The sequence below is a fragment of the Streptomyces sp. NPDC005898 genome (assembly GCF_040629635.1).
Lineage (GTDB): Bacteria > Actinomycetota > Actinomycetes > Streptomycetales > Streptomycetaceae > Streptomyces.
In genome coordinates, this window is the sequence record NZ_JBEXWC010000001.1 from 566,490 (window position 1) to 624,160 (window position 57,671).

The window sequence follows — 57,671 nt, forward strand, 5'->3', positions numbered from 1 at the left end:
GCAGGGCTTCTTCATCGCGTACGTCGGCATCCCGTCGTTCATCGTGACGCTGGCCGGCATGCTGCTCTTCCGCGGTCTGACGCAGATCGTCCTGGAGGGCCAGTCGCTGGCCCCCTTCCCCGACGGTTTCCAGAACATCGCCAAGGGCTTCATCCCGGAGATGGGCCCGTACACGCAGTACCACAACCCGACGCTGCTCCTCGGCCTCGCCACCGTCGTCTTCCTGCTGCTCCGTGAGATCCGGGACCGCAGGCGGCAGTCGGCGTTCGACCTGGAGGTGCTGCCGACGGGGCTGTGGGTGGCCAAGTGCGTGGCGATGACCGCGGCGGTGGTGGCGTTCACGCTGACGCTGGCCAGCTTCCACGGTGTGCCGGTCGTCATGCTGATCATGTGCGGGCTGCTCATCGCCCTCGGGTACGTGATGCGCAACGCCGTCGTGGGCCGCCATGTGTACGCGCTCGGCGGGAACAAGGCCGCCGCGACGCTCTCCGGGGTCAAGGACAAGCGCGTCACGTTCCTGGTCTTCGTCAACATGGGCGTCCTCGCGGCGCTGGCCGGCTGCGTGTACGCGGCCCGGCTCAACGCGGGCACCCCGCAGGCGGGCCTGAACTTCGAACTGGAGGCGATCGCCGCCTCGTTCATCGGCGGCGCCTCGATGAGCGGCGGTGTCGGCACGGTCATGGGCGCCGTCATCGGCGGTCTGGTGCTCGGCGTGCTCAACAACGGCATGTCGCTCGTCGGCATCGGCACGGACTACCAGCAGGTCATCAAGGGGCTGGTGCTGCTGGCCGCCGTCGGCTTCGACGTGTGGAACAAGCGCAAGGTCGGTCGCTGACCGAATTCCTCTCCCAACTAGTCTATCTGGAGCCGCACATGGAAACGAGCAGACGTACCGTCCTGACCACCGCCGCCGCGGCGGGCCTCACCGCCGCCGTCGCCGGCACCTCGACCTCCTACGCCACGGAAGGCGGCGGGTCCGTGCACTTCGCGAAGCCCGAGAAGGAGCTGTTCGGCACCCTGGCCGACGGCACGAAGGTCCACCGCTGGTCGCTGGCGAACGGCGGGACGCGCCTGAAGGTGCTCTCCTACGGGGGCATCGTGCAGTCCCTGGAGCTGCCGGACCGGCACGGCCGCCACCGCAACGTCTCCCTCGGCTACGACTCGCTCGACGCGTACGTGGCGGGGACGACGTTCTTCGGCGCTTTGATCGGCCGCTACGGCAACCGCATCGCCCGCGGCCGCTTCACCCTGGACGGCAAGGCCCACCAGCTGTCCGTCAACGACGGCGAGAACAGCCTGCACGGCGGCGCCAAGGGCTTCAACACCCGGGTGTGGGACGTGGAGCCGTTCACCGACTCCACCGGCGTCGGCCTGGTCCTGCGGTACGTGAGCGCCGACGGCGAGATGGGCTATCCCGGCACACTGCGGGTGAAGGTGACGTACACCCTCACCGCGCGCGGCGACTGGCGGATCGACTACGCGGCGAGGACCGACAAGGCGACCGTCGTCAACCTCACCAACCACACGTACTACAACCTCGCCGGTGAGGGCAGCGGCGACATCTACGGCCATGAACTGACCCTGAAGGCGGGCCGGTTCACGCCGACCGACGCCGGACTGATCCCGACGGGCGAGCTGGCGAAGGTGACCGGCACGCCCTTCGACTTCCGGCGGGCCAAGACGGTCGGCGAGGACATCCGCGTCGCGCACCCCCAGCTGGTGACCGCCAAGGGCTACGACCACAACTGGGTCCTCGACAAGGGGATCACCCGCCGCCCCGAGCACTTCGCGACGCTGCGGGACCCGGAGTCGGGGCGCACGATGAAGATCGCGACGACGGAGCCGGGCGTGCAGTTCTACTCCGGCAACTTCCTGGACGGCACCCTGACCGGCCCCTCTGGCCGCACCTACCGCCAGGGCGACGGCCTCTGCCTGGAGACCCAGCACTTCCCCGACTCCCCGAACCATCCGTCGTTCCCCTCGACGGTACTGCGCCCGGGCGAGACCTACGCGACGAGCACCGTGCACAGCTTCTCGGCCCGCTGAGCCGGCTCGTGCCGGGCGGCCGCGCACGCGCCGCCCGGCACGGCCGCGAGGGTCACGCGGAAGCGGCGGGCTCGTTCAGGAAGGTTTCGAGCCGCGCGGCGAAGCCCGGGGCCGCGGCGACGAAGTGACCGGCCCCGGGGTGCACGCTCCGCCGGCCGTCGAGCGCCTCCGCGAGAGCGTCGCAGATCCGCTCCAGGGCGACCGCGTGGCCCCCGGACGCGACGAGCACCGCAACTCCCGCGTCCCGGATCGCGACGAGGTCGGGGCGCGCCTCGCCGGTCGGCCGGGCGCCGTGCGCCCGCCGGACCCCGGCGACGACGTCCTCGGGCAGCGGCCCGTCGCCGACGGGGGCGCCCGCGATACGCAGGAACTCGCGCAGTTCGGCCGGGTCCGTGTCCATGCCGTGGGCAAGGACCGCGTCGCCGATGCGCGCCAGCCGCGCCACGTCCGGGTCGCCGGGGACGAGGTGGCTGAGCGGCGGTTCGATCAGCGTGAGGGACCGCACGGCGTGCGGTGCGGCCGCGGCCGCGAGCAGCGTCCCGAGGACGCCGTAGGAGTGGGCGACGACGTGCGGACGGCCGGCGAGCAGCGGCGCCAGGTCCCGGGCGTCCACCGCGAAGTCCTGCCGCACGTGCGGGGGCGGGCTCGGCGGATAGCCCCGGCGATGGGCGTACGCCAGGGTCCAGCGGTCGGCCAGCGGGGCGAGGGCGCCCCACGTCGTCCGCGGGCCGGCGCCGCCGTGCACCAGCAGGATCTCCGGCCCGCGGCCGTCGCGCACCACCACGATCTCGCCCACGGGGCGAGCATAGCGGCGCGCGGCGGGGGCGCGGCTACCGCTTCCGCGCCAGGTCCGGGACCGGTCCGTCCGCCACCGGGACGCCGAAGTCGGGGGTGCCGTCCGGCTTCCAGCCCAGGCGCTGGATGCGGGTGTGGCGGTTCGGGTCGTTCAGGGGGTCGCCGGTGATCTCCTTGTACTGGCGCGCGTGGTAGACGAGGACGTCGGTGCGGCCGTCCTCGGCGACGGTGAAGGAGTTGTGGCCGGGGCCGTACTGCTTGGTCCTGTCGTTGCTGGTGAAGACGGGGCGCGGCGACTTGGTCCAGGAGGCCGGGTCCATGAGGTCGCTGCCCGCCCGGGCGGTGAGGAGCCCCATGCAGTAGTTGGCGTCGGTGGCGCTCGCGGAGTACGTCATGAAGACGCGTCCGTTGCGCTGGAGGAACGAGGCGCCCTCGTTCACCTTGAAGCCGACGCGCTCCCAGTCGTACTCGGGGGTGGTGAGGCGTGTCTGCGGGCCCTTCAGCGTCCAGGGGTTGGCCATCCTGGACAGGAAGACGCCGGTGTTGCTGTCGGTGCCGGGCTCGTGCTGCGCCCAGGACAGGTAGCGCTCCCCCTGGTAGGTGAACGTGGTGGCGTCGAGCGAGAACGTGTCCCAGGCCGTGGCGATCCGGCCCTTCTCCACCCAGGTGCCCTTGAACGGGTCGGGGTGGGCGTTCTCCAGGACCCACATGCGGATCTTCCACACGTCGTCGGCGGGCGCGGAGGCGAAGTAGAGGTACCACTTGCCGTCGATGTGGTGGATCTCCGGTGCCCAGATGTGCGCGGCCATGTCGCCGCTGGTGTGGCGCCGCCAGACGACGGCCTCCTCGGCGGTGGCGAGGCCGCGCAGGGTGCGGGAGCGGCGCAGGATGACGCGGTCGTACTCCGGGGCGGTGGCGGTGAAGTAGTAGCGGCCGTCGCGGTGGCGGTGGATGTGGGGGTCGGCGCGGTGGGGGACGAGGGGGTTGGCGGGACGGGCGGCCTCGGTGGCCGTGGGGGCGGCGGCGTGGGCGCTGCCCCGCGCGAGGCCGAGGGCGCCCGCCGCGCCCGCCGCGGTGGCCAGGGTGCCCTTCAACAGCAGGCGGCGGTGCGGGAGTTCACTGGTGTCACTCATGTGGTGTGCCTTTCCGGGTGGGGGTGCTGGAGGGTGCGGCGGGGACGCGGGAGGGGGCTCAGTAGGCCACGGGCCAGCCGCTCCCCCAGTTCAGGAGGTTCACGCCCAGCTTGGGTCGGCCGCCGTCCTGGCCGTCGTAGTAGTGGTGGACGAGCAGGTCGCCGTCGACGTCCTTCATGACCGACTGGCCGCCGGGGCCGAGGTAGCGGCCGTGCGACTCCAGGACGGGCGTGCCGCCGTTGTCCGTCATCGCGACGCCGTTCCTGTCGCGGTAGGGGCCGGTCACCTTCGTGGCCCGCCCCACCTTGATCTTGTACGTGGAGTCGGTGCCCGCGCAGCACGTGTCGTACGACGCGAAGAGGTAGTAGTGGCCGCCGCGTTTGACGAGGGTCGGTGCCTCGACGGCCTTGGAGCCGGTCGGGCGGGAGGCCAGCGAGCGCCGTGCCGTGTCGCCCGCGTACTGCTTGCCGGTGGCCGGGTCGACGCGGATCAGCTTGATGCCCGTCCACCAGCTGCCGAAGGTGAGCCACCACGTGCCGTCGTCGTCCACGAAGAGGTTGGGGTCGATGGCGTTGTAGTCGCTGTTCGCCCCGGAGGTGTAGACGGCGCCTTGGTCGCTCCAGCTGCCCGGTTCGCCGGTGGCCGACGTCGCGAGTCCGATCGCGGAGGTGTTGGAGCCGAAGCTGGAGACGGAGTAGTACATGAGGTACTTGCCGCCGTGGTAGGAGATGTCGGGTGCCCAGGCCTCCGGTACGGAGGAGTAGCGCGACCACCAGGCGGGCCGGCTGCCGAAGGCGTCCGCGCCGGCCTTGAAGGTGATCCGGTCGGTGGAGGAGCGGTGGCTGATGCCTCCGCCGGTCGCGTAGAGCAGGTACTTGCCCGCCGGGGTGCGGACCATGCTCGGATCGTGCAGGACGGTGTCCCCGGTGACGGGCCCGGGGTCGGGGTAGGCCGCCGCGGTGCCCGGCACGAGGGCGAGCAGCGCGGCGGTGGACAGGGCGAGAAGCACGCGGCGTCTCGCGGGGCGGACGGTGCGCGGGAGGGTGCGGCTCACACAGGTCTCCTCGGGCCGGTGGGGCGGGGGGGGGTGCTCACGTGCGGTCGGGGTTCCGCCCTCGGCCCAGCCTGATCACGTTCCAGGACAGCGGCTCCAGGGTGGCGGTCAGGACGCCGTTCGCGAGGCGCGTGCCCGGCACGTCGTGCGGGGTGACGCGCTCCGGGTCGGCCAGGGTGTTGCGGGCCTCGGGGTCGGCGTCGGCCACGGCGGTGTGCTCGATGACGGCGCCCGGTTCCAGGCCGCTCAGCGTGACTTCGAGGGGCAGCGGGTGGCTCCGGTCGCGGTTGACGGCGAAGACGGTGACGGTGCCGTCGTCGGCGCGCACCGCCGTGGCGTGCAGCAGGGGCACCTCGCCGAACTTCGCCGTGTCGTACGTGGGTGAGTCCACCCGTACGTCGAGGACGGTGCCGCGGCCGTACCGGGAGGCCTGTGCGAAGGGGAAGAACGTCGTCTGGCGCCAGGCGGGCCCGCCCGGCTCGGTGAGGATCGGCGCGATGACGTTGACGAGTTGGGCGAGGCAGGCGACGGTCACCCGGTCGGCGTGGCGCAGCAGGGCGATGAGCAGGGAGCCGAGGACGACGGCGTCGGTGACGGTGTAGTTGTCCTCCAGGAGGCGGGGGGCCTCCTGCCAGTCCTCCTCGGGCTGGAGCGCGGTGCGGTGCTGGTACCAGATGTTCCACTCGTCGAAGGAGAGGTTGATCCGCTTGGTGGACTTCAGGCGGGCGCCGACGTGGTCGCAGGTGGCGACGACGTTCTCGATGAAGGACTCCATGTCGACGGCCGAGGCGAGGAAGGAGTCGCGGTCGCCGTCGATCTCCTCGTAGTAGGCGTGCAGCGAGATGTGGTCGACCAGGTCGTACGTCTCGGCGAGGACGGTCGCCTCCCAGGCGGCGAAGGTCTCCATGGACTGTCCGGAGGAGCCGCAGGCGACGAGTTCGAGGGCCGGGTCGAGCTGCCGCATGGCGCGGGCGGTCTCGGCGGCGAGGCGGCCGTACTCCTCGGCGGTCTTGTGCCCGGTCTGCCAGGGCCCGTCCATCTCGTTGCCGAGGCACCAGAGCCGGATGCCGTAGGGGTCCTTGTCGCCGTGAGTGGCACGCAGGTCCGAAAGTGCGGTGCCCGAGGGGTGGTTGGCGTACTCCAGGAGTTCCAGGGCCTCGGCCACCCCTCTGGTGCCGAGGTTGACGGCCATCATCGGTTCCGCCTGGGGGCCTACGGCACGGACGAAGCGGATGAACTCGGCGAGGCCGAAGCGGTTGCTCTCCGTGGAGCGCCAGGCGAGGTCGAGCCGGCGCGGCCGTTCGTCGACGGGCCCGACGGAGTCCTCCCACTTGTAGCCGGAGACGAAGTTGCCGCCGGGGTAGCGGATGGCGGTGACGCCCAGTTCGCGGACCAGGTCGAGGACGTCGCCGCGCAGGCCGGTCTCGTCCGCGGTGGGGTGGCCGGGCTCGTGGATGCCGGTGTAGACGCAGCGCCCGAGGTGTTCGACGAAGGAGCCGAAGAGCCGGGGGTCGACGTCGCCGACGGCGAAGTCCGGGTGGAGGGTGAAGCGGGCGGGGCGGCGGTCAGGCGTCATGGCGATCCTCAACTGGTGTGCTGGGCATAGCGGTTGGGGGGGGCGGGCCGCACAGGCCGGGGAGGGTGACCTGTGCGGCCGGTCCTCGTCCCATCAGCCGGTCCTGATCCGCAGGAACGTCACGGAGTGGGCGGGGAAGGTGTACGAGAAGGAGGGGCCGACGCCGTCGAGGACCGAGTCGACGGGCTTGACCGGTGAGCTGTCCTTGGTGTTCTCGGCGGCCGGGTCGGCGGCCAGCGTGGTCACCCGTGCCTTCGACGCGACCTTCGCCCGCCCGAGGTCGATCTTGGTGCGGGCCTGTGCCGTCTGGGCGTTGACGACCTTCACGATGAGGTCGCCGGTCGCCTTGTCGCGGGTGACGACCTGGCGGAACGGTTCGGCGGGCTTGTCGTCGGTGAAGGAGCCCCACTTCTCGCCGTCCAGGTAGAGCGTCACCTGGCGGCCGCGCACCTCGACGCGCAGGTCGTAGCTACGGCCCGTCTCGATCTTCGTGGTGTCCTGGATCATCGTCTGCTTGGCGCCGCCGACGGACTTCTCCACGGCCGACTGGGTGTTGTTCCAGCCGCCGAGGTTCCACCAGTAGTGGTTGCCGGTGTCCTTGACGCCGAAGGCGACCATGAAGCCCTCCTTGCCCGACTTCTTGGTGGCTTTGACCTTCAGGTCGTAGTTCTGCCAGCCCTTGTCGCCCGCGGTGACCAGGGTGTTCTCGGCGCTCTCGTCGGACTGGACGTACGCGCCGTCCTCGACGGCCCACGCGCCCCGGCCGGCCGCCCTGGTCCACTTGCCGTCACCGGCCGAGAAGTCGTCGGAGAACAGCGGCCTGCCGTCCGCGCCGGTGACCGTGACGTCGTCGTAGGCGGCGCGGGTGGCCCAGGTGGACAGGCCGATCGCGCCGGTGATCGGGCCGGACGTGGCGGGTGTGCCGGTGGCCCTGGACGGCACGACCTCGTCGCCGACGTTGCGCATGAACAGCTTCTGCGTCTCGTAGTTGGCCGAGCCCCACGACTGGTCGTTGTCGAACCAGATCATGTCGGGCTTCCACTGGACGTAGTCCTCGTTGGCGAGCAGCGGGGCGTACGAGGCGAGCTTGACGACGTCCGCGTTGCGCTCCAGGCCGGTCATGAACGCGGCCTCGGAGAGCGCGTTGCCGAAGGTGTTGCCCTGGGAGGCGTACTCGCCGAGGAAGACCTTGGGGCCGCGCCGGTCGTAGGAGTCGTAGCGGTCGTTGTTCTCCAGGAACCACTGCGGGCTGTTGTAGTAGTGCTCGTCGACCATCGCCACGTCGGCGTCGCGGTTGAGCTTCCAGGCCTTGTCGAAGACGGCTCCGCTGTCGTCGGGCCCGGAGTTGGAGATGACCGTGATCTCCGGGTGCTCGGCCTCGATGGCGGCGCGGAACTGCTGGAAGCGGGCGAAGAACTCCTCGGGCAGGTTCTCCTCGTTGCCGACTTCGAGGTGGGTGAGGCCGAACGGCTTGGGGTGGCCCATCCGGGCGCGCTTCTTGCCCCACTCGCTGCTGACCGGGCCGTTGGCGAACTCGATGAGGTCGAGGGTGTCCTGGATGTGCCGCTTGAGCAGCGCCGGGTCGTCCGTGGCCTTGTTCTGGCCGCAGCCGGTCACCAGGGCGGGCACGACGGGCAGCGGCATGGCGCCGGTGTCCTCGGCGAACTGGAAGTACTCGTAGTAGCCGAGTCCGTAACTCTGGTTGTAGCCCCAGAAGTTGGCGTTGGTGGCGCGCTGTTCGACCGGGCCTATGGTGTCCTTCCACTGGTAGGAGCGGTTGCGCTGCCAGCCGGACTTCTCGTCGTACGCCTCGTGGCTGCCGGTGTTGACCAGGCAGCCGCCGGGGAAGCGCAGGAAGCCGGGCTTCAGGGCGGCGATCTTCTCGGCCAGGTCCTTGCGCAGGCCGTTCTCGCGGCCCTTGTAGGTGTCGCGGGGGAAGAGGGAGATCATGTCCAGCGCGGCCGGGGCGCCCGAGGCGACCGTCAGCCGGCCGGCGGCGGAGGTCCGGGTGGCGGTGAAGGTCGCCCGGTACTTGGCCCAGCCGCCGCGCGCGGTGACGCGGCGGGCGGCCGCCAGTTCGCCCGAGGCGTCGTGCAGGGTGAGGGTGAGGGGCGCGCCGGAGCGCTCGGCGCGGGCCCAGAGCGAGAAGTCGTAGCGCTTGCCCTTCTCGACGGCGATCCCGGTGTTGTAGCCGGCGTTCGTGACGGACGAACCGGCGCCCAGGTGAAGGTAGTTGCGGTTGCGCTCGTTGAGCCGTCCGCCGTCGTCGACGACCTTGGCGGTGCCTCGGGTGTCCCACGAGGTCAGCGGCGTGTAGGAGCGGTTGTCGGCGGGCTCGTACTCGAAGGACCGGTTCTGGACCAGTTCGGCGTACAGGCCGCCGTCGGCCGCGCGGTTGATGTCCTCGTAGAAGACGCCGTACATCGTGTCGTCGATCTTCGCGCCGGTGCCGTTGGCGTCGACGTCGATCGTGTAGTCGGCCGGTTCGGCGGCCGCGCCGGGACCCGCGCCGAGCGTGCTGGCCAGCAGGGCTCCGGCGGTGAGCGCCCCGACGGCGAGAGCGAGACTCCCTCGTCTGTGTGCCATGTCATCCCCACCTGTTCGAAATACCGGACGTCGGTCAATACTTCGAACGGCAACTTAGGAACCCGAGGGAGGCCGCGTCAACGCCTGGGACCAACCCTGCGCAAAGCGTTGACGCGCGAGGAGATCGACTCTACGGTCCGTTCGAACTGACGGGCAGCATTCGATATGTCGAACGCGCCTGTCCCGGAACACCTCCGTCTCAGAGAGAGGGACGAGCCGTCGTGCCTCCACCCCTTGCCACCCGCCGCGGCGTGCTCGGCACTCTCGGGGCGCTCGCCGTCGCGGGCAGCTTCGGCGTCGCGGCCACCGGGCGCGGCGCCTCCGCCATCGCCTCGGACGCCGAGGTCCGCGTCCGCTACTGGAACCTCTTCAGCGGCGGCGACGGCGTCAACATGATCGCCATGCTGGACGCGTTCCGCCGGGCCAACCCCCGGGTGGACGTGAAGGATTCGACGCTCCAGTGGGGCAATCCGTACTACACCAAGCTGGCCATGGCCGCCGCCGGGCGGCGCGCCCCCGACCTCGCCGTCATGCACCTCGGGCGGATCCCGGGCTTCGCGCCCGGCAGGCTGCTCGACCCCTGGGACGTGCGGCTCCTGGCCCGGTACGGCGTGCGGGAGGCGGACTTCGACCCGCTGCTGTGGAAACGCGCCGTCGTCGACGGCAAGCTGTACGGGCTGCCGCTCGACATCCACGCCCAGCTCTGCTTCTACCGCCGCGACGTGTGCCGGCGGGCGGGGCTGCTCGGCGAGGACGGCGAACTGGCCGCCGTCTCCTCGCCCGAGGAGTGGTTCAAGGCGCTCAAGGCCGCGCGGAAGGCGACCAGGGGCGGACTCCAGACCCTCGGCATGAAGGCCAACGAACCCAACTTCAGCTGGTGGTTCTTCCTCTCCTTCTACACCCAGCTCGGCGGCACCTGCCTCAGCCCCGACGGCCGGGACCTCACCTTCGACACCGACAAGGCGGTCGAGGTCCTCGAATTCCTCCGCCGGCACGTCACCGACGGCTACACCACGCCGGTCGGCACCGCCGACGGCGAGATGTTCCTCAACGGCTCCCCCTTCACCTGGGAGGGCAACTGGTCCGTGCCGGTCTTCGGCGGCGCGAAGCTCGACTACGGCGCCACCCCGCTGCCGCCCGTCTTCGGCCGGGCCGCCACGCACGCCGAGTCCCACTGCTTCGTCCTGCCCCACCAGGAGGGGCGCGGCGGCCCCGCCGACGAGGGCGCCCACCAGCTGGCCGCGTACGTCGTGCGGCACGCCCTCGACTGGTCGCGCGGCGGCCACATCCCCGCGTACCGGCCGACGTTGCGGGACGAGAGGTACCGGGCGCTGAAGCCGCAGGCCGAGTACGTCTCGGCCATGGACCACATGGCCGTCGAGCCGCACGTGTGGTTCGCGGGCTCCACCGGCACCCTCGCCCAGCGCATCGGCCCCGTGGTCGCCGCCGCCAACTCCGGTTCCGCGGGGGCCGCCGCCACGGCCCGGCGGATGCGGGGCGTCCTGGAGAAACTGCTCGCGATGAGGGACCCGATGGCCGGCCGGTCCGCCGGCCGCGCGGGAGGTGGCGCCGCGTGAGCACCGTCGACACCGCCCTGCGCCCGGCCGCCGCACGCCCGGCGGCCGCCGTCCGCGCCGACTCGCCCCGGGCCCGCCTCGCCCGCCGCCTCCAGCACGGCGGCTGGTTCGTCGCCCCCTTCCTCGTCCTGTTCGCCCTGTTCGTGCTGCTGCCGATCGGGCGCGGGGTGTGGCTGAGCCTGACCGACGCCAACATCTCCGGCACCGGCGAGCGCTTCGTGGGCCTGGACAACTACCGGGAGGCCTTCGACACCCCGCTGATGTGGGAATCGCTGGGCCACAGCGCGTACTTCACGCTGCTCGTGGTGCCGTGCATCGTCGTCCTCGCGCTCCTGCTCGCGATGCTCGCCCACCACATCGAGCGCGCCAAGTGGCTGTGGCGGCTGTGCTTCTTCGCGCCGTTCCTGCTGCCGTCCACCGTGGCCGGGAACCTCTGGCAGTGGCTGTTCAACCCCGGCACCGGAATGATCAACCACGTCCTCGGCCTGGACACGCCCTGGCTGACCGACAAGTCGACCGCCATGCTCGCGGTGGTCATCACCACCTTGTGGTGGACGGTCGGCTTCAGCTTCCTCCTCTTCCTCGCCGCGTTGCAGAACATCCCCCGGCATCTGTACGAGGCCGCCGAGCTGGACGGCGCGAACGCCTGGCAGCGGATGGTCCACATCACCCTGCCGATGCTGCGCACCGTCACCGGTCTCGTCGTCACCCTCCAGGTCCTCGCCTCGCTCCAGGTGTTCGACCAGGTCGTGGTGATGCAGGACTTCGGCCCGGGGCCGGAGGAATCGACCCGGACGTTCGTGCAGTACACCCTCGAAGAGGGCTTCACCAGCTACCGCGTGGGCTTCGCCTCCGCGGTGTCCATCATCTTCTTCGTGCTCATCGCGGCCGTGGCCCTCGGCCGCCTGTGGCTGCTGGGCAGGCGTGCGGAGGATGTGCGATGAGAAAGGGACACGCGATGCCCGTGAACCGTACGAGGGCCAAGTGGACCGCGGGACAGATCGTCCTGACGGCGCTCGGGACCGCCGTCTCGGCGGTGTGGCTGTCGCCGCTGGTGTGGGCGCTGTTCACCTCCCTGAAGTCGGAGACCGAGGCCGTGGCCGTGCCGACGCACTGGATGCCGCGCGACGTCACGTTCCAGGCGTGGCGGGCCATGTTCGAGACCGGCAACATCACCGACTGGTTCGTGAACTCCGTCGTCGTCTCCGTGTGCGTGACGTCCGTCGTGGTCCTGGTGAGCGCGCTCGCCGGGTACGGCTTCGCGCGCACCGAGTTCCGCGGCAAGAACGCGCTGCTCGGCCTGGTCATGGCGGGCCTCATGGTGTCCCCGGCGGTCCTCGGCGTGCCGCTGTTCAGCACCGTCCAGTCCATGGGAATGGTCGACACGTACTGGGGGATGATTCTGCCGCAGTGCGCGCCGGCCGCGATGGTCTACATCCTCTACAAGTTCTTCCAGTCCGTCCCCAAGGAGCTGGAGGAGGCGGCGTTCATCGACGGCGCCGGGCGCTGGCGGGTCTTCTTCACCGTCGTCCTGCCGCTGTCGCGCCCCTCCCTCGCGGCGGTCGGCATCTTCACGTTCATCGCGTCGTGGAACAACTTCCTGTGGCCCTACATGGTGACCAACAACCCCGACCTGATGACCATGCCGAACGGCATCGCGACGGTCATGAACTCCTACGGCATCCAGTGGGCGCAACTGATGGCGGGCGGGCTGATGGCGGGGCTCCCGCTGATCGTCGTCTTCGTCTTCTTCCAACGGCAGATCGTCGCGGGGGTGGCGCACACGGGCCTGGCGGGGCAGTGAGAGGGGGGCGCCCCCCGGCTGCGCCATCTCCCCGACGCGCTCGAAGCCGGGGACCTAATACCGCGATGCCAGCAGTGGGCCGTAGGGCCGCCGGGTGAGACATGCGGGTGCGGGCGTCCGCCTTCAGGACCGCGACGGGTCGTGAAGGCGGACGTCACGCTCGGCCCGGCATTCGCCCACGGTGTCGGCGGGGGCGTCCGCGTCGGGTGTGCCGTGCTAGTTGTAGGTGATGTCCGACGCCGTGAACTTGCAGTACCTGCCGTCGGGGCCGCTGCCGGTCTCGACGGGCTCGGCGCCGGTGTTGTTGCCGGTGAAGCGCATGCAGGTCTTGATCTTCTTGTTGCCGTCGCCGTGGATGCGGATGTTCCGCAGCGCGGCGGTGTCGCCGTAGTTGGTGTTGATGCCGACGATGGACTTGCCGGGGGCGGTGACGTCGGTGTCGTTGACGATGATGTCGCGCCGGTACTGCTTGGAGCAGTTGCCGCAGGTCCGCACGAGCTTGCCGAAGTCGGAGACCTGGAACTTGTTCACGACGAGCTTGCCCGCGCCGTTGAACTGGAAGACCTTGTCGTCGGCCTTGCGGGCGCCACCGCCCTGGACGGCGTACGTCGAGCCCGCCGAGGTCCCCTTGAACGTCGCGGCGTCCTCGCCGACGTCCTCCCACCAGACGTTCTGCAGGGTGCAGCTGCCCTGGCAGTGGATGCCGTCGGCGGCGGGCGCGCCGATGATGACGTTCTTCAGGGTCGCCCCGTCCTTCAGCTTGAAGAGGGGGTCCTGGCCCTCGTCCTGGCCGTCGCCGCCCAGCTCGCCGCTGCCGTAGTAGCGCTTGAGGCCGCCGTCGCGGGTGCCGGAGACCTCGATGGTCTTGGAGACGGGCTGCTGCCCCTTGGCCTCGGGCCAGCTGCTCGCCGCCCCGGCGGTCGACATCAGGGAGGTGGTGACGAGGGCGGCGCCGGTCAGGGCGAGCGCGGCCGCGCCGCCGATGACGGCGCGGCGGCGGGTCCGGCCGCGGCGGTGGCGTACGGGCCCGTTCGTGGTGGGGGTCATGTCCGGATTTCCTTCGGTGGACAGAAGTGTGCGTCTCCTGGTCGCCACCGGGCGCGGAAAGGTTGCCCTCAACCTCGCGGGTTCGCCGCGGGGGCGAAGTCGCCCTTCCACTCGTCGCGTTCACCGGCGGCGGAGGCCCGGACCGTGTAGCGGTCGGCGTACGCGTCCCGCTTGCCGCCGCGGTGGTCGTACTGCCCGGCGAAGACGTGCTCGCCCACCGGTACGGTGCGCCCCGCCTTGAGCGTCCACCGGTACAGGAGGAAGCCGCCGCGCTCAGCCACCGTGACGTCGAAGTCGCCGACGGGCAGCGAGCGCCAGTTGCCGGTGTCGGCGACCTCGCCGGGCCGGGCGACGCGCAGCTCCACGGTGAGCGCGGTCAGCGGCTTTTTCGCCTTGACGGTGATGTCGCTCTGCGACCAGTACGTGCTGGAGCCGGGGTCGATCGAGCCGTCCGCCCACAGCAGGTCCGCGCCGGACCTCGGGGCGCCGGACCTCGGAGGGGCGGGCGGGGGCGTCTGTCCCCTGGACGGCCCCGCCGAGGGGCCCCGGGAGACGGGAGGCGCGGCCGGGGTGCTGTGCGGCGGCCGGGAGGGCGGGGGCGGCGGCGCGGTCCCACCGGGTCGCGTGGCGGCGGGGGGCGCGTCCGGCGTCTCGCTGGTGGCGACGGACTGCGGATCGGGGTCCTCGCGCAGCGCGGACGCCGCCCCGTACCCGGCCACGGCGCAGAGGGAGGCGACGGCGGCCGTCGCGGTGACCACGCGCAGCCAGGAGGCGCTCGCCCGGAGCGGCTTCGGCGCGCGTTCGGGCCGCGCGCCCGCCGCCATGCCCTGCTCGACGCGGGCCCGCATCCGCTCCCGGTCGGGCCGGTGCGCCTGGGCGGCGCCGCGCAGCTTCCGGCGCACCTCGTCGTCGTCCCTCATGTGCTTCCCCCCGTGTCCGCCGTGACCGCGCGCACCTGTTGCCAGGCGGTGTGCGGACCGAGGCGTCGTTGCAGCTCGGCCATTCCCTTCGACGTCTGGCTCTTCACGGTACCCACCGAGATGCCGAGGGCCTGCGCGGTGTCCTTCTCGGAGAGGTCGAAGGCGTGCCGCAGCACCACGCAGGCCCGCTTGCGGAAGGGCAGCGCGCGCAGCGCCTCCCGCACGTCGACCACGGCCGGCACGTCGGGGTCCGCGACGGCCTCGCCTCGACCCGACCAGAAGAGGGTGACGCGGCGGCGTTCCCGTACGGCGCTGCGGATGCGGCTGCGGGCCATGTTGGCGACGACGCCGCGGGCGTACGCGGCCGGGTGGTCGGCGGCGCGCACCCGGTCCCAGCGGTGCCACAGGGCGAGCAGCGCATCGGCCGCCAGATCGTCCGCGCCGTCCGCCTCGCCCGTCAACAGATGGGCGAGCCGGGCGAGTTCGGCGTAGTGCCGCTCGAAGAAGGCATGGAACTCGGCGGCCGCGTCGTCGGCGGCCGAAGGCATGGGTGTCCTCTTTCCCCCGGGCCCCGGCGCACCGCCCTCCGCGGTCCCGGGTGCCGTCTCCCTGTCGGAACCGCGCACTCTAACGGGTCGTTCCGTCCGCGAGGACACCGGGCGGGGTCACCTCCCCCACGCCGTCGGCGCTCGCGCGGCCGTCCACCGTGCGCACCCGCATCAGCCAGCAGCCGTCGGTGCACGTCATGGGGCGTCCTCCCGTGGTGCGGCGGCGGTGAAGGCGAGCCGGGCCAGGCGGAGCGGACCGCGCAGCCGTACGCGCAGGTCGCGCACCCCGGACACGGCGAAGCCCACGGCACTCTCGGCGTAGTCGTACGTGCCGCCGGTGGGCGCGACGGCGACGGTGGTGGCGGTGGCGCCGGCGATGAGATCGACGGCGCCCTCCCCCGCGGCCTCGATCCGCACGGCGTCGGTCCCGGTCCCGAAGTCGCATGCCTCGAAGAGCAGTTCGCCCACGGAGCCGCCCACGGCCCGCACCGCGTCGCCCGAGGTCTTCGTCCGGTCGACGATCTCGGTGCCGCGCTGCGTGTCGTAGTCGGCCGCCGCCAGGCCGGCCCCCAGTACCGGCCTGGCGGCGAGCGGATCACCGGCGATCTCGACCGGCGCGTGCAGCCGGATGTCCCGGCTCGACGCCCCGGCGAACAGCTCGTGCGTGCCGGGCGCCACGCTCCAGCGGCCCCGGCGTACGTCCCAGAAGCCCAGGTCGCCGACGGGGAGCCGGAATTCGAGGCGGCGCGAGGAGCCGGGCGCCAGGTGGACGCGGCGGTGCGCGGCCAGCTTGCGGTGCGGAGTCACGACGGGGCCGCGGGGCGCGCGGGTGTAGAGCTGCGCCACCTCGTCCGCCGCGACGGCGCCGGTGTTGGTCAGGGTGAAGGCGACGCACAGGGTGTCGCCGTCGCGCTCGCAGGTCAGCCCCTCGTAGGCGAAGGAGGAGTACCCGAGGCCGTGCCCGAACGGGTACAGCGGGGTGCCGTCGAAGTACAGGTAGGTCTGCCGGGAGCCGATGATGTCGTAGTCGAGCAGGTCCGGCAGGTCGGTGTCGGCGGCGTACCAGGTCTGCGGGAGCCGTCCGGCCGGGGAGACGTCACCGGCGACGACGCGGGCCAGCGCGGTGCCCGCGGCCTGCCCGCCGTGCGCGGTCCACAGCAGCGCGGGCAGCTCGGCGTGGGCGGCGGCGACCGCGTACGGATAGGCGCTGACCAGGGCGAGCGCGGTGCGGGGGTTCGCGGCGCGGGCCGCGCGCCACAGCCGTTCCTGGTGGGGCGGCAGGGCGAGGGTGGTGCGGTCCTGGGTCTCGCGGCCGTTGATGTGCGGGTCGTTCCCGGCGACGACGAGCACGGTGTCCGCGGTCGCGGCGGCGCGGGCCACGGCGTCCTCGCCGCGCTCCACGTACACGACCGTGAAGGGCTCGGCGCGGTCGGCCGCGAGAGCTTCGCCCTGGACGGCGACCCGCAGGCCGTCGGCGGCGACACAGACGTAGCCGCCCGTTCCCGTGTGCCTGAGGAGGTACTCGCCCCCGTGCCCGCCGTCCTGCCCGTCCCGGCGTTCGCCCTCGTGGGCGATGAGCGCGAACGTCTCCTGGACGATCCAGCCGCCGGGCTGGTCGGCCGACGCGCGCACGAGGCCGTCGTCGGCGACGGACAGGTAGCGCCCGTCGGGGGCCCGCAGCGTCCAGGCGCCCGCGCCCCAGTCGACGAGGGCGAACTCGGTGGCCCGCGCCCCGTCCGCGCAGACGCCGACCGGCGGCAGGTCGGTGCGGCCGGACAGCAGCGCCGGGTCGAGCACGCCGGCGGCCACCCGCGCCTGAGCGCCGGCGGCGGAGGGCTCCGGCACGCGCAGCCAGCCTGCCGCGCACTTCAGGTGCACCCGGTCCACGCCTTCGGCGAAGGTCACCCGCTCGGCGCCGAAGCGGTCGCGCAGCCCGTCCAGGACGGTGCTCCGGTGGATCAGCCTGCCGCTGTACCAGTCGGTCTTGCACTCGTCGGCGAGGAGCCCGACGACCGCGATACGGCCGCCGTCGGCGGCGGGCGCGAGGGGCAGCAGGCCGTCGTTCTTGAGCAGGACCACGGCCTGTTCGGCGGCCTCGCGGGCCAGTTCCCGGTGTTCGGCCGTGTCGGCGTCGCGCGGGCTCGCGCCGCCGTAGGGGCCGCCGTCCGGGTCGAACTCCCCGAGCCTCAGGCGCACGGCGAGGTGGCGACGTACCGCCGCGTCGATGTCGGCCTCGCTCAACAGACCTGCCGCCAGAGCGCGTTGGACGCGTCCGATGATGAGGTCCGGGTCGGTGCCGTGGTCGGTGAAGCTGTCGACGCCCGCCTTGAGCGCTGCGGCGACGGCCTCCTCGTGGGTGTCGAAGTAGTGCTGGCTCTCCACGAGGTTGCTCGGCGCGCCCTGGTCGGAGCAGATGAGCAGCACGTCGTCGGTCCAGCGCCGCAACTGCTCGCCCAGGTGGGGCGATACGTGGTTGGGGCGGCCGTTGACGAGGTTGTAGGCGGGCATCACCCCGGCGACCGCGCCCGCCTCGACCGCGCCGCGGAAGGCGCGCAGGTCGTACTCGTGCAGGACGCGCGGGCGGACGGAGGAGTTCGTGGTGTCCCGGCGGGTCTCGTTGTTGTGGGCGAGCCAGTGCTTGAGGACGGGCGCGGTGCGCCAGTACGTCGGGTGGTCGCCGCGCAGGCCGCGGGTGAAGGCGGCGGCCAGGGCCGAGGTCAGGTGTGGGTCCTCCGCGTACCCCTCTTCGTTCCTGCCCCACAGGGGGTGGCGCAGGAGGTTCACCGTCGGCGCCCAGACGTTGAGGCCGACGCGGTCGTCCCGGGCGCGCAGGGCGCGGGCCTCCACGGCGACGGCCTCGCCGACCTTGCGCAGCAGGTCGTCGTTCCAGGTCGCGCCGAGCCCGACGGCCTGCGGGAAGACCGTGGCGGGCCCCGGCCAGGCGACGCCGTGCAGGGCCTCCTGGCCGGTGCGGAACGCCTCGACACCGAGCCGGCCGATGGCGGGCGCGCACTGGTGCAGGAGCGCGACGCGTTCGTCGACGGTCAGCCGGGACAGCAGGTCGTCCACGCGCTGGTCCGGCACATGTCCCGGGTCGCGGAACGGCGGCGGGCTCTCGGTCACGTGCGGGTCCCCTCGGCGGGCGGTGAAGCGGAAGCGAATTTCTCGAAGCGCTTCGATGCTGGGTGTTACCTGATGTCCATGTCAAGGCGCCTGCTTCGGAACGCCCCGTCGACCTGCTCAGTACCGGTCGCGGGCCAACTCACGGCTTCTGCGGCGAAGTTCGGCAGGCACCCTTGTGAGGGCTCCGGCGTTCACTTAGTCTCCCCACCGACATCGAAGCGCTTAGCGCTCAGGCGGGCGCGCTCCCCGTGCTGGCTCGCACCGTCAGCTCCGGGGCGATCAGTGTGACGTCGTCCTCGCCGTGTCCGGTCAGCTTGGCGACGATCCGCTCGACGGCCCTGCGCCCCATCTCCTCGGCGGGGATGGCGACCGAGGTGAGCCGTACGGAGGCCTGGAGGGCCACCTGGTCGGGGCAGACGGCGATCACGGACACGTCCTCGGGCACCGCGCGGCCCTGCTGGCGCAGCAGGCCGAGCAGCGGCTCCACGGCCGACTCGTTCTGGACCACGAAGCCCGTGGTGCCCGGCCGCTCGTCGAAGACCCGGGCGAGCGTGGCGGACGTCGGCCCGTACCCCGCCTCGCAGGGCCGGTGCAGCAGCCGCACCCCCAACTCGCGGGCCCTGGCGCGCAGTCCGTCGAGCGTGCGTTCGGCGAAGCCGGTGTGGCGTTCGTAGACGGCGGGGGCCTCGCCGATGACGGCGATGTCCCGGTGACCGAGGCCGGCCAGGTGCTCCACGCACAGCGCGCCCGTCGCCACGAAGTCGAGGTCCACGCAGGTGAGCCCGGCCGTGTCGGCGGGCAGCCCGATCAGCACGGCGGGCCGTTCACTCGCCCGCAGCAGTGGCAGCCGCTCGTCGTCCAGCTCGACGTCCATGAGGATCATGGCGTCGGCGAGACCGCTGCCGGTGACGCGGCGCACGGCCGCCGCGCCCTCGTCGCCGGTCAGGAGCAGGACGTCGTAGCCGTGGGTGCGGGCGGTGGTGGCGACGGCGACGGCGATCTCCATCATCACCGGCAGGTACATGTCGGTGCGCAGCGGCATCATCAGGGCGATGACGTTGGATCTGCTGCTCGCGAGGGCGCGGGCGCCCGCGTTCGGGTGGTAGCCGAGCTGCTCGATGCTGCGCTCGACGCGTTCCCGCGTGCCGGTGGAGATCGAGCGCTTGCCGCTGAGGACGTAGCTCACCGTGCTGGCCGAGACTCCGGCGTGCTTGGCGACCTCGGCGAGGGTGACCATGCGGCTCTCCTGGGGTGGGCGAGAAGGCGGTGCGACCGACCCTAGAGGGGCGCCCCTGACCTGTCCATACGTTGATTTGAAGCGCTTCGACTCCGGTGCGCGGGAGCGGGGCGCCTCTCCCGCCCCGGTCCACTTCCGCGTCTCGAACCCCGGCGTCGGATCAGCGTTCCTCATGCCATGCAGTCGCCGCCGCGGCGAGAAAGGTTGCCGGTTTTGCGGGAAATCTCGGCGCGTTCGCCCGTCGAATGGATTCGACGACTCGATTTCCGCGCACACCCTTGACATCCCCAAGGGGCACAAGGACTTTGGGAGCGCTCCCACCCCCCACCGGAGAGGGACATCGGCGACGGCCACCCCGTACGACGGCGGTGCGGCGCCCACGTGCGCCTGCCACCGCTTCTGGGCCCAGGTGGATGTCGCCCTCCCCCACCCGACGTGCGAAGGAACCCCCATGCCTCCTGTGCTCCGCGCGCACAGAACACGCGTGCTCCCCGCCCTGTGCGGTCTGATCGGCGGGCTGCTCGTCGGCGGTCCGGTCGCGAGCGCCGACGACCACGCCCCCGTGGCCGCCGCGGTGAAGGCCGCTCCGTACGACTGGAAGAACGTCCGCGTCGACGGGGGCGGCTTCGTCCCCGGCATCGTCTTCAACCGCTCCGAACGCGACCTCGCCTACGCCCGCACCGACATCGGCGGCGCCTACCGCTGGCAGGAGTCCTCCGCGTCCTGGACGCCGCTGCTCGACTCGGTCGGCTGGGACGACTGGGGCCACGCCGGGGTGGTGAGCCTCGCCTCCGACTCCGTTGACCCCGACCGGGTGTACGCGGCCGTCGGCACTTACACCAACGACTGGGACCCGGGCAACGGCGCGGTGCTGCGCTCCGCCGACCGGGGCGCGACCTGGCGCAAGGCCGACCTGCCGTTCAAGCTCGGCGGGAACATGCCCGGCCGCGGCATGGGCGAGCGCCTGGCCGTCGACCCGCACGACAACGACGTGCTCTACCTGGGGGCGCCCAGCGGCAAGGGCCTGTGGCGCTCCACGGACGCGGGCGCCACCTGGCGGCAGGTGACGAACTTCCCGAACCCCGGCGACTTCCAGCAGGACCCGGGTGACACGAGCGGCTACAACTCCGACAAGCAGGGCATCGTCTGGGTCACGTTCGACGAGTCGACGGGCGCGGGCGACGGGAAGACGCAGACCCTCTACGTGGGCGTCGCCGACAAGGCCAACTCCGTGTACCGGTCGACGGACGGCGGCGGCACCTGGTCGCGTGTCGCGGGCCAGCCGACCGGACTGCTCGCCCACAAGGGCGTCCTCGACGCGGAGAACGGCTACCTCTACCTCGCCTACAGCGACCGGGCCGGGCCCTACGACGGCGGCAAGGGCCAGGTGTGGCGGTACGCGACGCGGACCGGCGAGTGGAAGAACATCAGCCCCGTCGCCGAGGCCGACACCTCCTACGGCTTCAGCGGCCTGAGCGTCGACCGGCAGCACCCGGGCACCGTCATGGTCACCGGCTACAGCTCCTGGTGGCCCGACACGCAGATCTTCCGCACCCGGGACAGCGGCGCCAACTGGACCTCGGCGTGGAGCTACTCCGCGTACCCGACCCGGCAGAACCGCTACACCATGGACATCTCCTCCGTGCCCTGGCTCTCCTGGGGCGCGCACCCCGCGCCGCCCGAGCAGAGCCCGAAGCTCGGCTGGATGACGGAGTCACTGGAGATCGACCCGTTCGACTCCGACCGCATGATGTACGGGACGGGGGCCACGGTCTACGGCACCGAGAACCTCACCCGGTGGGACGCCCCCGGCGGCACGTTCACCATCCGGCCCATGGTGAAGGGCCTTGAGGAGACGGCCGTCAACGACCTCGCCGCCCCCGAGTCCGGGGCGCCGCTGCTGAGCGCGCTCGGCGACATCGGCGGCTTCCGGCACACGGACCTCACCAAGGTGCCGGAGCGGATGTACCCCTCCCCCACCTTCTCGTCCACGACGAGCCTCGACCACGCGGCGGCCAGGCCGAGCACCGTGGTGCGTTCCGGCGACGCCGACGCGGCGCCCCACGTCGCCTTCTCCACCGACAACGGCGTCACCTGGTCCGGCGGCCAGGAGCCCTCCGGGGTCACGGGCGGCGGCACGGTGGCCGCGGCGGCCGACGGCAGCCGCTTCGTGTGGAGCCCCGCGGGGGCGGGCGTACACACCGCCACCGGGCCCGGAGCCGCCTGGACGGCGGCCGGTGGCATCCCCCAGGGCGCGGTGGTCGAGTCGGACCGGGTCGACCCGAAGCGGTTCTACGGCTTCAAGTCCGGCACGTTCTACGTCAGTTCGGACGGCGGCAACACCTTCACCGCGAAGGCGTCCACCGGGCTGCCGGCCGAGGGGCCCGTCAAGTTCCAGGCCGTGCCCGGCAGGACGGGCGACATCTGGCTCGCGGGCGGCAAGGCGGGCGGGACGTACGGCCTGTGGCACTCCACGAACGGCGGGGCGAGCTTCACCCGGGTCGCGGGCGTCCAGGAGGCCGACACCATCGGCTTCGGCAAGGCGGCGCCCGGCGCCTCCTACCAGGCGCTCTACACCAGCGCGCGGATCGGCGGGGTGCGCGGCGTCTTCCGCTCCACGGACGCGGGCGCGAGTTGGGTCCGCGTCAACGACGCCGGGCACCAGTGGGGTTGGACGGGCGGCGCCATCACCGGCGATCCGAACGTCTACGGCCGGGTGTACGTGGGGACGAACGGTCGCGGCATCGTCCAGGGCGACACCGCGGCACGTTAGAGCGGCCGGCTTCAGGCAGTGGTGACCGCGGGGCGGGGCGCGGGAGTTGCGCACGGGGGCCTCCCCGGAGGCTGGGGTGAGGGGTTCAACCGGTCAGTCGCCGCCGTACGCCCCCGGGTCGCCGCCGCTCGCACGCGCGCGGACCGTCAGCGGAGCCTGCCGACACCCGCGCGATGACCCACCAGGTACGGCACCGCCCGCGGGTGGTCGACGTGCCGGCGCAGGTGCGGGGTCCAGCCGGCTCCGGAGCGCAGCGCCTCGTCGGGGAACTGCGCGTTGTGGGCGGCGATCAGGTCGGTCCGCTCACCGTTGACGTAGTTGTGGTCGGCGGTGAGCGGGGCCTCCTTCCACTTCTTCAGGACGCGTCCGGCGCCGACGCCGGCCGGCAGGGTGAACGCGTTGGCCTGGGCGACCAGTTGGGACTCGGCGCCGATCCCGAAGGAGTACTGGTAGCCGTCGCGCGGCACGACGTAGTGGTTGTTGTAGACGTCGACCTTGCCGAAGCGCACGCGCGGGGCGCGCTCGACGATGTCGCGGAAGAGGTTGTGGTGGAGTGTGACGCGGAGCTTCCCGCGGTCGGTGCCGCCCGCGCCGTCGCTGTTGCCGATCATGAGGGTCTTGTCGTGGTCGGCGAAGACGTTCCAGGAGACGGTGACGAGGTCGGCGCCCCGCACGACGTCCAGCTCACCGTCGTGCCGTTGGTAGAGCTGCCCGTAGTAGGAGGGCAGCGAGCTGTCGGGGTGGGCGCCGTCGGTGAACGTGTTGTGGTCCAGCCAGACGTGCGTGGAGCCGTGCACCACCGCGCTGTCGTACTCCGAGTTCCAGGCGCCCCGCTCGCCGTCCGTGGGGTCCCACTGCGGGAAGCAGTCCAGGGGGCTCTCCAGCGTGAGGCCGCGGACGACGACGTTGTCCGCGTCCTTGATCTGGAGGCTGCCGCCGATGATCCGCGCGTGCCCGCCGACCCCGAGCACGGTGGTGTCGGAGGGGATGTACGCCTTGACGGCCGCCGCCTGCCGGGCCGCCGAGGCCGCGCGCAGCTCCTCCTGCTCGCCGCTGACCGGCCGGTCCCTGCCCCACACCGCGGGGTCGTACGCGGCGAGGTACCGCGCGAAGTCGTACCCCTCGGCCGCGAACGCGGCGCAGCCGCCGGTGCCGGTGCCGGTGGCGATTGCGGTAGCGGTTCCGGTTCCGGTGGCGTCCAGCGTCCCCTTGACCCGGATGACGCGGGGCCCCGGGCCGCCGGCGGTGAGGGCCGCCGTGAACTGCTGCCAGGTGGTGACGGTGTGGGTGCGGGCGGCGCCCGCGCCCGCACCGCCGGTGGTGCCGCCGTCGGCGGAGGCCCAGCCGTCGCGTGCCGGCAGGACGTCGTGGGCGGGCAGGACGTCGTGGGCGGGCAGGACGTCGTGGCCGGCCGGGACGGGCCGGGCGGATGCCGGGTGCGCTGCCGCCATGGACACCGTGGGCGCCGCGAGGGCGAGGGCCGCGCAGCTCGTGAGCAGGGTGGCACGGACACGTCTCGTCATGCGTCTTCCTCCGTCGGCCAAGTGATCCAGGACTCCGGCACCGTGGCGTCGAGGCGGCGCAGGTCGCCCGGGGCGAGCACCCTGCGGTGCAGCAGTTCCACGGCGACCAGGCGGGCCACGGCGATCGCGCCGGGCGGGTTGAAGTGGGTGTTGTCCTGCTCGGACGCGGTCCAGTTGAAGTACCGCTTCGTCTCCTCGGGCCCGAGCTTTCCCCACAGGGCGAGGGAGAGCGCCTGGATGTCGAGGAGCGCGGCGCCCTCCTCGGCCGCGAGGGCGCGCACGGCGGCCGGATAGTCGCCGTGGGTGGGCACGGCGGCGCCACCCGCGTCGAACCGCCGGCGTTCCACGGAGGTCAGCAGCACGGGACGCGCCCCACGCGCCCGGGCGCCGGCGACGTACTGGCGCAGGTACTCCTGGTAGGTCGACCACGGTTCGGTGTACCGGGCGGGGTCCTCCCGCTTCTGGTCGTTGTGGCCGAACTGGATCAGCAGGAGGTCGCCGGGCCCGATCGCGGTGAGGAGCGCGGCCAGACGGCCCTCGTCGGCGAAGCTCTTCGCACTGCGGCCGTTCACCGCGTGGTTGGCGACGGGGAACGCGGGGCGCAGGAAGAAGGGCAGGGCCATGCCCCAGCCCGTCTCGGGTGCGGCGGGGCGGTACTTCTGGGCGGCCGTGGAGTCGCCCGCGACGAACAGGGTGCGGCGGCCGGGTCCCGCGGCGGTCACCGGTTCTGCTCCTTCCACTCCGCCTGCGCCTCGTTGAGCTGCTCGGCGAGGGAGTCGAGGAAGTCCTTCGCCGACATCTTGCCGAGCAGGACCTTCTGGAAGGCGGGCTCGTTCTCGGCCTTGCTGATGGTGTTCCAGTCGGGCAGGTAGTAGGGAAGTTGCACGATCTTCAGGGAGCCGTCCTCAAGGGCCTCGGCCGCCAGCTTGGTGGGCTCGGACTTCTTGACCCAGGCGTCCTTGGCGGCCTCGGTGTTGGCGGGGATGGCGCCCGCCGACTCGTTCCACTTGCTGTTGGACGCGTGCGAGGCGGCGAACTCGATGAACTTCCAGGCCGCCTTCTTCTTCTTGCTGGACCTGAACAGGCCGAGCCCGTCGACGGGGTTGGACACCTGGACGCGTACGCCCGCACCGGTGGTGGGGTTCGGCAGGCCGCGGAACTTGTTCTCGCCGAGTGCCTTCACGTGGTCCTGGTAGGAGCCGAGGTTGTGGCTGAGCATGCCGATCTGGCCGCTGTCCCACTGGGCGACCATCTTGGTGAAGTCGTTGTTGAGGTCGGCGGAGGGCGTGGCCTTCTTGTAGAGGGACACGTACTTCCGCAGCGCGGCGACGTTCTTCGGGTCGTTGACGGTGGTCTCGTCGCCGTCCCAGAAGTCGCCGATGCCCGACTGGCCGTACATCGCGTCGAGGGCCTGGGCGATGGAGCCCTCGCCGCCGCGGATGGTGTAGCCGAAGCGGTTGTGGGCCCGGTCGGTGAGCTTGTCGGCGGCCGCGTAGAACTTCTTCCAGGTCGTCGGCGCGTCCAGGCCGGCGGCCGCGAAGAGGTCGGTGCGGTAGTACAGGACGCCGTTGCTCGCGGAGGTGGGGACGGTGTAGAGGTCGACGCCGCCGCCGGCCGCGCGGACGCTGTCGACCATCGCCGGGTTCAGCTCGTCGGCGAGGCGACTTTTCTCGACCCGTTTGTCCAGCGGCTCCAGGGCGTCCTGCGCGGCGATCCCGGCGAGCATCGCGGCGCCGACACCGCCGACGTCGGGCAGGCCGCCGCCCCGGATGGCGGTGTCGTACTTGGACTGGACGTTCTCGGCGGGCACCCCGACGTACTTGACGTCGATGTCGGGGTTCTCCTTCTCGAAGTCCTCGATGATCTCCTGCCAGATGTCGTGCCGCACGGCGGTGTTGTTGTCCCAGAAGACGATCTCGCCCTTGCCGCTGCCCTCGCCGCCCTTGTCGCCCGCCGCGCCGCTGCCGTCGTCCCCGCAGGCGGTGGCGGTCAGGGCGAGCGCGGTGGTCAGGGCGAGGACGACACCGGCACGGCGTCGGATACGGGGGCTCTCACAAGTACGCGGGCTCTCATGGGTGCGGGGGCTCTCATGGGTGCGCGGGCTGGGGTTGGTGGGCATCAGCGGCTCTCTTCTCGGGTTGCGGAGTGATTCAACGGGTGATGCGGAAGCGGGTGAACAGCGCCGTCCCGGTGTGCCCCTCGCCCGCGGGCGCCACCGCGAACAGGCCGAGGAGCGCGCCGACCCAGCACCAGGGCGTCGCGGCGAAGACCGGCCCGCCGGTCGGGCGCGGGCCCTCGCCCGTGTCGGCGGTGAAGCGGCAGCGGGCGCCGTCCGTGATCTCCACCCGCAGCCGGGCGGCGGCCCCGGGTGCCGGGCGTGGGGGCGCGGCGTCGCGCTCGGCCGCCGCGCCCGCTTCGGCGAACCGGTGCACGAGCCGCACCGCTCCGTCCTCGCCCCGCTCCAGGCCGACCCAGGAGTACGCGTCCCCCAGTACCGCCAACCCGGCGCGGGCGCCCGGCACTTCGGCGTCCAGGCGCAGCTCGACCTCGACGGAGCAGGGCCGCAGGGGCAGGCGCTGGGTGAGGGTGTGCGGCAGGGCGCGTACGTCGTCGGCGTGCGCCGAGCGGACGCAGGCCAGCCGCAGCCCATCCCCCGTGTGCGAAGTGGCCCAGCCGGTGCGGGGGTTGGCGGTCCACTGCCACTGGGGGCCGTGCCGTCCGCCGGGGAAGTCGTCGCCGGTGGCGGGGGTCGACGGCGGCTGGGCGGGCAGGTCCGGTTTGCGGTGTACGGCGACGGGCTCGCCGTCGCGGCCGAGCACCGGCCAGCCGTCCGCGTCCCAGCGCATCGGCTGGAGGTGCACGACGCGGCCGTAGGCGCCGCGCTGCTGGAAGTGCAGGAACCAGTCCTCGCCGGTGGCGGTGTGCACCCAGCCGCCCTGGTGCGGTCCGTTGACGTCGGTGGCGCCCTGTTGGAGGACGACGCGCTCCTCGTAGGGCCCGTGGAAGGCGCGGGAGCGGAAGGCGCCCTGCCAGCCGGTCGCGACGCCGCCGGCGGGGGCGAGGATCCAGAACCAGCCGTCGTGCCGGTAGAGCTTGGGGCCCTCGACGGTGAACCAGCCCGGGACGCGGTCGCCGTCGACGAGGGTCCGCCCCTCGTCGAGCAGTTCGCGTCCGTCCGGGCTCATGCGGTGGCCGGTCAGCAGGTTCTTCACGCCGGAGCGGGACTTGGCCCAGGCGTGCACGAGGTACGCGGCGCCGCTCTCCTCGTCCCACAGGGGGCAGGGGTCGATGAGCCCCTTGCCCGCCTTCACGAGGTGGGGGCGGCTCCAAGGTCCCCGGATCCGGGGGGCGTTGACCTGGTACAGGCCGTGGTCGGGGTCGCCCCAGAAGATCCAGAAGCGTCCGTCGTGGTGGCGCAGGGAGGGGGCCCAGACGCCGCGGTCGTGTTGGGGGGTGGCGTAGGCCTCGGCCGGTTCGAGGCGGTCGAGGGCGTGGCCGATGAGCGTCCAGTTGACCAGGTCTCGGGAGTGCAGCAGCGGAAGCCCGGGAGCCCGGCCGAAGCTGGAGGCGGTGAGGTAGAAGTCGTCGCCGACCCGCAGGACGTCCGGGTCGGACCAGTCGGCGGCGAGGACGGGGTTGCGGTAGGTGCCGTCACCGAGGTCGCCGGTGGCGTCGGGACCCGTCGTCCCCGGGTCCGCGCTCACGCCGTCACCGCCTTGCGGACCAGGGACGCCGCCTCGTCGCGGCCGAGGGCACCGTCGGCCACGACGGTCACGATCCGGCGTACGAGGGTGTCGCGCGGGGCGAGCGGCAGCCGGTCCTCGGACGCCAGCGAGGAGCCGACGCCCGGATATTCGGCCGCGCGCACGAACCACGGGTCGTGGCGGGTGCGTGCCGTGGCCCCGGCGAACACCAGCGTCCAGCCGTCCCCGGCCAACGCCAGCCACGGCGCGCGGGCGGCGTGGGCGGCCGCCTCCCCCTCGCCGTGCGGGGTGCGCACCCGTGGGGGCGCCGCCTCCTTGGGCGCGCGCCAGAAGAAGCCGCCGTAGGCGGCGCCGGGGCGGCCGTTGGTGGCGGGACTGCCGAGGGACAGTTCGGCGCCGGTCGCGTTGGTCAGCGCGAAGGTGAGGTCCAGCGCCCAGGCGGTGTCCGTGAGGGCGACGGCGGCGACGGTGCGGCGCTCGCGCAGCAGGATCTCGCCGCGTGCCGTCCACACGATGTCCTCGACGAGGCCGTCCGGGTCGCGCAGCTTGAACCCCTGGTGGCGCTGGACGCCGTGGTTGTCCAGCTCGGTGGGCCCCTGGCCGCGTACGAAGGTGCGCCCGCCCCAGAAGTTGCGTCCCGCCACGTCGGGCACGGCGACGCCGGCCCCGAGGTGGTGCGGGTGGTCGGCGGGGCTCAGTTCGGTGACGGGTCTCCCGGCGAGCGTGGTGACGGGGTGCAGGTGGGGGCGGGGCGACAGGTCCGGGGCCAGTTCGGGGCGGACGACGTAGCGGGCGACCGGGCGCCCGGCACAGCGCAGGGTGACCGATCCGCCGGGCCGCCGCCCGGGACCGTTCGTGTGCCGCGGGGAAGTGCTCATGACGGGTTCACCTCGTCGTGAAGGTCGCCGGGGCGGGAGGGCCGGGCCCAGGAGGCGCCCAGTTCGGAGTAGAGGCACTGGGTGTCGGCGGCGAGGGCGACCAGCCCTTCGATGCCCGGCACCACCCGGCGCTCGGCGCTCTGACCGGGTGCGCGGTGCCACGCGTCGGCGGGCAGCGCGGCCGGGCCGGGCGCGAGCCGCACCGCTTCGACGACCCGCATGAAGGCGCCGGTGGCGGCGGGCGGTACGAGGAGTTCGGCGCGGCCCATGAGGTGCTGGACGAGGTTCTCCAGGAGGTCGGTCCTGCCGTACAGGGTCTGGGAGCCTTCGGTGTCGTCGGCGCCGCGGCGCACCTGGACGCGGTCGTGCCGGTACCAGCAGGTGACGCGTCCTTCGGTGCCGTGCACCACGACGTACGGCTCCTGGGAGGTGGGCGCGCAGAGCGTCGCGGCGACGGTGACGCGGCCGCCGTCCGCCGTGGAGATCCGTACGCAGGAGGTGTCGTCGGACTCGATGGCGTGGGCGCGGAAGAGTTCGCACTCCACGTCCGTGACGTCCTCGGCGGCGGTGCTGCCCGCCAGGGCGAGAGCGCCGGCGACGGCGTGCGCGAGGGGGTTGGTCAGGACGCCGTCGACCACGTCGAGGCCGTCGAGGCGGCGCCGGCCCGCCCAGGGCGCCCGCCGGAAGTAGGCCTCGTCCCGCACCCACAGGCCGGCCCCGCCCACGCCGGTCACCTCGCCGATCGCGCCTTCCGTGATCAGCCGCCGGATGGCGGGGAGCGCGTGGGAGCCGAGCGACTGGAAGCCGATCTGGACGGCGGTCCCGGCCGCGGCGGCCGCGTCCGCGATCTGCCGGAACTGCGCGTAGGAGGGGGCGGGCGGCTTCTCCAGGAGCACGTGGACGCCGCGCCGCGCGGCGGCGAGCGCCAGGTCGGCGTGGGTCGGGATGGGCGTGCAGATCACGGCGACGGCGGCGCCGGTCGCATCGAGGAGCGCGGCGAGGTCGTCGGACTGCTCGACCGCGCCGAAGCCGACGAGTTCCTCGCCCACCAGCGGTTTCAGCTCGCAGACGCCCACCAGGCGGACCAGGCCGGCGCGCTGGAGGCGGCGGATGTTCTCCAGATGCGCGCCGCCGTGGCCGCGCGCCCCCGCGAGGACGACGGGCAGCGGGAGCCGCAGGCCCCCGGTCGCGGCGCTCATCCCTTCACCGCCCCGGCGCTGAACCCGGTGACGAGCCACTTCTGGATGAACGCGAAGACGATGACGACGGGCACGGCGGCGACCACGCCCCCGGCGGCGAGCGCGCCGAGGTCGACGCTGTCGGCGCCCATCAGGGTGGCGAGGCCGACCGGGATCGTCTGCTTGCCCTGGTCGCTGAGGAACATCAGGGCGAACAGGAAGTGGTTCCAGCTGTGCACGAAGGCGAAGGAGCCGACCGCGATCAGACCGGGCCGCAGCATCGGCAGGACGACCGCGCAGAACGCCCGGAAGCGCCCGCAGCCGTCGACCCAGGCGGCCTCTTCCAGGACGTAGGGCACGTTCTTGATGAACCCGCTGATGAGGATCATCGACAGGGGGAGCTGGAAGACGGTCTCGGCGACGACGACGCTGGCCAGCGAGTTGATCATCCGCAGCTCGGCGAAGATCTCGAAGAGCGGTACGAGCATCAGCGCGCCCGGGATGAACTGCGAGCACAGCAGCGCCAGCAGGAAGGCGCGCTTGATCCGGAAGTCGAAGCGGGCCAGGGCGTAGCCGCCCGCGAGGGCGACGAGCGTGGTCATCACCATGGAGACGACGCCGACGAGCAGGCTGTTCTGGAAGAACGTCGCGAAGCTGCGCTCGGTCCACACCTTGTCGAAGTGGTCGAAGGTCAGCGGCCAGGGCACGAGGGAGGTGGAGCCGGTGGGGCGCAGCGCGAAGAGCAGGATCCAGTAGAAGGGCACGAGGGTGAACAGGAGGTACAGCCCCAGCGGCGTGTAGATCTGCCAGCGGGGCGTACGGGCGAGGGTGGTGGCGGTGGCGGTCATTTGTCCTGGCCCCCGAACTTGCTGAGCCGCAGATACAGCAGCGAGCAGAAGAGAAGGATCACGAAGGCGATGGCGGTCAGCGCGGACGCGTAGCCGAAGTCGTGCGAGTCGACGGCGATGGACGCGATGCGCAGGGGCAGCGTCGTCGTCTCGCCGGCCGGGCCGCCGCCGGTGAGGGTGTAGAGCAGGTCGACGTTGTTGAACTCCCAGACGGCGCGCAGCAGCGTGGAGAGGATGATCGCGTCCTTGAGGTGGGGCAGCGTGATGTGGAGGAACTGCCGCCAGCGGCTCGCACCGTCCACCTCGGCCGCCTCGTAGAGGTCCTTGGAGACGGACTGGAGGTCGGCGAGGATGAGGATCGCGAAGAAGGGGACCCCGCGCCAGAGTTCGGCGACGACGACGGCGGGGAAGACCGTGCCGGTGTCCGAGAGCCAGGACGTCCCGTACGAGCCGATCCCGATGTCGGCGAGGTAACGCGTCACGCCGGTCTGGGAGTTGAGGATCAGCAGCCAGATGGTGGAGGTGAGGACACCGGAGACGGCCCACGGCGAGAAGACCAGGGCGCGGGCCGCCGCGCGGCCGACGAAGGTCTGGTTGACGAGCAGCGCGAGCACGAGGCCGAGCAGCAGTTGCAGCACGATCTCGACGGCCACCCACTGGAGGCTGAAGCCGAGCGTGGGCCAGAACTGCGGGTCGTCGGTGAAGGCGGTGACGAAGTTGTCCAGGCCCGCGAAGCCGTCGCGCCACGGCTTGGTGGGGTTGTAGTGCCGCAGGCTGTAGTAGAAGACGCTGACCACCGGATAGGCGATGAAGCCGAGCATCAGCAGGGCGGCGGGGGCGATCAGCAGATACGGGAGGCGGCGCGGGGTCGCCCCGACCCGCCGGCGGCGCCGCCGCGCCGGGTCGGGCGGCGGCGGGGCGGTGCTCGGCGGTGGCTTCGCCACGGCTGCGGCCTGGGCCATGACAGTTCTCCGATCGTGGATGTGCGGGTGAAGCGCTTCGCGCACGGCGTTCGAGATCTCGGACAGGCGAAGGCGGACACGGACGGACGGTGAAGAGCGGACGGCGACGAGCGGACGATGACGAACAGACGCTGCCGAACAGGCGCTGACGAGAGGTCAGCCGGCGTACGGGTCCGGCACGGTGCCCGGCCGCGCGAGGAACGCGAAGTCGCAGCCCGTGTCGGCCTGGGTGATCTGCTCCGCGTAGAGCGCGCCGTACCCCCGCTCATAGCGGGCGGGCGGCGGCGTCCACGCGGCGCGGCGGCGGGCCAGCTCCTCGTCCGGCACCTCCAGGCGCAGGGTGCGCGCCGCGACGTCGAGGGTGATCAGGTCCCCGGTGCGCACCAGCGCGAGCGGCCCGCCGACATGCGACTCGGGTGCGACGTGCAGCACGCACGTGCCGTAGGAGGTGCCGCTCATCCGCGCGTCGGAGATCCGCACCATGTCCCGGACGCCCTGCTTGAGCAGGTGGTCGGGGATCGGCAGCATCCCGTACTCGGGCATGCCGGGGCCGCCCTTGGGGCCCGCGCCGCGCAGGACGAGGACGTGGTCGGGCGTGATGCGAAGGGCCGGGTCGTGGATGGTGCGCTGCATCGTGCGGTAGTCGTCGAAGACGACGGCGGGGCCCGTGTGCCGCAGCAGCCGGGACTCGGCCGCGATGTGCTTGATGACGGCGCCGTCCGGGCAGAGGTTGCCGCGCAGGACGGCGACGCCGCCCTCCGGCGCGACCGGGTCGGCCCGGGTGCGGATGACGTCCGCGTCGTGCACGCGGGCCCCGGCGAGCTGTTCGCGCAGGGTGTCGTGGGCCACGGTGGGCCGGTCCAGGTGCAGCAGGTCGGTGATGCGCGACAGGAAGCCGGGGAGCCCGCCGGCGAAGTGGAAGTCCTCCATCAGGTAGCGCTCGCCGCCCGGCCTGACGTTGGCGAGCACGGGTACGGTGCGGGCGGTCCGGTCGAAGTCGTCCAGGGTGAGCCGCACCCCGGCGCGCCCGGCCATGGCGATGAGGTGGATGACGGCGTTGGTGGAGCCGCCCAGCCCGAGGACGGTGGTGACGGCGTCCGCGAAGGCGTCGGGCGTCAGGATGTGGGACAGTCTGCGGTCCTCGCGTACGAGGTCGACGATCCGCAGTCCCGACGCCGCCGCCATCCGCTCGTGCCCGGAGTCGACCGCCGGGATCGAGGAGGCGCCGGGCATGCTCACGCCGAGCGCCTCCGCCGCCGCGGTGAGCGTCGACGCGGTGCCCATGGTCATGCAGTGGCCCGGCGAGCGTGCCAGGCCGCTCTCCAGTTCGGCCAGCTCGCAGTCGCCGATGAGCCCGGCGCGGTGGTCGTCCCAGTACTTCCACATGTCGGTGCCCGAGCCGAGGGCGCTGCCCCGCCAGTGGCCGGGCAGCATCGGGCCGGCGGGCACGAAGACGGCGGGCAGGTCGACGCTCGCCGCGCCCATGAGCAGCGCGGGCGTCGTCTTGTCGCAGCCGCCGAGCAGCACGGCGCCGTCCACGGGATAGGAGCGGAGCAGTTCCTCGGTCTCCATGGCGAGGAGGTTGCGGTAGAGCATCGGGGTGGGCTTCTGGAAGGTCTCGCTGAGGGTGGCGACCGGGAACTCCAGCGGGAAGCCGCCCGCCTGCCAGACGCCGCGCTTGACGGCCTGCGCGCGCTCCCGCAGATGGGAGTGGCAGGGGTTGATGTCGGACCAGGTGTTGAGGACGGCGATGACGGGCTTGCCCAGGTGTTCCTCGGGGAGGTAGCCGAGCTGGCGGGTGCGGGCGCGGTGGCTGAAGGAGCGCAGCCCGGCGGACACGCTGTCGCCGAACCACTGGGCGCTGCGCAGCCGGCGCCCTTCCCCTTCGCCGTCCGCCGCCGTCACAGGGACCACCCCGCGACGATCGCGGCGACCTCGGCCCGTTCGGCGTCCGGCAGCGGGCTGCTGGGGGCGCGCACGTCGCGGCGGCACAGGCCGAGTACGGCGAGGGCCTCCTTGACGACGGTGACGTTGTGCGCGGAGCCGTCGGCCGCGCGCAGTTCCTCGAAGCGGCGGATCCGCTCCCACACCTTCATGGCCCGGGGGTGGTCGCCGGATCGAAGCGCTTCGATCATGTGCAGCGAAAGGCCGGGGGCGACGTTCACGAGCCCCGAGGTGAAGCCGGTGGCGCCCGCCGAGAAGTACGAGGGCGCGTACGGCTCGGCGAGCCCCGCGACCCATACGAAGCGGTCGAGTCCCGCGTCGCGGGCGAACCCGGCGAAGCGGGCGGCGTCCGGCACGGCGTACTTCACGCCGATGACGTTGGGGCAGTGGTCGGCGAGTTCGGCGAGGCGGGCGCCGGGCAGGCCCGCGTCCCGCAGATAGGGGACGACGCCCAGCTCCGGAACGGCCTCGGCGATGGCCCGGTGGTAGGCGACCCAGCCCGCGTCGGAGACGTAGGGGTGCACCGGCTGGTGGACCATGACCATGCTCGCGCCGTGCTCGGCGGAGTGCCGGGCGCCGGCGACGGCCGTGGGGAGGTCGTGCCCCACCCCGGCGAGCACCTCGGCCCGCCCGCGCGCCTGAGTGGCCGTCAACTCCATGATCTCGCGCCGCTCCTGGGGGGAGAGCGCGTAGAACTCGCCGGTGTTCCCGTTCGGGGTCAGGGTGCGCACCCCGCCGTCGAGCAGCCGTCGCAGGATCACCCCGTGGGCGGCCCGGTCGAGGGTGCCGTCCTGCGCGAAGGGGGTCACCGGGATCGCCACGACGTCGGCGAGTGCGGCGCGCTGCGTCTCGAACGTCACTGGAGTTCCCCTTCCCCGGGAAAGGCACGGCTCACGAACGACTCGATGTGGTCGTGCAGGGCGCGCGCGGCCCCGTCCTGGTCACCGGCGAGGGCGAGCCGCAGGATCTGCTCGTGCTCGGTGGCCTCACGCGCCCACGAGGGGTCGGCGGCCCAGGCCACGGCGGAGACGAGCGCCGCCTGGTCCCGTACGCCGTCCAGCAGCCGCCCGAGCAGCGGGTTGCCGCAGTCGACGTACAGCGCGCGGTGGAACTCCCGGTTGGCCAGGGAGCGTTCGGCCGCGTCATCGGCGGCGGCGGCCCGCACCAGGGCCTCGCGGGCGGCTTCGAGCGGGGCGCCGCGCAGCACGGTGCGGCGCAGCGCCTCGGGCTCCAGGAGCAGCCGTACGTCGTAGACCTCGCGCGCCATGGCGGCGTCGACGGTGCGTACGGTGGCGCCCTTGTACTGGCTCATCTCGACGAGCCCGGTGCCCGCGAGGGTCTTCAGCGCCTCGCGCACGGGCGTCTTGGAGACCCCGTACGCGCGGGCCAGCTCCGTCTCGATCAAGGGCTGGCCCGGTCTCAACTCGTCCGTCAGGATGCGGTGCTTGATCGAGTCGAGCACGAACTGCGTGCGCGAGGGAATCGGGACCGGGGGCGGCGCCGAGGCCGGGGCGGGAGTCGGGACGGACGTCATGGGCACCCTCAGATCTCGCATATCGCGTCTCATATATGACGTACGAAGTACGACGCGTCGAAGCTAGGAGGGTGCCCGGGGTTCGTCAACGCTTCCGACAAAAGAGGTGCGACGGATTCCGCCGGGAATCCTCCCGACGGAACTGGTACGGCGGGGCTCCGCCTGAGGTCCGCAGGGGGCGGCGGCCCTCGGCGCCCAGGAGGCGCTTCAACCCGCGGAGGCCGCTGTCCGCAGAAGACGTCGCGCGGCGTGCACGAGCGCGGCGTTGTCCCCGGCCGGGGAGCCGTCAGGCAGGACCAGGACGTCCTCGAGACCGATCCGGGCGTCCAGCCCGTGCTGTGCGGCGACCCGCAGGACCGGCCACGCCCCGCCTTCCTCCCCGTGCAGCAGAACGGGCGCCATCAGCTCATCGCCCAGCTCCCACAGCAGGTCCGCGGCCGTGGCCGCCGCCGTTCCCGGGTCGGTGTCGGTGACCTCGGCGAGCACGCGCAACACCCTGCCCGACAGCGGGGAGGCAAGGAATCCGCGGGCCGCTTCGGTACCGGAGTAGATGCCCGCCTCGACACCGATGCCGCGTTCGAGCAACACACCGGCCACCTCCTCGGCGCCTTCCTCGTGCCAGTTCACCGAGGCGTGATCGGGCAGCACCGACCACGAGCGGATGAGGCGAACCCGGTGCTGTGGTTCGGGGGCCGCCCACGCCCCCGTGGTCACGCCGACCCGCACACTCCTCGGCACAGCGGCACGCACCGCGGTGACCGCCTCGGCCACCGACTCAGGAGCCAAGGAATCACGGCCGTCGGCATCCTTGGGGTGCAGATGGATGTCCTCGGCACCAGTTGCTACGGCTCTCCTCGCCTCGGCGGCCAGCTCTTCGGCCGTAACCGGAAGAGAACGGCACTCGCTCCGGTCCCGGGCCCCGTTCAAACACACTTGCAGCATGGACGAAACCCTGCCATGTCCCGCTGACAGCCACCTCGGCTGACGCCCCGGACGACGTCGGCGACGACGGCTTCTCAGGGCGTCAGGGCGTCAGGGCGTCGTGAGGACCCGTGAGGACGACGAGTTGCTGCGTCGCGCGGGTCATCGCGACATAGCGGTCGACCGCGCCCGCGATCCCCTCGCCGAACGCGTCGGGGTCGACGAGGACGACCAGGTCGAATTCCAGGCCTTTGGCCAGCTCGGGCGTCAGCGACCGTACGCGGGGCCTCTCCCGGAATCCAGGGGCGCCGATGACGCAGGCGATGCCGTCGGCGTGCGCGGCGAGCCAGGTGTCGAGGACCTGTTCCAGGTCGGCGGCGCGGCCGTGGACGACGGGAACACCGGCGCTGCGGACGGATGTCGGCACGTTGGCGTCCGGGAGCGCCGCCCGGATCGCGGGCTCCGCCTCGGCCATGACCTCGGCGGGGGTGCGGTAGTTGATGCTCAGCGAGGTCACACTGACGCGGCCGAGCCCGGCCCGCCGCAGCCGCTCCTGCCACGACTCCGTGAACCCGTGCCGGGCCTGGGCGCGGTCGCCGATGACGGTGAGGCTCCGGGACGGGCAGCGCTGGAGCAGCATCTGCCACTCGGCGTCGGTCAGTTCCTGCGCCTCGTCCACGATGATGTGCGCGAACGGGCCCGCGAGCAGGTCCGGTTCGGCGGTGGGCAGCGCGCTCTCGTCGATCAGGCTGTCCTGGAGGTCGCGTCCGCGCAGCATGCCGAGCGCGCCTTCGCTCTCGTCGATCTCGACGTTCTGGAGCAGGCTGTCCATGACGTCGGCCCGGCGGGCGCGTTCGGCGGCGACGGCGGCGTCCTGGCGCCGCTTGCGCGCGGCGGCCTGAGGGTCGCCGAGGCGCCGGCGTGCCGCGTCCAGGAGGGGCAGGTCGGAGACCGTCCAGGCCGCCGGGTCCGCGCGCTGCAGGCAGCGGACCTCGTCGGGGGTGAGCCAGGGGGCGCACTTGCGCAGGTAGGCCGGCACCGTCCACAGGTCGCCGACGAGGTCGCTCGCCTCCAGCATGGGCCAGGCGCGGTCGAGGGTGGTGGTCAGCTCGCGGTCCTGGAGCAGCGAGCGGCGCAGGAGGTGCGGCGGGGCGTCGCTGTCGTCCTTGTCCAGCAGGATCGTGATCAGTTCCTCGCGGATCTGCTCGCGCGCCTCGTTGTGCGGAGTGCCCGGTTCCACCGCCGCGAAGGCGGCCGCCCAGTCGTCGGGGCTCAGCCACAGGTCGGACCAGTGGCTGGAGACGGTCATGCCCTCGGTGGGCGGCTCCTCGTAGATGCCGACGGCCGGTTCGACGGCCCGCACCATGTCCGCGGACGCCTTCAGGCGGGCCACCCGCGGATCGGTCTCGGTCGCCGCCGTGGCGCCTTCGGCGACCAGGTCGCGCAGGACGCAGGTCTGGACGCCCTCCTCGCCGAGGCTGGGCAGGACGTCGGCGACGTAGGCGAGGTAGGGGCGGCTCGGGCCGACGAACAGCACCCCGCCGCGCCGGTGGCCGAGGCGGGGGTCGGCGTAGAGGAGGTGGGCGGCGCGGTGCAGGGCGACGACGGTCTTGCCCGTGCCGGGGCCGCCGTCCACGACGAGGGCGCCGCGGGAGCCCGCGCGGATGATGGCGTCCTGGTCGGACTGGATGGTGGCGAGCACGTCGCGCATCCGGCTGGAGCGGCTGGAGCCGAGGCTCGCGACGAAGGCGGACTGGTCGTCGAGCGCGGCGTGCCCTTCGAGGCCGTCGGCGGTGAACACCTCGTCCCAGTAGTCGCTGATCCGGCCGCGGGTCCAGCGGTATCTGCGGCGGCTGACCAGGCCGGCGGGGTGGGCGTGGGTGGCCGCGAAGAACGGCTCCGCCGCCGGGGAACGCCAGTCGACGAGCAGCCGGCGCCCCGTGCTGTCGGTGAGGCCGAGCCGTCCGATGTACACGGGCTCGGCGTCGTCCTCGCCGACGACGCGGCCGAGGCACAGGTCCAGGCCGAAGCGGCGCAGGGCGCGCAGGCGTGCGGTCAGCCGGTGGATCTCCGCGTCCCGGTCCATCGCCTCGCGGCCGATGCCGCCGGGCGCCTTGCGGGTGGCCTCCAGACGCTCGGACAGCTCGGTGATCGTCTCTTCGAGGCACGCCGCGACGGCGGCGAAGTGCCGCTCGTCGCCGGCGATCAGTGCCGGATCGGCCTTCGGGGCGAGGTGGTCGGGAAGATCGAACGCGCTGTCGTCGGCGGTGGCGGGGGCGGGCGGTGTGACAGGAGCTTCGGCAGGCGAGCGCACTTCGTGGTTCTCCCGTTTTCGCAGGTCGTGGCGTGAGAACCGGGATTTTGCCGCACCGAGGGGGCCTTGCCGCAAGCCCCCTGGTGCGCTATAAGTTAAGAGTGGCGAGGAGTGCGTGGGCGCCTGTCAGCCTCCCGCCGATCCTTCCTCCTCGAGCCGGACTTCCCACCGGATGAGCCGGCCCTCCCGTGAGTTCCCCGTGCACCAGTGCCGCGACCTCCGTGGCGCCCAGCACCGACGTATGCGTGTTGTCCCGTGCCTCTCGCTGGACCGGGGTCCGCTTGTCGTGGTGGGCCGGCCGGACGGGGATGCGGCCGCCTCGGCGCACCTCGGCCGGGAACGCCGGGAACAGGGCCGGACGCACGAACTGAGGGGCGGCGCTGACAGCGCCGCCCCTCAGCATGCGAGTGCGGTCATTCGGGTGTCGTCCTCCCTGCTCCGAGAGTCGGGGGGCCCCAGGGGCACCACCCCCAAGGGGCCCCACACGACAGCTGCGCCAGGCCCTCCAAGGCTCAACGTCAGCCTGATGAATGTAACGGTGCACCCACGCCTGGCATTCCCTGGTTTCAGGGAATGCCAGGACTTACCTTGCGCTCAGGGTATTCCGTACTGCGGTCAACCTCCGCGCGGTGGTAATGGGAATTGCCTCCGGCAGGATCAGGAAGGGGCGCGCGTCCGGACATGCGCCCCCCCTCCGGACGGGAGGGGGGCGTTACGGCAGGGTGGAATCCCTGTTCCGGAGTGACTGTTTCTGCACCCCCGCCCTCGTGCTATATCCTGCTGCGATCGAGAAGGTCTTGTTTTTGACGGACCACCAATCCGTCGATCTTCCCGTGGAACTTCCGCCAGGCCCTCCAAAACAAACAAAAATCGACGTCAAGGAGTACCCGTGACCGGGTTCCTCTTGGCCTCGGTCGCCATCGTTGCGATCGTGGCCTTTCTTGTCGCCTACGCGATCAAGGAACTCTCCTCCACCCCGCTGCGGATCGTCGCAGTGATCACTGCCATCACTGCGCTGGTCGTGACGCTCCCGGCGCTCTTCGAGTCCCTGCGCCCCGCCGACCCGGTCGCCGAGCCGGGCGTGCGGATGCCCGGCACGGCGCCGTCCGAGGCCCCGCCGACGGTGACCGGCGCGCCCACGGCTTCAACGGCCCCGTCGCAAACGCCAGGGGCCGCCCCCGGCACGCGGCAGGTGGCGCCCGGGGCCCACGCAGAAGATCTCGGCCGGGCCGGAAGCGGGGGCCTGTGGTCATGATGGCCCCTAACCGCCGACGCGACGACCGCCGCCGGGACCTGCTCATCGGCAGCTCGCTGTACCAGGTCGACGAGACGACCGGCCGCGTCCAGTACGCGGCCACCCGCAGCATGGAGGCGGTACTTGAGCACAACCCCTTCTTCCAGCGTCTGCCGAACGCGCACCGGGCCGAGTTCGCTGCGGCCTTCCAGCGCCGCATCTACGAGCGCAAGGCGCATCTGCGAGGTTCCGGCAGCGCGATGGTGCACATCGTACTCAGCGGCTGCGTCGCCGAGGAGTCCTCCTACGGGGAGACCACGACGGTGCGCATCCTGGGCACCGGAGCCGTCCTCGGGGACCTGGAAGTCTTCGACGAGACGCTGGCCACGCCCACCACCCGCTGCCTGAACACGACGATGACGCTGGCGTTGCCCATGGACAGGATGCGGGCCATGGTCGAGCACAACAGCATCCTCAGCGCGACCCTCGGCGCCGGCATCACCGACCGCCTCGTGACCGCCGAGCGCGTGTACGGCCGTGTCGGCCTGCGCCCCGAGGAGCGTCTGGCCGGCCTCTTCACGCATCTGCTCGGTGTCTGCGCGGTGCCCTGCCCGCGCTTCGGCCGGATGCTGGTGGGCCCCTCTCAGGTCGACCTGGCCGATGCCCTGAACTTCAGCCGGGCCACCGTCGAGTGTGCTCTGCGGCTGCTCCGCAAGGAAAACCTGGTGGTCACGGGCTACCGCACGTTCTCGTTTCCTTCGGAGGCCGCGCTCGCGCAATTCGGTAAGGTGTGTATTCCGGTCCAGCGGGTTACCGGGGAAGCTTCACACCCTTAGATGTCCGAACGACCTGAGGCGCCGGCCGGGAGAGCATCTCCCGGCCGGCGCCTTTTCCTATGTGGTCTAGACGTATTACTCTCTCGACGGCTTCAAAATTAGGTATTGATTCTTGACACCGAAACATTTGAAGGTGAAACTCAAATTCACCCCCTTACGGGTTTATGGAATGCATATGCCCATGTGTGGCAAGAAAAGCGCAATGCCGTGTATGTCGCGCAGGCATCAGTCGATGCCGAAGCCCGCCCAGCCCTCGCGGCTACCTGGACGGGATCGGCACGGAGGCCGCGAAGAAGGTGTTCCTGTGGCTCGCGCCCGGGCAATACCCGAACTTCCCCTCGGGCATGCAGGACAACACGCACTTCCAGGAGTACGGGGCCGCGCGGATGGCCCGCCTGGTCGCGCGGGCCGTCGCCGGGCTCGGCCTGCCCCTGTCCGGCGAGGTGGTGCCGCAGTCCACGTCGGGTCCCGTTGACGCCTCGTCAGCTCGGGCGTCCCACCACCAGCCACTTCGACGGCAGTGCGATGCGCGTGCCGTCCGCGCTGAACTCCGTCGTCAGCAGCGGGAGTTCGCCGGACGCCAGGATGTCCAAACCGGCCCCCGCGACGTACGCGGGCACGGCCTCGTCGGTCACCTCGGCGGGCGCGAGGCCGTGGGCGAAGACCGGGACGAGCTTCGGCGGCGCGCCCTCGGGACGCCGCGTGAGGTCCAGCAGCACGGCCCTCGCCGCCTCGGACAGCTCGACGAGGAAGGCCCTGCCCCGTTCCCCGATCAGCGTCGCGACCCCGTCGAGGAGCGGCTGGCGGTCGTCCGGTTCGCACTGGTGGAGGACACCGCGCATATAGACGATCGCATCGCCCAGCTCGGCGTGCAGCTGCTCCGCCTCACCCCTTTCCACGGCGTCGAGCTGCCGGAAGTCCACCTGCCCCGCCGGATCGGCGAGCCGGGCGTGCGCGAGGGCGGCGGCGGACAGGTCCACGCCGAGGACGCGCGGGAAGCGGTCGGCGAGGAAGCGGGTCTGCGTGCCGTTGCCGCACCCCAGGTCCACCAGGGGCAGTCCGGCCGCCGCCAAGTGGGGCTCGAGCAGGGCCAGTTGCGGGCCGACGGTCAGCGCGGCCTCGGCATCCCAGATGACCGCCCCCGGTTCGTCGGGCGCCGCCCGCCAGAACGCCTCCCAGGCCTCGCGATACCGACTCGTGACGCTCATGCCAGCTCCCCAGGGTGCGACGACGGCCGCCGAAGCCGACGACAAGATCGGTCTACCGCGCCCCCGGCCCCTGGACAAGGCACCCGTACGATCCCGTGCGGCCCCGCACGGCGCACTCCGCCCCTCCCCCGCCGGGCCCGCGCTCCACGCGCCCCGCTCCAACCGGCTACCGGCTACCGGCTACCGGCGGGGCAGCGTCAGTTCGCACCAGACGGTCTTGCCGGAGTTCGTCCGGCTCGTGCCCCACTCCTTGGCGAGCGAGTTGACGACCCGCAGGCCGCGCCCGAACTCGTCACCGGGGCCCGCGCCGCGCAGCGCGGGGAGGGTGTGGTCGTCGTCCTCGACCTCGCACAGCAGCGTCCCGGAGCGCACCAGGCGCAGGTCGAGACGGGTGCTGCGGGAGTGCCGCACGACGTTGGTGACCAGCTCGCTGACCAGCAGCTCCGCGCTCTCGCCGAGGGCGTCCAGGGACCAGGTCCGCAGCTGGGCGCGGACCAGTCGGCGGGCCCGGCCCACCTCGCCCGGGTCGGGAGTGAGGCGCCAGTGGGCGACGTCGTGCGCGGCGATGCCGTTCAGCCGGGCCATCAGGAGCGCCACGTCGTCCTTGCGACCGCCGCCGGCCGTGTCCGGGAAGGTCGTGGCGAGCGCCCGGATGATCGCGTCGCAGGCCTCGTCCATGGAGGCGGCGGGGTGCGCGGCGGACTCGGTGAGCGTGGCGAGTCCGACGCCGATGTCCTCGCCGCGGACCTCCACGAGGCCGTCGGTGCACATCAGCAGCCGGTCGCCGGGCGCCACCCGCACGCGGACGGACTCGAAGGGAACGCCGCCGACGCCGATGGGCGCCCCGGTGGGCAGGTCGAGGAGTTCGCTGCGGCCGTCCGCCGCGCGGACCAGCACGGGCGGGATGTGGCCGGCGTTGGCGAGGTGGAGTTCGCCCGCGATCGGGTCGTAGACCGCGTAGAGGCAGGTGGCGAGGTAGTGCTCGCCGAGGCGCTGGGCGAGGTCGTCGAGATTGCGCAGGAGTTGCTCGGGCGGCAGGTCGAGGGCGGCCATGGTCTGTACGGCCGTGCGCATCTGGCCCATCATCGCGGCGGAGTTCAGGCCGTGGCCCATCACGTCGCCGACGACGAGCGCGGTGCGGGAGCCGGGCAGCTTGACGGAGTCGAACCAGTCGCCGCCGACGCGGCCGAGGAGCGTGCCGGGCAGGTAGCGGGTGGCGATGTCGCAGCCGGACATGCGGGGCCGGATGTGCGGCAGCATGCTGTCCTGGAGGGTGTCGGCGACGGACTCCTGGTAGGTGTACATCCGGGCGTTGTCCAGCACGAGGCCGGCCCGCGCGGCCAGTTCGGCGCCGGTGACGCGGTCCATGTCGTTGAAGACGGGCCGCTCGCGGTGGCGCAGCAGGATCATGAAGCCGAGCACCACATTGCGGGCCTTCAGCGGTACGACGAGCATCGAGCGGTGGTTGATCAGCGGGCGGATGTCACGCTTTTCGAACTGGGAGGCGATGGCGTTGCCCATCTCCTCGGTGATGCGCGGCACGAGCACCGGGTCGCCCGAGGTCATGCACTGGAAGAACGGCGTGTGGGCGGGGAAGGGCATGGACTCGCCGACCGGCACCACGTCGTCCCAGCGGCCGGGCTCGTCGGTGTGCTCCACGGCGACCCGGTGCCAGAGGGTGGTCTCGTCCGGCGGCCCCTCGGGGAAGCCCTCGCCCGCGACGACCTGTTCGCGCAGATAGGTGCCGGCGACGTCCGTGAACCGCGGCACGACGGCCCGGCTGACCTCCAGGATGGTGTGCGAGAGGTCGAGCGAGGAGCCGATGCGGCCGCTGACCTCGTTGAGGAATTCGAGGCGCTCGCGCACCGCCGCGTACTCGAGATCCTCGCTCTCGTCGTCGCTCCCGTCGTCCACGCCGTTCGCGCCGGGCGCGTCCGTCGGCAGGCCGCGGGCGGCGGCCTGCTGGGCGCGCCGCTTGCGGGCCTCGCGCTCGGCCCGGCGGGCCACGCCCCAGTCGGGGGTGACGGGGATCCGGTCGTGCCGGCTGAACTCCAGGACCGGATAGCCCAGTTCGAGCACCTGGGCGACGATGCGGGAGCTCTCGTCCACGCTCATGTTCGGCAGGATCTCGGGCAGCCGGCCCGCCAATTCCTCGGCGCCGGGGAAGTCGGTGTGCAGGGCGAAGCCGGGCGTGATCCGCTCGCCCTGCTCGCCCCGCTCGTCCGTGCCGCCCTCGCTGTCGGGCGGCGCCAGCCCGGCGGTGTCGGCGGCGAGCACGAGGAGCCGCTCGGGGCCGGGGCCGATCAGCGGGTAGGCCCACCAGAGCACGTCGACCCGCCCGTCCGCGCGCCCCGGTCCGGTCAGCCGGGCGCGTCCGGCGGCCGGGTAGGAGATCCCTCCGCCGAGGGAGGTCTCCAGGTCGGGCCCGAGACCGTCGTACGCCCCGCGGGGCTCGCGGTCCTCGGGGAGCGCGCCGTGGACGGGGAGCAGGTCGCCCGCGGGGCGGCCCACGGCCTCCTCCTTGGGGTACCCGAACAGGCGGCGCGCGCCGACGCTCCAGTGCGAGACGAGACCCGCGCCGTCCACGACGACCACGGCCAGCGGGATGCGGCCGGCCACGGCACCCGTCGTCACCGGCTCGTCCGGAGTGCCTCGCTCCATGGCGCATGCTCCTTCCCGCGGCGGCGCAAGATCTGGGCCACCGGCAACCACCGTACGGCCGTCGCGGGTTGTCGTGTGGTGCAATGCCGGAATTGACCTCGGCCGGAATTCCCCCGGCGTACGCCCCCCCCTCGGGCCCCTCGGGCAGTCTTTGCCCGTACGTCAGTCCGCGTGCCCCAGTTGGAGGTCCCGCTCGGTGCGGCCGCCGCCCGCGACCTGGAGGACGGTGGCGACCGGCGGGTAGCCCGCCGCGATGACGGTGTACTCGCCGGACGACAGGTCGACGAAGCGGAAGGTGCCGTCCGCGCCGGTGGTCAGGGTGTCGACGACGTTGCCCGCGGCGTCGAGCAGCGTCACGCGCGCGTCCTCGACGGCCCGTCCGCCGCCCGCCCGCACGGTGCCGCGCAGCACGGCGCCGCCCGCCAGCTCCACGTCCTGGCGGGTCTCCCGCGAGGCCTGCACGGTGACGGGCAGCGCGGCGGGCCGGAACGCCGGGGCGCTCGCCGCGAGGGTGTACTCGCCGGCCACCAGCTCGGTGATGACATAGCCGCCCTCGCGGCCGCTGCGGGTGGTGGCGACGACGTCGCCGCGGACGTCGGTGAGGGTGACGGCGGCGTCCCTGACGGGTGTGCCGTCGGCGGTCACCACCGTCCCCGCGAGGCGTCCCGCGCCGCCGAGGACCACGTCCAGCTCGACGGGCCGCTCGCCGACGGTGACGGTGACCGCCTGCGGCTGGTGGCCGCCCGCCGCCGCGATCAGCACGTACGACCCCGAGCCGGGCGTCGACAGGGCGTACCGCCCGTCCACGCCGCTGGCACCGCGCCCGATCTGCTGCCCGGCCACGTCGATGAGGGTGAGGGCCGCGCGGGGCACGACGCTCCCGTCGGGGTGCTGCACGGTGCCGCAGACCGGGATCCCGGCCGCGTACGCCGTCGCACGGGCGTGCGGGATCGGCGCGGGCTCGGCGGTGGGCGCGTCGGGGGAAGGGGCGCTGGACAACAGGGGAGTCTCCTTGAGGAAGAAGGCGAGCAGCGTGCCGAGGACGAGCACCGGCACCAGATAGAGGAAGATCCGCGGCATCGCGTCGGCGTACGCCTGGATGTAGCCCTCGCGCAGGGGCGCGGGCAGCGCGTGGACGAGCTGGGGGGTGACGGACTCGGGGTCGGGCAGGGACGCGTGCGATCCGGCGGGCAGCCGGTCACCCAGCGCTTCGGCGAGCCGGTCGGCGAAGAGCGTGCCGAAGATCGCGGCGCCCACGCTGCCGCCGATCTGCCGGAAGTAGTTGTGCGCGCTGGTCGCGGTGCCGAGGTCGGCGGGGCGGACGGCGTTCTGCACGGCGAGGATCAGCACGGGCATGACCAGGCCGATGCCCGCGCCGAGCACGGCCATCCAGACGCTGTACTCCAGTCGAGCGGTGCCGGTCTCGAGCCGGGAGAGCAGCCACATGCCGACGGCGGACAGGGCGCCGCCGAGCACGGGGTAGAGCTTGTAGCGCCCGGTCCTGCTGATGAGCTGTCCCGAGAGGATCGAGGCGCCCACGACGCCGCCCATCATGGGCAGCATCAGCAGGCCGGACTCGGTGGCGCTCGCCCCGTCGACCATCTGGAGGAAGGTCGGCAGATAGCTGGCGGCCCCGAAGAGGCCGACGCCGACGACCATGCCGATGAGCGAGGTGAGGTTGAAGACCGCGTCGCGGAACAGGCGCGGCGGGATGATCGGTTCCGGGGCGCGGCGCTCCGCGACGAGGAAGAGCAGGCTCGTCACGACGGCGCCGGCGCCCAGGCCGAGGATGACGCGGTCGCCCCAGGCGTACTGGGTCCCGCCCCAGCTGGTGAGCAGCACCAGGCAGGTGGAGGCGGCGGCCAGCAGCAGCGCGCCGAGCACGTCGAGCCGGCCCCTGGCGGCGGGCTTGGGCAGGTGCAGCACGAGGGTGATCACGAGGAGGGTGACCAGGCCGAACGGCACGTTGAAGTAGAAGCACCAGCGCCAGGAGGCGTGGTCGGTGAAGAAGCCGCCGAGCAGCGGGCCGGCGACCGAGGCGAGGCCGAAGGCGGCGCCGATGAGGCCCATGTAGCGGCCGCGCTGCCGGGGCGGCACGATGTCCGCGATGATCGCCTGGACGCCGATCATGAGGCCGCCCGCGCCCATGCCCTGGAGGGCGCGGAAGGCGATGAGCTGGTCCATCGTCCGCGACCACCCGGCGAGCGCGGAGCCGACGACGAAGACGACGATGGCGAACTGGAAGACGCCCTTGCGCCCGAAGAGGTCACCGAGCTTGCCGTAGACGGGCAGGGTGATGGTGGAGGTGAGCAGATAGGCGGTGATCGCCCAGGACATGCGGTCCAGGCCGTGCAGCTCACCGACGATTCTGGGGAGCGCGGTGGCGACGATCATCTGCTCCAGGGCGGCGAGCAGCAGGGCGAGCATCAGCCCGCAGAAGACCAGGCGCACACGGCGCGGGCCCAGCTCGCGCGCGGGCGGGCCGGGCGCCGGGGGCGGCTGCTGCCCCGCTTGTCGTGCGCCGGGGGCCGGGGCAGCCGCCTCGTCGCCCCGCCCCGCGGCCTTCACCAGCGTCGTCCCACCCACGTACCGCTCCCCTCGTCGCGCCTGCGCCGCCTGCTTTCTCGCATTGGGCGACAACGGTGAGCAAGCGCGACGAGTCGGCCTTTTCCGGGGTTACGCGGGCGTATGCGCCGGTCGGAGCCCTACGGCGTACAACGGAGCCGAACAGAAGACCACTCGAAACGGTGAGCGTGAAAAGTTACTTCTCCACCTCGGCGGCGAGGTTGGTGAGGACCGTGTCGTAGATCCGGCCGAGTCCCTTGGGGGCGAAGGTCCGCTCGAAGAAGCCCCCGATGCCGCCCGCGCCGTTCCACACGCTGGTGACGACCACCCGCGCCTTGCCCTCGCCGGCCGGGGTGACCCGCCATGTCGTGACCATGGAGGAGTTGCGGTCCTTCTCGACCAGCTCGCCGTCGGTGGGCTCGGTGACCTCCATGAGGCAGTCGCGGATGCGCTTGCTGGTGGCCTGGAGCTTCCAGTGGACGAGGGTGCCCTCGCCGTCGCCGCCCTCGCGCACCTCGTACTCGCTGAAGTGCTCCGAAAGGATCTTTCCGCGCGTGCCGTTGTAGTCGGCCAGTGCGTCGAAGACGTCGTCCGGCTGTGCCGCGATGATCCGCTCCGTGGTCGCCTCGACCTGCGCCATTGCTTCCTCCAGCACTTGGTTTCTCGGGGAGTTCAGGGAGAGCCAACCACCCTGCGCTCCGGCCCCCCAAATCGGGTCCCCGCCCAGGGCGCGCTCAGCCCGGCAGGAGGCGCAGCGAGAGCCACAGCGCGAGGGTCGACAGGACGAGGGCGGCGGGGGTGGTGAGCAGGCCGAGGACGGTGAACTCCTTGAGGCCGACGCGGTGTTGGTGCTGGTGGGCGATGCGGCGCCAGAGCAGGGTGGCGAGGGAGCCTGCGTAGGTGAGGTTGGGCCCGATGTTCACGCCGATGAGTACGGCGAGGACCGCGCCGGGGCCGGAGGGCGCGGCCAGCGGGACCAGGGCGAGGACGGCGGGCAGGTTGTTGATGACGTTGGCGAGGAGCGCGGCGAGGGCGGCGGTGCCCAGCAGCGCGGGCAGGGCGGTGCCGTCGGGCAGCACCCGCCCGAGCGCGTCGCCGAGGCCGTTGTCGACCACGGCCCGCACGACGACGCCGAGAGCGAGGACGAAGGCGAGGAACGGCAGCGAGGTGGCGCGCACGATCGCGGCGGGGGTCGTGCGCCGCCGCACGAGGGCGCGCACGGTGAGCACGCCCGCGCCGGCCGCGGCGGCCCAGGCCGGGTCGACGCCGACGGTGGAGGCGACCGCGAACCCGGCGAGCGTGGCCGCGACGGTCACCAGGGCGAAGCGCGGCATCCGAGGGGGCTCCGCGCTCTCGTCGGCGTCGGTCGGGGCGTCGAGGTCGGCGGCGAAGTAGCGCCGGAAGACGGCGTACTCGACCGCGATGGCGACCAGCCACGGCAAGGTCATCAGGAGCGCGAAGCGCGTGAAGCTCAGGCCGGTGGCGGTGAACGCGAGGAGGTTCGTCAGGTTGGAGACCGGGAGCAGCAGGGACGCGGTGTTCGAGAGGTGGGCGCTCGCGTAGACGTGCGGCCGGGGCCGGGCGCCCATGCGGGTGGCGGTGGCGAAGACCACCGGGGTGAGCAGGACCACGGTGGCGTCCAGGCTCAGCGCCGCGGTGATCACCGAGGCCAGGCCGAAGACGGCGGCGAGCAGCCGGCGGGGCCGTCCGCCGGCCCGGCGCGCCATCCAGGTGCCGCAGGCGTGGAAGAGCCCCTCGTCGGCGCAGAGCTTGGCGAGCACGAGTACGGCGGCCAGGAAGCCGATCACCGGCCCGAGCCGGGCCGCCTCGTCGCGCACGTCGGCCGGCGTGATCGCGCCGGCCGCGATCACGACGGCGGCGGCCGGTACGGCGAAGACGGCCTCGGGGCGCCCGAAGGGACGCACGACGGCACAGATCAGGACGACGGCCAGGGCGGCGACGGACAGGAACTCGACGGGCATGCGTCCGATCATGCATCGTGCGTTCGCCCCGCCCGTCACCGGACCCGGTGATTCCGTTAGTGCGTGTCGGCTGTCGGGCGGCACGCCTCCGGCGCGACGAGGCGCTCTCCCCGCTCGGGGCACGGAGCTGCGGGTCGCACGATCAAGGGAACGTATGTTCTATTCTGGGGTCAGTGCTACCGAGGAGGCGTCATGCGCTGGGAGAATCTCTCCGACGGGCCGCGTCAGGGCACCGCCGATCCCGCGCTGTTCGGCGCGGACGCGGTGACGACACGGACGTTCGACACCCCCGAGTTCGCCGGGATCACCTTCCACGAGATCCGGGCCCGCTCGATCGTGAACCGCGTGCCGGGTGCCTCCCGCATGCCGTTCGAATGGACGGTCAACCCGTACCGGGGCTGCACGCACGCGTGCGTCTACTGTTTCGCCCGCAAGACCCACAGCTATCTGGACCTGGACACCGGACTCGGGTTCGACAGCCAGATCGTCGTCAAGGTCAACGCCGCCGAGCTGCTGCGGCGCCAGCTGGCCTCGCCCCGCTGGCACGGCGACCACATCGCCATGGGCACGAACGTCGACTGCTACCAGCGCGCCGAGGGCCGCTACCGCCTCATGCCGGGGATCATCGCGGCGCTGCGCGACCGGGGCAACCCCTTCTCCATCCTGACGAAGGGCACGCTCATCCTGCGCGACCTCGATCTGCTGCGGCAGGCCGCCGCGGTGACCGACGTCGGCATCTCCGTCTCCGTCGGCTTCATCGACCAGGAGCTGTGGCGCACCGTCGAGCCGGGCACGCCCGCCCCCGAGCGGCGCCTGGACGTCGTGCGCACCCTGACCGGCCACGGCATCGGCTGCGGGGTCCTGATGGCGCCGGTGATCCCCTTCCTCGGCGACCACCCCGATCAGCTACGCGCCACGGTGCGGGCCATCGCCGCGTCCGGGGCGACCTCCGTGACACCACTCGTCCTGCACCTGCGGCCCGGCGCCCGGGAGTGGTTCATGGCGTGGGTGGGCACGCACCACCCCCACCTGGTGCGCCGCTACGAGCGGCTGTACGCGGAGGGCGCCTACGCCCCCAAGTGGTACCAGCGGCGCGTCACACGGCAGGTGCACGAACTGGCGGAGGAGTTCGGCATCGGCCCCACGCGCGCGGGCGCCCCGCGCCGCGTACGGGCACCCGAGGAGCCGGCGGCCGGGCCCACACAGCTCACACTGCTGTAGGCGGCGGGGCCGCCGAGGCACCGGCGTGCTCCTTTCAGGTACTTCATCGGCGCAACCGCGACCCCGCGGCCGTGATGTCCGGGACGATGCGCCAGAGGTCGTGGCGGGCACGGCCCGCACCCTCGTCCTGGGAAGCCGATGAAGAAAAGCGCCGTCGCCCTCTGTTCCCTCACCGCGCTCACCGCGCTCGTCGGGCCGGCCGTCGCCGCGCCGCCCCTTTCCGAGCGGGCGCGCGCCGCGCACGCCCCGCTCGCGTGGCAGGCGTGCCCCACGAAGGCCCACCCCTCGCTGCAATGCGCCTCGCTGAAGGTCCCGCTCGACCACCGGGAGCCGGACGGCGAGCAGATCACCCTCGCCCTGTCGCGCGTACCGCACACCGCGGACACGTTCCAGGGGCCGCTCCTGGTGAACCCCGGCGGTCCGGGGGCCGGCGGCCTCACCATGGCCGGCTTCGTGGCGAACGCGCTGCCGAAGAACGTGGCCGCGCAGTACGACGTCATCGGCTTCGACCCGCGCGGCGTCGGCCGGAGCAGACCGGCCCTCAACTGCCGCCCCGGGCACTTCGCCCCCGTCCGGCCCGACAGCCTTCCGCGCACGCCCGCCCTGGAGCGGGCCAACCTCGACCGGGCCCGCGCCTTCGCCCGGGGATGCGCGGCGAAGCACGGGCACGTCCTGCCGTTCATCGACACGGTGAGCACGGTGCAGGACATGGACGCGATCCGCGCGGCCGTCGGCGCCGAGCGGCTCAACTACTTCGGCTACTCGTACGGCACCTACCTGGGCGCCGTCTACGGAAAGCTGTACCCGCACCGGGTGCGCCGCATGGCGCTGGACTCCCTGGTCGACCCCGCGGGCGTCTGGTACGAGGGGAACCTGCGCCAGGATCACGCCTTCGACGCCCGGCACAAGGCGCTCATGGCCTGGATCGCCCGGCACGACACGGCGTACCGGCTCGGCAAGGACCCCGCCCGGATCGAGGCCAAGTGGTACGCGATGCGCGACGCGCTCGCCCGCAGGCCCGCGGGCAAGAAGGTGGGCGCCGCCGAACTGGAGGACACCTTCCTGCCCGGTGGCTACTTCAACGGCTACTGGCCGCGCCTGGCCGAGGCGTTCGCCGCGTACACGAACCACAAGGACGCCGGTCCGCTCCTCAAGGCGTACGAGGGCCTCGGCGCCACCGACGCGGCGGGCGAGAACAGCTACAGCGTCTATACGGCCATCCAGTGCCGCGACGCGCTGTGGCCCCGCTCCTGGGAGACGTGGCGCGAGGACAACGCCCGGACGTACGCGAAGGCACCGTTCTCCACCTGGAACAACGCCTGGTACAACGCGCCGTGCGCCTTCTGGCCGACGTACCACCTCAGCCAGCCCGACGTCTCCAACTCCGCCCTCCCGCCGGTCCTGTTGCTCCAGGCCACCGACGACCCCGCCACGCCGTACGAGGGCGCCGTCACCCTGCACCGCAAGCTGGCCGGCTCCCGCCTCGTGGTCGAGCGGGGCGGCGGCAACCACGGCGTCTCACTGCGCGGGAACGACTGCCTCGACCGGCACCTGACGGCCTACCTGGCGAGCGGCGAGGTGCCGGACGGGGGCGGCGCGCCGATCGCCGAGGCGGACGCCGTGTGCGACGCGCCGCCCGAGCCGAAGCCGGCCCGCGCCGGGCACGGCCCCGCCGGCGGCGGGCGCGGGGCATCGGCGGTGCCCTGGCCCGTCCCGCGGGTCCGGGCGGACTGACCCGCGTCGGCGTCCGAGGCGCGGCAGGTCCGGCGGGCCGTGGCGAACGGCCGCTGGGCCCGCCTCACTCCGGCAGCCGCGCCAGTGCCGCCGCCGCTGCCGCCGCGAGCCGGGGGTGGGCCCGGGCCTCGCTCAGCACCGGGCGGGCCCGCGCGTCGCCCAGGGCGCCGAGTCCCTCCACGCAGGCGAGGGCGATCTTGCCGTAGGGGTCGTGCGGGGCGAGCCTGCGGCGCAGGGTGGTGATCAGCGCCGGGGCCGACTCGGGGGCGCGCAGCTCCGTGAGCAGCCGCACCGGGTGGAGGGCGTAGGCGACGCGGAGTTCGTTCGTCGCGAGGGCCGCTGCCGCGCGGGCGGTGCGCGGGTCGCCGAGGCGGGCCAGGGCGTGGGCCGCGGCGGCGCAGCGCGGCGGATCGCGGTGGTTGAGGAAGAGGACGAGCGACTCGAAGGCCCTGCGGTCGCCGGCGACACCGAGCCGCACCGCCGCCAACTCCCGCGCCCACAGCGGGCGGCCGGGGGAGACCAGCACCTCGGCCAGCTCGTCGAGGTCGCCGGTCGCGGCCAGCTTCTCGTACTCCCGCGAGGCCCCCGCCTCACGGCGTAAACGCTCCACCACCGTGCGCAACTCCTCATCCATGGCCGCGAGCCTAAGCCTTGCGCGCCGGTCGCGACGTAGATCACAGGGATCGGGGATCCGGACGGGCTGGCGCGCTCGTTACCCGGCGGTTAATCTCATGTGAGCGGGGCACACTCCCCGTGAGCACCTCCTCATGACGGCCTGGTGACGCAGCCGTCATGGATGCACGTCGGTTCGGTACCGCGGACATCCCGGATCTTTCCGGTTGTCCGCCCCAGTACGGCATGGCTCCGGGACAGAGCCGGCCGGCCTCACCGGGCGTGGGCGCAGCGACGCCGCCCGGACACGACACCCGCCTTCCCGCACGCCCCGCGACAGTCACGTGTCCGCGTGCGCCCCTCAGTCGTCACTCTCTTACCAGGAGTCCACACATGGACACTCCCCTGAACACGGTCGCCGTCATCGGTCTGGGCACCATGGGCACCGGAATCGCCGAGGTCCTGGCCCGCGCGGGCCGCGAGGTCATCGGCATCGACATCAGCCAGGCGGCGGCCACGCGGGCGGTGGCGTCCCTGGAGGCCTCCACCGCGCGGGCCGTGCGCCGCGAGAAGCTCACCGACGAGGAGCGGCGCGACGTCCTCGCCCGGTTCCGCACCTTCACCGACCCCCGGGCCGCGGCCGAGGCCGATCTGGTGATCGAGGTTGTCCCGGAGTCGTACGAGATCAAGCAGCAGGTCATCCGGGAGCTGGACGGTGTGGTGCGTCCCGAGACGATCATCGCGACCGGCACCAACGCGCTGTCCGTGACCCGGCTCGCCGCGGAATCGGCGCGCCCCGAGCGCGTGTTGGGCCTGCACTTCTTCAACCCGGCGCCCGCGATGAAGCTCGTCGAGGTCGTCTCGTCCGTGCTGACCTCCCCCGCCGCCGTCGCCTCGGTGACCGAGCTGGCGCAGGCCCTCGGCAAGGAGCCCGTCGCGGTCGGCGACCGGCCCGGCTTCGTCGCCGACGGGCTGCTCTTCGGCTACCTCAACCAGGCCGCAGCGATGTACGAGGCGAAGTACGCCTCCCGCGAGGACATCGACGCGGCGATGCGGCTGGGCTGCGGCCTGCCGATGGGTCCGCTCGCGCTGCTCGACCTGATCGGCGTGGACACCGCCCGCACCGTCCTCGAGGCCATGTACGCCGAGTCGCACGACCGGCTGCACGCGCCCGCCCCGATCCTCAAGCAGCTCAGCGAGGCCGGCCTGACCGGCCGCAAGGCGGGCCGAGGCTTCTACACCTACGCCGCGCCCGGCAGCGCGGACGTGGTGCCCGACGCCCTGACCCCGCTCGCGGGCGAGGGGCGCGTCGAGGGCCGCCCGGTGCGCTCCGTGGGCGTCGCCGGTTCGGGGACGATGGCGTCCGGCATCGCGGAGGTCTTCGCCAAGGCCGGTTACGACGTGGTCCTCGCCGCCCGCACCGACGAGAAGGCGCAGACGGCCAAGGCCCGGATCGGCAAGTCCCTCGCGCGCTCCGTGGACAAGGGAAGGATGACGGCCGAGGCCGCCGCCCTGACGCTGGAGCGGATCACCCCGGCCGGTTCCTACGAGGCGTTCGCCGACGTGGACCTGGCGCTGGAGGCCGTCGCCGAGGACCTGGAGGTCAAGCAGCAGCTCTTCCAGGCGCTCGACAAGGTCTGCAAGCCCGGCGCGATCCTCGCGACCACGACGTCCTCGTTGCCGGTGGTGGCCTGCGCCCGCGCCACCACGCGCCCGCGCGACGTGATCGGCATGCACTTCTTCAACCCGGCCCCGGCGATGAAGCTGGTCGAGGTGGTCCGCACCGTGCTGACCGCGGACGACGTGCACGCCACGGTCCGCGAGGTGTGCGCACGCGTCCGCAAGCACCCGGTGGACTGCGGCGACCGCGCCGGCTTCATCGTGAACGCGCTGCTGTTCCCCTACCTCAACAACGCGATCAAGATGGTCCAGGAGCACTACGCCTCGCTCGACGACATCGACGCCGCGATGAAGCTCGGCGGCGGCTACCCCATGGGGCCCTTCGAGCTCCTGGACGTCGTCGGCCTGGATGTCTCGCTGGCCATCGAGAAGGTGCTGCACCGCGAGTTCCGCGACCCGGGGCTGGCCCCCGCGCCGCTGCTCGAACACCTGGTGGCCGCGGGCTGCCTCGGCCGCAAGACGGGCCGTGGCTTCCGCGAATATGCCCGGCGCTGAGCCGGCCGGAGGGCGGCTGGGGGCGCGGGCGGACTGGGGCGGGCTGCTCGGGCCTCCGGGCGGCCCCGTCCCTCCGGAGCACCGCACCGCGCGTATGCAGTACGTTCGTGGCATGTCCAAGGCCGCCAAGACCTCGCGCACGCCCGCCACGCCCGACGCCCCGGAGAGCGCCGCGGGCAGCCGCGCCGCCGCCCAACGGCTCAAGATGCGCAGGGAGCTGGCGGCCGCGGCCATGGAGCTGTTCGCGACCAAGGGGTACGAGGCGACGACGGTCGACGAGATCGCCGCGGCCGCCGGCGTCGCCCGCCGGACCTTCTTCCGGCACTTCCGCTCCAAGGAAGAGGCGATCTTCCCGGACCACGACGACACCCTGATCCGCGCGGAGGCGGTGCTCAACGCGGCGCCCCCGCACGAGCACCCGCTGGACACGGTGTGCCGCGGCATCAAGGAGGTCATGAAGATGTACGCGGCCTCCCCCGCGGTCTCCGTGGAGCGCTACCGCCTCACCCGCGAGGTCCCCACGCTCCGCGAGCGCGAGATCGCCTCGGTGGCCCGCTACGAGAGGCTGTTCACCCGCTATCTCCTCGGCCACTTCGACGAGCACGCGCACCACGACGGCAACGACGACCCGCTGCTCGCCGAGGTGGCGGCCTCCGCGGTGGTCACCGCCCACAACCACGTCCTGCGGCGCTGGCTGCGGGCGGGCGGGCAGGGCGACGTGGAGAGCCAGCTGGACCACGCCTTCGCGATCGTGCGGCGCACCTTCGGCACGGGCATCGGCGCCGGGCGCGACACCCTGCCCCCGGCGGGCGCGCCGACGGCGTCCGTCCACGGTGAGGTCCTGGTCACGGTGGCACGGACGGACGCCCCGCTGGACGAGGTCATGCGGACCATCGAGAAGGCGCTCAGAGAGCGCGCGTCTTAGCCCTTTTTCGCCTAGTTCGTCCTGAGCTTTTGAGGGGCCGCTACCGGCTGGTAGCGGCCCCTTCGCCATGTCGCCACCCCCTCTGACCTGCACTGATCGATCATCGGTCAAAAATTAGTGGCACCCAGTGTCTTGCCGACTGGCACGCGGTGCCATACGTTGATGTTGTCCGGGCGGCCGGCGTACAGAGATCCTCCGTACACCGGCTGTCCCCGCAAGCCCCGGCTTGTGCGCCCGGACGCCTGCGTCACAGGCACCTCCCACGCCCCACCAAGGCGTCGCCGAGCACCACCCTTCGCCGAACCGACGGCACACCTCCCCCACACCACCAGCACCCCGACGCAACCCTCAAGCAGCGCTACCGCAGAGCGCTTCTTCGCCGGAGGCAACACCGTGAAGGAAATCCTGGACGCGATCCAGTCGCAGGACGCCAAGTCCGCCGACTTCGCCGCTCTCCCCCTGCCCGACTCGTACCGCGCGATCACCGTGCACAAGGACGAGACGGAGATGTTCGCCGGTCTGGAGACCCGCGAGAAGGACCCGCGCAAGTCGATCCACCTGGACGACGTGCCGGTCCCCGAACTCGGCCCCGGCGAGGCCCTGGTGGCCGTCATGGCCTCCTCCGTGAACTACAACTCCGTGTGGACCTCGATCTTCGAGCCGGTCTCCACCTTCAGCTTCCTGGAGCGCTACGGCCGCCTGAGCGAGCTGACCAAGCGGCACGACCTGCCGTACCACATCATCGGCTCCGACCTGGCGGGCGTGGTGCTGCGCACCGGCCCCGGCGTGAACTCCTGGAAGCCCGGTGACGAGGTCGTCGCGCACTGTCTGAGCGTCGAGCTGGAGTCCTCCGACGGCCACAACGACACGATGCTCGACCCCGAGCAGCGCATCTGGGGCTTCGAGACCAACTTCGGCGGCCTCGCCGAGATCGCGCTCGTCAAGTCCAACCAGCTCATGCCGAAGCCGGACCACCTGAGCTGGGAGGAGGCCGCCTCCCCCGGCCTGGTGAACTCCACCGCCTACCGCCAGCTGGTCTCCCGCAACGGCGCCGCCATGAAGCAGGGCGACAACGTCCTGATCTGGGGCGCGAGCGGCGGACTCGGCTCGTACGCCACGCAGTTCGCGCTGGCCGGCGGCGCCAACCCCATCTGCGTGGTCAGCAGCCCCCAGAAGGCGGAGATCTGCCGCGCCATGGGCGCCGACGCGATCATCGACCGCAACGCAGAGGGCTACAAGTTCTGGAAGGACGAGCGCACCCAGGACCCCAAGGAGTGGAAGCGCTTCGGCAAGCGCATCCGCGAACTCACCGGCGGCGAGGACATCGACATCGTCTTCGAGCACCCCGGCCGCGAGACCTTCGGCGCCTCCGTCTACGTCACCCGCAAGGGCGGCACCATCACCACCTGCGCCTCGACCTCGGGCTACATGCACGAGTACGACAACCGCTACCTGTGGATGTCCCTCAAGCGCATCATCGGCTCCCACTTCGCGAACTACCGCGAGGCGTGGGAGGCCAACCGCCTGATCGCCAAGGGCAAGATCCACCCGACGCTCTCCAAGGTGTACTCCCTGGAGGACACCGGCCAGGCCGCCTACGACGTGCACCGCAACCTCCACCAGGGCAAGGTCGGCGTCCTCGCCCTCGCCCCCCAGGAGGGCCTCGGCGTGCGCAACCCGGAGAAGCGGGCGAAGCACATCGACGCCATCAACCGCTTCCGCAACGTCTGAACGCCCTAAGGAGCAGCGGGACATGACAGAGCGCCAGAAGGACCGGCCGTGGCTCATGCGGACGTACGCCGGTCATTCCACGGCGGAGGCGTCCAACGAGTTGTACCGGCGCAACCTCGCCAAGGGTCAGACGGGCCTGTCGGTCGCGTTCGACCTGCCCACCCAGACCGGCTACGACCCCGACCACATCCTCGCCCGTGGCGAGGTCGGCCGGGTCGGCGTACCGGTCTCCCACCTCGGCGACATGCGACGGCTGTTCCAGGACATCCCCCTGGAGCAGATGAACACCTCGATGACGATCAACGCCACCGCCATGTGGCTGCTGGCGCTCTACCAGGTGGTCGCCGAGGAGCAGGGCGCGGACATCACCAAGCTCCAGGGGACGACGCAGAACGACATCGTCAAGGAGTACCTCTCTCGCGGGACGCACGTCTTCCCGCCGGTGCCCTCCCTGCGCCTGACCACCGACATGATCACGTACACGGTGGCCCACCTCCCCAGGTGGAACCCCATCAACATCTGCAGCTACCACCTCCAGGAGGCGGGGGCCACACCGGTCCAGGAGATCGCGTACGCGATGTCCACCGCCATCGCGGTTCTCGATGCCGTACGCGACTCGGGGCAGGTTCCCGAGGAGAAGTTCGGGGACGTCGTGGCCCGCATCTCCTTCTTTGTGAACGCGGGTGTCCGCTTCATCGAGGAGATGTGCAAGATGCGGGCGTTCAGGCGGATCTGGGATCAGGTCACGCGCGAGCGGTACGG

Annotated in this window: 43 protein-coding genes (2 of these 43 cut by a window edge); 14 read left to right on the top strand and 29 right to left on the bottom strand. The window is 72.3% G+C overall.

Annotated features, from left to right (window positions below; translation table 11 throughout):
• Positions 1-835 carry the 3' portion of a multiple monosaccharide ABC transporter permease gene (gene mmsB, locus ABZ385_RS02320; RefSeq protein WP_358581712.1) on the top strand. 398 nt of this gene lie to the left of the window's left edge, so only the last 835 of its 1,233 coding nucleotides appear in the window; its start codon lies off the left edge, out of view; the stop codon is at positions 833-835.
• Positions 836-873: 38 nt separating this feature from the next.
• Positions 874-2,046, top strand: a complete 1,173-nt coding sequence (locus ABZ385_RS02325) for an aldose epimerase family protein (RefSeq protein WP_358909202.1) — start codon at positions 874-876, stop codon at positions 2,044-2,046.
• Between the two features lie 52 nt (positions 2,047-2,098).
• Here the strand turns inward: ABZ385_RS02325 and ABZ385_RS02330 are convergent, their stop codons facing one another.
• The 5 genes from ABZ385_RS02330 to ABZ385_RS02350 form a co-directional block, all read right to left on the bottom strand.
• Complete coding sequence (locus ABZ385_RS02330) at positions 2,099-2,842, bottom strand: alpha/beta fold hydrolase (RefSeq protein WP_358909204.1); 744 nt, start codon at positions 2,840-2,842, stop codon at positions 2,099-2,101.
• A 34-nt stretch (positions 2,843-2,876) separates the two neighbouring features.
• Positions 2,877-3,974: a glycoside hydrolase family 43 protein gene (locus ABZ385_RS02335; protein ID WP_358909206.1), complete on the bottom strand. Its 1,098-nt coding sequence runs from the start codon at positions 3,972-3,974 to the stop codon at positions 2,877-2,879.
• Between the two features lie 58 nt (positions 3,975-4,032).
• Positions 4,033-5,028, bottom strand: a complete 996-nt coding sequence (locus ABZ385_RS02340; RefSeq protein ID WP_358581702.1) for an arabinan endo-1,5-alpha-L-arabinosidase — start codon at positions 5,026-5,028, stop codon at positions 4,033-4,035.
• A 37-nt stretch (positions 5,029-5,065) separates the two neighbouring features.
• Entirely contained in the window at positions 5,066-6,604 is a 1,539-nt protein-coding gene (locus ABZ385_RS02345; protein ID WP_358909208.1) for an alpha-N-arabinofuranosidase, read from the bottom strand.
• Positions 6,605-6,697: 93 nt separating this feature from the next.
• Positions 6,698-9,190 carry an alpha-L-arabinofuranosidase C-terminal domain-containing protein gene (locus ABZ385_RS02350; RefSeq protein WP_358909209.1) on the bottom strand — a complete coding sequence of 831 codons (2,493 nt, stop codon included), beginning with the start codon at positions 9,188-9,190 and terminating at the stop codon, positions 6,698-6,700.
• A 221-nt stretch (positions 9,191-9,411) separates the two neighbouring features.
• Here ABZ385_RS02350 and ABZ385_RS02355 point away from each other — a divergent pair, with 221 nt between their 5' ends.
• From ABZ385_RS02355 to ABZ385_RS02365, 3 genes are read left to right on the top strand one after another with little or no spacing between them, the layout of a single operon-like run.
• The gene (locus ABZ385_RS02355; protein WP_358581695.1) at positions 9,412-10,767 is read left to right on the top strand and encodes an extracellular solute-binding protein; all 1,356 of its coding nucleotides are present in this window, start codon (positions 9,412-9,414) and stop codon (positions 10,765-10,767) included.
• Positions 10,764-11,711: a sugar ABC transporter permease gene (locus ABZ385_RS02360; protein WP_358581693.1), complete on the top strand. Its 948-nt coding sequence runs from the start codon at positions 10,764-10,766 to the stop codon at positions 11,709-11,711. The genes ABZ385_RS02355 and ABZ385_RS02360 overlap by 4 nt, the downstream gene beginning before the upstream one ends.
• Positions 11,708-12,571, top strand: a complete 864-nt coding sequence (locus tag ABZ385_RS02365) for a carbohydrate ABC transporter permease (protein ID WP_358909211.1) — start codon at positions 11,708-11,710, stop codon at positions 12,569-12,571. The genes ABZ385_RS02360 and ABZ385_RS02365 overlap by 4 nt, the downstream gene beginning before the upstream one ends.
• A 216-nt stretch (positions 12,572-12,787) precedes the next feature.
• Here ABZ385_RS02365 and ABZ385_RS02370 read toward each other — a convergent pair whose 3' ends face one another.
• The 5 genes from ABZ385_RS02370 to ABZ385_RS02390 all read right to left on the bottom strand — a co-directional run bounded on the left by ABZ385_RS02370 (position 12,788) and on the right by ABZ385_RS02390 (position 19,446).
• Positions 12,788-13,618, bottom strand: a complete 831-nt coding sequence (locus tag ABZ385_RS02370) for a pectate lyase (protein WP_358700105.1) — start codon at positions 13,616-13,618, stop codon at positions 12,788-12,790.
• A 68-nt stretch (positions 13,619-13,686) separates the two neighbouring features.
• The gene (locus ABZ385_RS02375) at positions 13,687-14,538 is read right to left on the bottom strand and encodes a hypothetical protein (RefSeq protein WP_358909213.1); all 852 of its coding nucleotides are present in this window, start codon (positions 14,536-14,538) and stop codon (positions 13,687-13,689) included.
• Positions 14,535-15,086, bottom strand: coding sequence for a SigE family RNA polymerase sigma factor (locus ABZ385_RS02380; RefSeq protein WP_358581683.1), 552 nt, complete (start codon positions 15,084-15,086; stop codon positions 14,535-14,537). The genes ABZ385_RS02375 and ABZ385_RS02380 overlap by 4 nt, the downstream gene beginning before the upstream one ends.
• A gap of 195 nt (positions 15,087-15,281) precedes the next feature.
• The gene (locus tag ABZ385_RS02385; protein ID WP_358909215.1) at positions 15,282-18,209 is read right to left on the bottom strand and encodes a glycoside hydrolase family 3 C-terminal domain-containing protein; all 2,928 of its coding nucleotides are present in this window, start codon (positions 18,207-18,209) and stop codon (positions 15,282-15,284) included.
• A gap of 229 nt (positions 18,210-18,438) precedes the next feature.
• Entirely contained in the window at positions 18,439-19,446 is a 1,008-nt protein-coding gene (locus tag ABZ385_RS02390) for a LacI family DNA-binding transcriptional regulator (RefSeq protein WP_358909217.1), read from the bottom strand.
• 451 nt (positions 19,447-19,897) lie between these two features.
• Between ABZ385_RS02390 and ABZ385_RS02395 the strand changes: the two genes are divergently transcribed.
• Positions 19,898-22,219 (top strand): xyloglucanase, encoded by a 2,322-nt coding sequence (locus ABZ385_RS02395; protein ID WP_358909219.1) that lies wholly within the window; start codon positions 19,898-19,900, stop codon positions 22,217-22,219.
• A gap of 146 nt (positions 22,220-22,365) precedes the next feature.
• Here ABZ385_RS02395 and ABZ385_RS02400 read toward each other — a convergent pair whose 3' ends face one another.
• From ABZ385_RS02400 to helR, 13 genes are all read right to left on the bottom strand, one after another.
• Positions 22,366-23,742: a polysaccharide lyase family 1 protein gene (locus ABZ385_RS02400; protein ID WP_358909220.1), complete on the bottom strand. Its 1,377-nt coding sequence runs from the start codon at positions 23,740-23,742 to the stop codon at positions 22,366-22,368.
• A complete protein-coding gene (locus tag ABZ385_RS02405; protein WP_358581669.1) occupies positions 23,739-24,464 on the bottom strand; it encodes a rhamnogalacturonan acetylesterase in 726 nt (241 codons plus the stop codon). Before ABZ385_RS02405 ends, ABZ385_RS02400 begins: the two co-directional genes overlap by 4 nt.
• Positions 24,461-25,861, bottom strand: coding sequence for a sugar ABC transporter substrate-binding protein (locus ABZ385_RS02410; protein WP_358909222.1), 1,401 nt, complete (start codon positions 25,859-25,861; stop codon positions 24,461-24,463). Before ABZ385_RS02410 ends, ABZ385_RS02405 begins: the two co-directional genes overlap by 4 nt.
• A 31-nt stretch (positions 25,862-25,892) precedes the next feature.
• The gene (locus tag ABZ385_RS02415) at positions 25,893-27,446 is read right to left on the bottom strand and encodes a family 43 glycosylhydrolase (protein WP_358909224.1); all 1,554 of its coding nucleotides are present in this window, start codon (positions 27,444-27,446) and stop codon (positions 25,893-25,895) included.
• The gene (locus tag ABZ385_RS02420) at positions 27,443-28,324 is read right to left on the bottom strand and encodes a PmoA family protein (protein ID WP_358909226.1); all 882 of its coding nucleotides are present in this window, start codon (positions 28,322-28,324) and stop codon (positions 27,443-27,445) included. The genes ABZ385_RS02415 and ABZ385_RS02420 overlap by 4 nt, the downstream gene beginning before the upstream one ends.
• On the bottom strand, positions 28,321-29,523 hold the full coding sequence (locus ABZ385_RS02425; RefSeq protein ID WP_358909228.1) for a Gfo/Idh/MocA family oxidoreductase: 1,203 nt from the start codon (positions 29,521-29,523) through the stop codon (positions 28,321-28,323). The genes ABZ385_RS02420 and ABZ385_RS02425 overlap by 4 nt, the downstream gene beginning before the upstream one ends.
• A complete protein-coding gene (locus ABZ385_RS02430) occupies positions 29,520-30,350 on the bottom strand; it encodes a carbohydrate ABC transporter permease (protein WP_358909230.1) in 831 nt (276 codons plus the stop codon). Before ABZ385_RS02430 ends, ABZ385_RS02425 begins: the two co-directional genes overlap by 4 nt.
• Positions 30,347-31,312, bottom strand: coding sequence for a sugar ABC transporter permease (locus tag ABZ385_RS02435; RefSeq protein WP_358581654.1), 966 nt, complete (start codon positions 31,310-31,312; stop codon positions 30,347-30,349). Before ABZ385_RS02435 ends, ABZ385_RS02430 begins: the two co-directional genes overlap by 4 nt.
• Positions 31,313-31,468: 156 nt before the next feature.
• Positions 31,469-33,217: an L-arabinonate dehydratase gene (gene araD / locus ABZ385_RS02440; RefSeq protein WP_358581733.1), complete on the bottom strand. Its 1,749-nt coding sequence runs from the start codon at positions 33,215-33,217 to the stop codon at positions 31,469-31,471.
• Complete coding sequence (locus tag ABZ385_RS02445) at positions 33,214-34,116, bottom strand: dihydrodipicolinate synthase family protein (RefSeq protein WP_358699163.1); 903 nt, start codon at positions 34,114-34,116, stop codon at positions 33,214-33,216. Before ABZ385_RS02445 ends, araD begins: the two co-directional genes overlap by 4 nt.
• Entirely contained in the window at positions 34,113-34,790 is a 678-nt protein-coding gene (locus ABZ385_RS02450; protein WP_358909232.1) for a GntR family transcriptional regulator, read from the bottom strand. Before ABZ385_RS02450 ends, ABZ385_RS02445 begins: the two co-directional genes overlap by 4 nt.
• Positions 34,791-34,997: 207 nt before the next feature.
• Positions 34,998-35,732 (bottom strand): 3-keto-5-aminohexanoate cleavage protein, encoded by a 735-nt coding sequence (locus ABZ385_RS02455; RefSeq protein ID WP_358909234.1) that lies wholly within the window; start codon positions 35,730-35,732, stop codon positions 34,998-35,000.
• Positions 35,733-35,814: 82 nt separating this feature from the next.
• Positions 35,815-38,025: an RNA polymerase recycling motor ATPase HelR gene (gene helR, locus ABZ385_RS02460; RefSeq protein ID WP_358909236.1), complete on the bottom strand. Its 2,211-nt coding sequence runs from the start codon at positions 38,023-38,025 to the stop codon at positions 35,815-35,817.
• Between the two features lie 889 nt (positions 38,026-38,914).
• Between helR and ABZ385_RS02465 the strand changes: the two genes are divergently transcribed.
• Together ABZ385_RS02465 and ABZ385_RS02470 are read left to right on the top strand one after the other, a co-directional pair.
• Complete coding sequence (locus tag ABZ385_RS02465; RefSeq protein WP_358581642.1) at positions 38,915-39,280, top strand: hypothetical protein; 366 nt, start codon at positions 38,915-38,917, stop codon at positions 39,278-39,280.
• A complete protein-coding gene (locus ABZ385_RS02470; RefSeq protein WP_358581639.1) occupies positions 39,277-40,095 on the top strand; it encodes a Crp/Fnr family transcriptional regulator in 819 nt (272 codons plus the stop codon). The genes ABZ385_RS02465 and ABZ385_RS02470 overlap by 4 nt, the downstream gene beginning before the upstream one ends.
• A 482-nt stretch (positions 40,096-40,577) precedes the next feature.
• Here the strand turns inward: ABZ385_RS02470 and ABZ385_RS02475 are convergent, their stop codons facing one another.
• From ABZ385_RS02475 to ABZ385_RS02495, 5 genes are all read right to left on the bottom strand, one after another.
• Positions 40,578-41,303 (bottom strand): class I SAM-dependent methyltransferase, encoded by a 726-nt coding sequence (locus tag ABZ385_RS02475; protein ID WP_358909238.1) that lies wholly within the window; start codon positions 41,301-41,303, stop codon positions 40,578-40,580.
• 180 nt (positions 41,304-41,483) lie between these two features.
• Positions 41,484-43,964, bottom strand: a complete 2,481-nt coding sequence (locus tag ABZ385_RS02480) for a SpoIIE family protein phosphatase (protein WP_358909240.1) — start codon at positions 43,962-43,964, stop codon at positions 41,484-41,486.
• A 162-nt stretch (positions 43,965-44,126) separates the two neighbouring features.
• Positions 44,127-46,550: an MFS transporter gene (locus ABZ385_RS02485; protein ID WP_358909242.1), complete on the bottom strand. Its 2,424-nt coding sequence runs from the start codon at positions 46,548-46,550 to the stop codon at positions 44,127-44,129.
• A 175-nt stretch (positions 46,551-46,725) separates the two neighbouring features.
• Entirely contained in the window at positions 46,726-47,169 is a 444-nt protein-coding gene (locus ABZ385_RS02490; protein WP_358909317.1) for an SRPBCC family protein, read from the bottom strand.
• 94 nt (positions 47,170-47,263) lie between these two features.
• The gene (locus tag ABZ385_RS02495; RefSeq protein ID WP_358589766.1) at positions 47,264-48,511 is read right to left on the bottom strand and encodes an SLC13 family permease; all 1,248 of its coding nucleotides are present in this window, start codon (positions 48,509-48,511) and stop codon (positions 47,264-47,266) included.
• 192 nt (positions 48,512-48,703) lie between these two features.
• On the opposite strand from ABZ385_RS02495, the gene ABZ385_RS02500 reads away from it, so the two are divergent.
• Together ABZ385_RS02500 and ABZ385_RS02505 are read left to right on the top strand one after the other, a co-directional pair.
• The gene (locus tag ABZ385_RS02500) at positions 48,704-49,732 is read left to right on the top strand and encodes an Rv2578c family radical SAM protein (RefSeq protein WP_358589764.1); all 1,029 of its coding nucleotides are present in this window, start codon (positions 48,704-48,706) and stop codon (positions 49,730-49,732) included.
• A 138-nt stretch (positions 49,733-49,870) separates the two neighbouring features.
• The gene (locus tag ABZ385_RS02505; RefSeq protein WP_358909243.1) at positions 49,871-51,466 is read left to right on the top strand and encodes an alpha/beta hydrolase; all 1,596 of its coding nucleotides are present in this window, start codon (positions 49,871-49,873) and stop codon (positions 51,464-51,466) included.
• A 64-nt stretch (positions 51,467-51,530) separates the two neighbouring features.
• Here the strand turns inward: ABZ385_RS02505 and ABZ385_RS02510 are convergent, their stop codons facing one another.
• Positions 51,531-52,100: an adenylosuccinate lyase gene (locus tag ABZ385_RS02510; RefSeq protein ID WP_358909245.1), complete on the bottom strand. Its 570-nt coding sequence runs from the start codon at positions 52,098-52,100 to the stop codon at positions 51,531-51,533.
• 371 nt (positions 52,101-52,471) lie between these two features.
• On the opposite strand from ABZ385_RS02510, the gene ABZ385_RS02515 reads away from it, so the two are divergent.
• The 4 genes from ABZ385_RS02515 to ABZ385_RS02530 form a co-directional block, all read left to right on the top strand.
• A complete protein-coding gene (locus ABZ385_RS02515; RefSeq protein WP_358585388.1) occupies positions 52,472-54,253 on the top strand; it encodes a 3-hydroxybutyryl-CoA dehydrogenase in 1,782 nt (593 codons plus the stop codon).
• A 94-nt stretch (positions 54,254-54,347) separates the two neighbouring features.
• Positions 54,348-55,178 (top strand): TetR family transcriptional regulator, encoded by an 831-nt coding sequence (locus ABZ385_RS02520; protein WP_358909246.1) that lies wholly within the window; start codon positions 54,348-54,350, stop codon positions 55,176-55,178.
• A 393-nt stretch (positions 55,179-55,571) separates the two neighbouring features.
• Entirely contained in the window at positions 55,572-56,909 is a 1,338-nt protein-coding gene (gene ccrA, locus ABZ385_RS02525; RefSeq protein ID WP_358585392.1) for a crotonyl-CoA carboxylase/reductase, read from the top strand.
• A 22-nt stretch (positions 56,910-56,931) separates the two neighbouring features.
• Positions 56,932-57,671, top strand: partial view of a methylmalonyl-CoA mutase family protein gene (locus ABZ385_RS02530; RefSeq protein ID WP_358909248.1) — the 5' end (the start) only. The gene runs 1,288 nt beyond the window's last position; the window shows 740 of its 2,028 coding nt (coding positions 1-740); its start codon is at positions 56,932-56,934; the stop codon falls past the right edge of the window.

Coding starts and splice junctions, on each gene's coding strand:
- ABZ385_RS02325 (WP_358909202.1), top strand. CDS start 874: ATGGAAACGAGCAGACGTACCGTCCTGACCACCGCCGCCGCGGCGGGC.
- ABZ385_RS02335 (WP_358909206.1), bottom strand. CDS start 3,974: ATGAGTGACACCAGTGAACTCCCGCACCGCCGCCTGCTGTTGAAGGGC.
- ABZ385_RS02345 (WP_358909208.1), bottom strand. CDS start 6,604: ATGACGCCTGACCGCCGCCCCGCCCGCTTCACCCTCCACCCGGACTTC.
- ABZ385_RS02350 (WP_358909209.1), bottom strand. CDS start 9,190: ATGGCACACAGACGAGGGAGTCTCGCTCTCGCCGTCGGGGCGCTCACC.
- ABZ385_RS02365 (WP_358909211.1), top strand. CDS start 11,708: ATGAGAAAGGGACACGCGATGCCCGTGAACCGTACGAGGGCCAAGTGG.
- ABZ385_RS02370 (WP_358700105.1), bottom strand. CDS start 13,618: ATGACCCCCACCACGAACGGGCCCGTACGCCACCGCCGCGGCCGGACC.
- ABZ385_RS02375 (WP_358909213.1), bottom strand. CDS start 14,538: ATGAGGGACGACGACGAGGTGCGCCGGAAGCTGCGCGGCGCCGCCCAG.
- ABZ385_RS02380 (WP_358581683.1), bottom strand. CDS start 15,086: ATGCCTTCGGCCGCCGACGACGCGGCCGCCGAGTTCCATGCCTTCTTC.
- ABZ385_RS02390 (WP_358909217.1), bottom strand. CDS start 19,446: ATGGTCACCCTCGCCGAGGTCGCCAAGCACGCCGGAGTCTCGGCCAGC.
- ABZ385_RS02395 (WP_358909219.1), top strand. CDS start 19,898: ATGCCTCCTGTGCTCCGCGCGCACAGAACACGCGTGCTCCCCGCCCTG.
- ABZ385_RS02400 (WP_358909220.1), bottom strand. CDS start 23,742: ATGACGAGACGTGTCCGTGCCACCCTGCTCACGAGCTGCGCGGCCCTC.
- ABZ385_RS02410 (WP_358909222.1), bottom strand. CDS start 25,861: ATGCCCACCAACCCCAGCCCGCGCACCCATGAGAGCCCCCGCACCCAT.
- ABZ385_RS02420 (WP_358909226.1), bottom strand. CDS start 28,324: ATGAGCACTTCCCCGCGGCACACGAACGGTCCCGGGCGGCGGCCCGGC.
- ABZ385_RS02425 (WP_358909228.1), bottom strand. CDS start 29,523: ATGAGCGCCGCGACCGGGGGCCTGCGGCTCCCGCTGCCCGTCGTCCTC.
- ABZ385_RS02430 (WP_358909230.1), bottom strand. CDS start 30,350: ATGACCGCCACCGCCACCACCCTCGCCCGTACGCCCCGCTGGCAGATC.
- ABZ385_RS02435 (WP_358581654.1), bottom strand. CDS start 31,312: ATGGCCCAGGCCGCAGCCGTGGCGAAGCCACCGCCGAGCACCGCCCCG.
- ABZ385_RS02450 (WP_358909232.1), bottom strand. CDS start 34,790: ATGACGTCCGTCCCGACTCCCGCCCCGGCCTCGGCGCCGCCCCCGGTC.
- ABZ385_RS02455 (WP_358909234.1), bottom strand. CDS start 35,732: ATGCTGCAAGTGTGTTTGAACGGGGCCCGGGACCGGAGCGAGTGCCGT.
- ABZ385_RS02470 (WP_358581639.1), top strand. CDS start 39,277: ATGATGGCCCCTAACCGCCGACGCGACGACCGCCGCCGGGACCTGCTC.
- ABZ385_RS02475 (WP_358909238.1), bottom strand. CDS start 41,303: ATGAGCGTCACGAGTCGGTATCGCGAGGCCTGGGAGGCGTTCTGGCGG.
- ABZ385_RS02480 (WP_358909240.1), bottom strand. CDS start 43,964: ATGGAGCGAGGCACTCCGGACGAGCCGGTGACGACGGGTGCCGTGGCC.
- ABZ385_RS02490 (WP_358909317.1), bottom strand. CDS start 47,169: ATGGCGCAGGTCGAGGCGACCACGGAGCGGATCATCGCGGCACAGCCG.
- ABZ385_RS02495 (WP_358589766.1), bottom strand. CDS start 48,511: ATGCCCGTCGAGTTCCTGTCCGTCGCCGCCCTGGCCGTCGTCCTGATC.
- ABZ385_RS02500 (WP_358589764.1), top strand. CDS start 48,704: ATGCGCTGGGAGAATCTCTCCGACGGGCCGCGTCAGGGCACCGCCGAT.
- ABZ385_RS02505 (WP_358909243.1), top strand. CDS start 49,871: ATGAAGAAAAGCGCCGTCGCCCTCTGTTCCCTCACCGCGCTCACCGCG.
- ABZ385_RS02510 (WP_358909245.1), bottom strand. CDS start 52,100: ATGGATGAGGAGTTGCGCACGGTGGTGGAGCGTTTACGCCGTGAGGCG.
- ABZ385_RS02515 (WP_358585388.1), top strand. CDS start 52,472: ATGGACACTCCCCTGAACACGGTCGCCGTCATCGGTCTGGGCACCATG.
- ABZ385_RS02520 (WP_358909246.1), top strand. CDS start 54,348: ATGCAGTACGTTCGTGGCATGTCCAAGGCCGCCAAGACCTCGCGCACG.